At 72.3% G+C, this 55,558-nt stretch carries 58 protein-coding genes and 1 tRNA gene (1 of these 59 cut by a window edge); 17 read left to right on the top strand and 42 right to left on the bottom strand.

Translation table 11 applies throughout. The annotated features are described in order from the left end of the window. Positions 1 to 466, top strand: a 466-nt coding sequence (locus tag P2F65_RS00005) for an HNH endonuclease signature motif containing protein (protein WP_275802931.1), incomplete at its 5' end; no start/stop codon positions are given. A gap of 15 nt (positions 467 to 481) precedes the next feature. Here P2F65_RS00005 and P2F65_RS00010 read toward each other — a convergent pair. The 6 genes from P2F65_RS00010 to xerD all read right to left on the bottom strand — a co-directional run bounded on the left by P2F65_RS00010 (position 482) and on the right by xerD (position 6,151). Further along, positions 482 to 1,561, bottom strand: a complete 1,080-nt coding sequence (locus tag P2F65_RS00010; RefSeq protein ID WP_275802933.1) for a prephenate dehydrogenase — start codon at positions 1,559 to 1,561, stop codon at positions 482 to 484. Positions 1,562 to 1,597: 36 nt separating this feature from the next. Further along, complete coding sequence (locus P2F65_RS00015; RefSeq protein WP_275802935.1) at positions 1,598 to 2,635, bottom strand: pseudouridine synthase; 1,038 nt, start codon at positions 2,633 to 2,635, stop codon at positions 1,598 to 1,600. Continuing rightward, the gene (gene scpB, locus P2F65_RS00020) at positions 2,632 to 3,273 is read right to left on the bottom strand and encodes an SMC-Scp complex subunit ScpB (protein WP_275802937.1); all 642 of its coding nucleotides are present in this window, start codon (positions 3,271 to 3,273) and stop codon (positions 2,632 to 2,634) included. Before scpB ends, P2F65_RS00015 begins: the two co-directional genes overlap by 4 nt. Beyond that, on the bottom strand, positions 3,266 to 4,123 hold the full coding sequence (locus P2F65_RS00025) for a ScpA family protein (RefSeq protein WP_275807166.1): 858 nt from the start codon (positions 4,121 to 4,123) through the stop codon (positions 3,266 to 3,268). Before P2F65_RS00025 ends, scpB begins: the two co-directional genes overlap by 8 nt. Positions 4,124 to 4,217: 94 nt before the next feature. Next, positions 4,218 to 5,033, bottom strand: a complete 816-nt coding sequence (locus P2F65_RS00030; protein ID WP_275807168.1) for an AAA family ATPase — start codon at positions 5,031 to 5,033, stop codon at positions 4,218 to 4,220. A 176-nt stretch (positions 5,034 to 5,209) separates the two neighbouring features. Further along, on the bottom strand, positions 5,210 to 6,151 hold the full coding sequence (xerD, locus tag P2F65_RS00035; protein ID WP_275807171.1) for a site-specific tyrosine recombinase XerD: 942 nt from the start codon (positions 6,149 to 6,151) through the stop codon (positions 5,210 to 5,212). Positions 6,152 to 6,241: 90 nt separating this feature from the next. Here xerD and P2F65_RS00040 point away from each other — a divergent pair, with 90 nt between their 5' ends. Further along, positions 6,242 to 6,877 (top strand): hypothetical protein, encoded by a 636-nt coding sequence (locus P2F65_RS00040; RefSeq protein ID WP_275802940.1) that lies wholly within the window; start codon positions 6,242 to 6,244, stop codon positions 6,875 to 6,877. On the opposite strand, the gene hisS is transcribed toward P2F65_RS00040, so the two are convergent. Further along, positions 6,846 to 8,210, bottom strand: a complete 1,365-nt coding sequence (gene hisS, locus P2F65_RS00045) for a histidine--tRNA ligase (protein ID WP_275802942.1) — start codon at positions 8,208 to 8,210, stop codon at positions 6,846 to 6,848. The two genes, P2F65_RS00040 and hisS, sit on opposite strands and share 32 nt — an antisense overlap. Continuing rightward, a complete protein-coding gene (locus P2F65_RS00050; RefSeq protein ID WP_275802943.1) occupies positions 8,207 to 8,908 on the bottom strand; it encodes an MBL fold metallo-hydrolase in 702 nt (233 codons plus the stop codon). Before P2F65_RS00050 ends, hisS begins: the two co-directional genes overlap by 4 nt. 119 nt (positions 8,909 to 9,027) lie before the next feature. Here P2F65_RS00050 and P2F65_RS00055 point away from each other — a divergent pair, with 119 nt between their 5' ends. The 3 genes from P2F65_RS00055 to P2F65_RS00065 are packed head-to-tail and all read left to right on the top strand — an operon-like array spanning position 9,028 to position 11,921. Further along, positions 9,028 to 9,834: a peptidylprolyl isomerase gene (locus P2F65_RS00055; protein WP_275802945.1), complete on the top strand. Its 807-nt coding sequence runs from the start codon at positions 9,028 to 9,030 to the stop codon at positions 9,832 to 9,834. A 1-nt stretch (position 9,835) separates the two neighbouring features. Next, positions 9,836 to 11,287 carry a DUF349 domain-containing protein gene (locus tag P2F65_RS00060; protein ID WP_275802947.1) on the top strand — a complete coding sequence of 484 codons (1,452 nt, stop codon included), beginning with the start codon at positions 9,836 to 9,838 and terminating at the stop codon, positions 11,285 to 11,287. A gap of 10 nt (positions 11,288 to 11,297) precedes the next feature. Then, positions 11,298 to 11,921 carry an FMN-binding negative transcriptional regulator gene (locus P2F65_RS00065; protein WP_275802949.1) on the top strand — a complete coding sequence of 208 codons (624 nt, stop codon included), beginning with the start codon at positions 11,298 to 11,300 and terminating at the stop codon, positions 11,919 to 11,921. A gap of 24 nt (positions 11,922 to 11,945) precedes the next feature. Here the strand turns inward: P2F65_RS00065 and P2F65_RS00070 are convergent, their stop codons facing one another. From P2F65_RS00070 to pdxT, 10 genes are all read right to left on the bottom strand, one after another. Continuing rightward, a complete protein-coding gene (locus P2F65_RS00070) occupies positions 11,946 to 14,261 on the bottom strand; it encodes a bifunctional (p)ppGpp synthetase/guanosine-3',5'-bis(diphosphate) 3'-pyrophosphohydrolase (protein WP_275802951.1) in 2,316 nt (771 codons plus the stop codon). A gap of 45 nt (positions 14,262 to 14,306) precedes the next feature. Further along, a complete protein-coding gene (locus P2F65_RS00075) occupies positions 14,307 to 14,873 on the bottom strand; it encodes an adenine phosphoribosyltransferase (RefSeq protein ID WP_275802952.1) in 567 nt (188 codons plus the stop codon). A gap of 10 nt (positions 14,874 to 14,883) precedes the next feature. Then, a complete protein-coding gene (secF, locus tag P2F65_RS00080; RefSeq protein WP_275802955.1) occupies positions 14,884 to 16,089 on the bottom strand; it encodes a protein translocase subunit SecF in 1,206 nt (401 codons plus the stop codon). Further along, entirely contained in the window at positions 16,086 to 17,897 is a 1,812-nt protein-coding gene (secD, locus tag P2F65_RS00085) for a protein translocase subunit SecD (RefSeq protein ID WP_275802957.1), read from the bottom strand. Before secD ends, secF begins: the two co-directional genes overlap by 4 nt. A 1-nt stretch (position 17,898) precedes the next feature. Continuing rightward, entirely contained in the window at positions 17,899 to 18,258 is a 360-nt protein-coding gene (gene yajC, locus P2F65_RS00090) for a preprotein translocase subunit YajC (RefSeq protein WP_275802959.1), read from the bottom strand. A gap of 173 nt (positions 18,259 to 18,431) precedes the next feature. Continuing rightward, complete coding sequence (gene ruvB / locus P2F65_RS00095) at positions 18,432 to 19,508, bottom strand: Holliday junction branch migration DNA helicase RuvB (RefSeq protein WP_275807174.1); 1,077 nt, start codon at positions 19,506 to 19,508, stop codon at positions 18,432 to 18,434. 36 nt (positions 19,509 to 19,544) lie between these two features. Continuing rightward, a complete protein-coding gene (gene ruvA / locus P2F65_RS00100; RefSeq protein WP_275802961.1) occupies positions 19,545 to 20,150 on the bottom strand; it encodes a Holliday junction branch migration protein RuvA in 606 nt (201 codons plus the stop codon). Continuing rightward, positions 20,147 to 20,698, bottom strand: a complete 552-nt coding sequence (ruvC, locus tag P2F65_RS00105; protein ID WP_275802963.1) for a crossover junction endodeoxyribonuclease RuvC — start codon at positions 20,696 to 20,698, stop codon at positions 20,147 to 20,149. Before ruvC ends, ruvA begins: the two co-directional genes overlap by 4 nt. Before the next feature lie 80 nt (positions 20,699 to 20,778). Beyond that, positions 20,779 to 21,537, bottom strand: coding sequence for a YebC/PmpR family DNA-binding transcriptional regulator (locus tag P2F65_RS00110; RefSeq protein ID WP_275802965.1), 759 nt, complete (start codon positions 21,535 to 21,537; stop codon positions 20,779 to 20,781). Positions 21,538 to 21,592: 55 nt separating this feature from the next. Next, positions 21,593 to 22,225: a pyridoxal 5'-phosphate synthase glutaminase subunit PdxT gene (pdxT, locus tag P2F65_RS00115; protein ID WP_275802967.1), complete on the bottom strand. Its 633-nt coding sequence runs from the start codon at positions 22,223 to 22,225 to the stop codon at positions 21,593 to 21,595. A gap of 55 nt (positions 22,226 to 22,280) precedes the next feature. Between pdxT and kynU the strand changes: the two genes are divergently transcribed. Continuing rightward, positions 22,281 to 23,516: a kynureninase gene (kynU, locus tag P2F65_RS00120; RefSeq protein WP_275802969.1), complete on the top strand. Its 1,236-nt coding sequence runs from the start codon at positions 22,281 to 22,283 to the stop codon at positions 23,514 to 23,516. A gap of 27 nt (positions 23,517 to 23,543) precedes the next feature. Here the strand turns inward: kynU and P2F65_RS00125 are convergent, their stop codons facing one another. The 8 genes from P2F65_RS00125 to thrS all read right to left on the bottom strand — a co-directional run bounded on the left by P2F65_RS00125 (position 23,544) and on the right by thrS (position 30,833). After that, positions 23,544 to 23,939, bottom strand: a complete 396-nt coding sequence (locus P2F65_RS00125; protein ID WP_275802971.1) for a hypothetical protein — start codon at positions 23,937 to 23,939, stop codon at positions 23,544 to 23,546. Continuing rightward, positions 23,936 to 24,850 carry a pyridoxal 5'-phosphate synthase lyase subunit PdxS gene (pdxS, locus tag P2F65_RS00130; RefSeq protein WP_275802972.1) on the bottom strand — a complete coding sequence of 305 codons (915 nt, stop codon included), beginning with the start codon at positions 24,848 to 24,850 and terminating at the stop codon, positions 23,936 to 23,938. The genes P2F65_RS00125 and pdxS overlap by 4 nt, the downstream gene beginning before the upstream one ends. Before the next feature lie 69 nt (positions 24,851 to 24,919). Beyond that, positions 24,920 to 25,501 (bottom strand): hypothetical protein, encoded by a 582-nt coding sequence (locus tag P2F65_RS00135; protein ID WP_275802973.1) that lies wholly within the window; start codon positions 25,499 to 25,501, stop codon positions 24,920 to 24,922. Beyond that, a complete protein-coding gene (locus P2F65_RS00140; protein WP_275802974.1) occupies positions 25,501 to 26,691 on the bottom strand; it encodes a glycosyltransferase family 4 protein in 1,191 nt (396 codons plus the stop codon). Before P2F65_RS00140 ends, P2F65_RS00135 begins: the two co-directional genes overlap by 1 nt. A 10-nt stretch (positions 26,692 to 26,701) precedes the next feature. Then, positions 26,702 to 27,628, bottom strand: coding sequence for a phosphatidylinositol mannoside acyltransferase (locus P2F65_RS00145; protein ID WP_275802975.1), 927 nt, complete (start codon positions 27,626 to 27,628; stop codon positions 26,702 to 26,704). Beyond that, positions 27,625 to 28,236, bottom strand: coding sequence for a phosphatidylinositol phosphate synthase (gene pgsA / locus P2F65_RS00150; protein ID WP_275802977.1), 612 nt, complete (start codon positions 28,234 to 28,236; stop codon positions 27,625 to 27,627). The genes P2F65_RS00145 and pgsA overlap by 4 nt, the downstream gene beginning before the upstream one ends. A gap of 33 nt (positions 28,237 to 28,269) precedes the next feature. Further along, on the bottom strand, positions 28,270 to 28,815 hold the full coding sequence (locus P2F65_RS00155) for an HIT domain-containing protein (protein ID WP_275807177.1): 546 nt from the start codon (positions 28,813 to 28,815) through the stop codon (positions 28,270 to 28,272). Positions 28,816 to 28,856: 41 nt separating this feature from the next. Then, positions 28,857 to 30,833, bottom strand: a complete 1,977-nt coding sequence (gene thrS, locus P2F65_RS00160) for a threonine--tRNA ligase (protein WP_275802979.1) — start codon at positions 30,831 to 30,833, stop codon at positions 28,857 to 28,859. Positions 30,834 to 31,020: 187 nt separating this feature from the next. On the opposite strand from thrS, the gene P2F65_RS00165 reads away from it, so the two are divergent. Then, a complete protein-coding gene (locus P2F65_RS00165; RefSeq protein ID WP_275802981.1) occupies positions 31,021 to 31,275 on the top strand; it encodes an SHOCT domain-containing protein in 255 nt (84 codons plus the stop codon). Here P2F65_RS00165 and P2F65_RS00170 read toward each other — a convergent pair. From P2F65_RS00170 to P2F65_RS00185, 4 genes are all read right to left on the bottom strand, one after another. Further along, a complete protein-coding gene (locus P2F65_RS00170) occupies positions 31,272 to 32,459 on the bottom strand; it encodes an FUSC family protein (protein WP_275802984.1) in 1,188 nt (395 codons plus the stop codon). The two genes, P2F65_RS00165 and P2F65_RS00170, sit on opposite strands and share 4 nt — an antisense overlap. A 98-nt stretch (positions 32,460 to 32,557) precedes the next feature. Further along, positions 32,558 to 33,418: a MaoC/PaaZ C-terminal domain-containing protein gene (locus P2F65_RS00175; protein WP_275802986.1), complete on the bottom strand. Its 861-nt coding sequence runs from the start codon at positions 33,416 to 33,418 to the stop codon at positions 32,558 to 32,560. Position 33,419: 1 nt separating this feature from the next. Further along, positions 33,420 to 34,760 carry a 3-oxoacyl-ACP reductase gene (locus P2F65_RS00180; protein WP_275802988.1) on the bottom strand — a complete coding sequence of 447 codons (1,341 nt, stop codon included), beginning with the start codon at positions 34,758 to 34,760 and terminating at the stop codon, positions 33,420 to 33,422. A 1-nt stretch (position 34,761) separates the two neighbouring features. Next, the gene (locus P2F65_RS00185; protein ID WP_275802990.1) at positions 34,762 to 36,054 is read right to left on the bottom strand and encodes an acetyl-CoA C-acetyltransferase; all 1,293 of its coding nucleotides are present in this window, start codon (positions 36,052 to 36,054) and stop codon (positions 34,762 to 34,764) included. Positions 36,055 to 36,153: 99 nt separating this feature from the next. On the opposite strand from P2F65_RS00185, the gene P2F65_RS00190 reads away from it, so the two are divergent. Continuing rightward, positions 36,154 to 36,819: a TetR/AcrR family transcriptional regulator gene (locus tag P2F65_RS00190; protein ID WP_275802992.1), complete on the top strand. Its 666-nt coding sequence runs from the start codon at positions 36,154 to 36,156 to the stop codon at positions 36,817 to 36,819. Then, positions 36,816 to 38,729, top strand: coding sequence for an acyl-CoA dehydrogenase (locus P2F65_RS00195; RefSeq protein ID WP_275802993.1), 1,914 nt, complete (start codon positions 36,816 to 36,818; stop codon positions 38,727 to 38,729). Before P2F65_RS00190 ends, P2F65_RS00195 begins: the two co-directional genes overlap by 4 nt. 4 nt (positions 38,730 to 38,733) lie before the next feature. On the opposite strand, the gene P2F65_RS00200 is transcribed toward P2F65_RS00195, so the two are convergent. The 4 genes from P2F65_RS00200 to P2F65_RS00215 all read right to left on the bottom strand — a co-directional run bounded on the left by P2F65_RS00200 (position 38,734) and on the right by P2F65_RS00215 (position 42,296). Then, on the bottom strand, positions 38,734 to 39,027 hold the full coding sequence (locus P2F65_RS00200) for a VOC family protein (protein WP_275802995.1): 294 nt from the start codon (positions 39,025 to 39,027) through the stop codon (positions 38,734 to 38,736). A gap of 127 nt (positions 39,028 to 39,154) precedes the next feature. Next, positions 39,155 to 40,474 (bottom strand): cyclopropane-fatty-acyl-phospholipid synthase family protein, encoded by a 1,320-nt coding sequence (locus tag P2F65_RS00205; protein WP_275802997.1) that lies wholly within the window; start codon positions 40,472 to 40,474, stop codon positions 39,155 to 39,157. After that, positions 40,471 to 41,919 carry an FAD-binding oxidoreductase gene (locus P2F65_RS00210; protein ID WP_275802999.1) on the bottom strand — a complete coding sequence of 483 codons (1,449 nt, stop codon included), beginning with the start codon at positions 41,917 to 41,919 and terminating at the stop codon, positions 40,471 to 40,473. The genes P2F65_RS00205 and P2F65_RS00210 overlap by 4 nt, the downstream gene beginning before the upstream one ends. A 32-nt stretch (positions 41,920 to 41,951) precedes the next feature. Further along, positions 41,952 to 42,296 (bottom strand): MOSC N-terminal beta barrel domain-containing protein, encoded by a 345-nt coding sequence (locus P2F65_RS00215; protein WP_275803001.1) that lies wholly within the window; start codon positions 42,294 to 42,296, stop codon positions 41,952 to 41,954. A 151-nt stretch (positions 42,297 to 42,447) separates the two neighbouring features. On the opposite strand from P2F65_RS00215, the gene P2F65_RS00220 reads away from it, so the two are divergent. From P2F65_RS00220 to P2F65_RS00230, 3 genes are all read left to right on the top strand, one after another. Beyond that, complete coding sequence (locus tag P2F65_RS00220; RefSeq protein WP_275803003.1) at positions 42,448 to 42,741, top strand: DUF1540 domain-containing protein; 294 nt, start codon at positions 42,448 to 42,450, stop codon at positions 42,739 to 42,741. Between the two features lie 202 nt (positions 42,742 to 42,943). Further along, a complete protein-coding gene (locus tag P2F65_RS00225) occupies positions 42,944 to 43,909 on the top strand; it encodes a TerC family protein (protein ID WP_275803005.1) in 966 nt (321 codons plus the stop codon). A gap of 85 nt (positions 43,910 to 43,994) precedes the next feature. Then, entirely contained in the window at positions 43,995 to 45,116 is a 1,122-nt protein-coding gene (locus tag P2F65_RS00230; RefSeq protein ID WP_275803007.1) for a hypothetical protein, read from the top strand. Between the two features lie 6 nt (positions 45,117 to 45,122). On the opposite strand, the gene P2F65_RS00235 is transcribed toward P2F65_RS00230, so the two are convergent. The 6 genes from P2F65_RS00235 to P2F65_RS00260 form a co-directional block, all read right to left on the bottom strand. After that, positions 45,123 to 45,437, bottom strand: a complete 315-nt coding sequence (locus P2F65_RS00235; protein ID WP_275803009.1) for a winged helix-turn-helix domain-containing protein — start codon at positions 45,435 to 45,437, stop codon at positions 45,123 to 45,125. Positions 45,438 to 45,530: 93 nt separating this feature from the next. Beyond that, positions 45,531 to 46,007, bottom strand: a complete 477-nt coding sequence (locus P2F65_RS00240) for a hypothetical protein (RefSeq protein ID WP_275803011.1) — start codon at positions 46,005 to 46,007, stop codon at positions 45,531 to 45,533. 338 nt (positions 46,008 to 46,345) lie between these two features. After that, positions 46,346 to 46,422: transfer RNA gene (locus tag P2F65_RS00245), tRNA-Val, on the bottom strand. Between the two features lie 63 nt (positions 46,423 to 46,485). Further along, complete coding sequence (locus tag P2F65_RS00250) at positions 46,486 to 46,920, bottom strand: TIGR02611 family protein (RefSeq protein ID WP_275803013.1); 435 nt, start codon at positions 46,918 to 46,920, stop codon at positions 46,486 to 46,488. After that, the gene (locus P2F65_RS00255) at positions 46,917 to 47,786 is read right to left on the bottom strand and encodes an aminotransferase class IV (protein ID WP_275803015.1); all 870 of its coding nucleotides are present in this window, start codon (positions 47,784 to 47,786) and stop codon (positions 46,917 to 46,919) included. The genes P2F65_RS00250 and P2F65_RS00255 overlap by 4 nt, the downstream gene beginning before the upstream one ends. Then, entirely contained in the window at positions 47,783 to 48,796 is a 1,014-nt protein-coding gene (locus tag P2F65_RS00260; RefSeq protein WP_275803017.1) for a chorismate-binding protein, read from the bottom strand. Before P2F65_RS00260 ends, P2F65_RS00255 begins: the two co-directional genes overlap by 4 nt. Positions 48,797 to 48,832: 36 nt before the next feature. Here P2F65_RS00260 and P2F65_RS00265 point away from each other — a divergent pair, with 36 nt between their 5' ends. The 5 genes from P2F65_RS00265 to P2F65_RS00285 all read left to right on the top strand — a co-directional run bounded on the left by P2F65_RS00265 (position 48,833) and on the right by P2F65_RS00285 (position 53,347). Beyond that, positions 48,833 to 49,999, top strand: a complete 1,167-nt coding sequence (locus tag P2F65_RS00265; protein WP_275803019.1) for a CapA family protein — start codon at positions 48,833 to 48,835, stop codon at positions 49,997 to 49,999. Positions 50,000 to 50,093: 94 nt separating this feature from the next. Beyond that, entirely contained in the window at positions 50,094 to 51,236 is a 1,143-nt protein-coding gene (locus tag P2F65_RS00270) for an LLM class flavin-dependent oxidoreductase (RefSeq protein ID WP_275803021.1), read from the top strand. Further along, on the top strand, positions 51,233 to 51,853 hold the full coding sequence (locus P2F65_RS00275; RefSeq protein ID WP_275803023.1) for a CE1759 family FMN reductase: 621 nt from the start codon (positions 51,233 to 51,235) through the stop codon (positions 51,851 to 51,853). The genes P2F65_RS00270 and P2F65_RS00275 overlap by 4 nt, the downstream gene beginning before the upstream one ends. Before the next feature lie 82 nt (positions 51,854 to 51,935). Next, a complete protein-coding gene (locus P2F65_RS00280) occupies positions 51,936 to 52,478 on the top strand; it encodes a flavodoxin family protein (RefSeq protein WP_275803025.1) in 543 nt (180 codons plus the stop codon). A 5-nt stretch (positions 52,479 to 52,483) separates the two neighbouring features. After that, positions 52,484 to 53,347, top strand: coding sequence for a universal stress protein (locus P2F65_RS00285; RefSeq protein WP_275803027.1), 864 nt, complete (start codon positions 52,484 to 52,486; stop codon positions 53,345 to 53,347). A gap of 97 nt (positions 53,348 to 53,444) precedes the next feature. Here the strand turns inward: P2F65_RS00285 and P2F65_RS00290 are convergent, their stop codons facing one another. Both P2F65_RS00290 and P2F65_RS00295 read right to left on the bottom strand, forming a co-directional pair. After that, positions 53,445 to 54,845 carry an MFS transporter gene (locus P2F65_RS00290; protein ID WP_275803029.1) on the bottom strand — a complete coding sequence of 467 codons (1,401 nt, stop codon included), beginning with the start codon at positions 54,843 to 54,845 and terminating at the stop codon, positions 53,445 to 53,447. Further along, on the bottom strand, positions 54,842 to 55,558 hold the 3' portion of the coding sequence (locus P2F65_RS00295; protein ID WP_275803031.1) for a nitrate/nitrite transporter. It continues 645 nt past the right edge of the window; the window shows 717 of its 1,362 coding nt (coding positions 646–1,362); the start codon falls outside the window, past its right edge — the gene reads right to left on this strand; its stop codon occupies positions 54,842 to 54,844. The genes P2F65_RS00290 and P2F65_RS00295 overlap by 4 nt, the downstream gene beginning before the upstream one ends.

A 55,558-nucleotide genomic window follows, 5' to 3' on the forward strand; every position in this document is an offset into this window, starting at 1 on the left:
GATGGACTCCCGGCGCCGGGTCTTCGACGGCCAGCTGCGCCGCTTCCTCACCCTGCGCGACCAGAGCTGCCGCACCCCGTGGTGCGACGCCCCGATCCGGCACGCCGACCACGTGGTCCCCGACCGGGCCGGCGGCGCCACCAGCGCCCCCAACGGTCAGGGGCTGTGCGCGGCGTGCAACCACGCCAAGGAGGCCCCGGGCTGGTCCGCGGTCGCCACCGCCCGGGCCCGACCGCCGCCGACCCGCACGCACCCCACACCGGGTCCGCACCGGGTCCGCACCACCACCCCCACCGGACACACCTACGACTCCACCGCCCCACCCCTCCTGCCCACACGACCAGCGCCCACCCGGCGTGCTCACGGCCCAGCGCCCGGACGACAACGGCACCCCTGGCACGACAACGTCCTCACCCTCACCTGGGAAGACCGGACTCGAGAGGTTCACGGGCTCGCCGGCGCCTGACGGTCGACGGCGGTCTCAGCCGTGCAGCTGCCAGCCCCGCGCCTGCAGCTCCACGCCGAGCCGCTCCGCCACAGCGGGCAGAACCGAAATCTCGGCGAGCCCGAATGGTTGCCCCAGTCCGTGCTCGAGGTGGAGGTCCTCGAGGTTCACCCCGGCATCGCCGACGTCGTGGAGCAGCCGGGCCAGCTCGCCGGGCCGGTCCGGCACGAGCACCGTGACCACGGCATACGTCGTGGGCGCGGCGCCGTGCTTGCCGGGGATCCGGTCGTGGCCGGTGTTGCCGTGGGCCACGATCCGGGCCAGCACCTCCCGCGCGCCCACCCCATCCCCCTGCTCGAGGTTCTCGAGGGCCCCGAGCACCTCGGTGAGCTCGTCGCGCAGGTCGCTCAGCACCCGCCGCACGGCCGGTGCGTTGCCGGCCAGGATCTGGGTCCACAGCTGCGGGTCGCTGGCGGCGATCCGGGTCACGTCACGGATCCCCTGCCCGGAGAGCCCTGCCGCCGCCTCCGGAATCGACCTCAGCCGGCTGGCCACCAGGCTGGCTGCGACCTGGGGCACGTGCGAGACGACGGCGACGGCCGCATCGTGCTCCTGCGGGCTCATCACGCTCACCGTGCCGCCCGCGTCGACCCCCAGCTGGGTGACCAGCGCGACCGCCCGCTCGCTCGAGCGGTGGTGCGGCACGACGACCCAGGCACGCCCGTCGAACAGGTCTCCGCGGGCGGCGACCGCCCCGGACCGCTCCCGGCCCGCCATGGGGTGCGAGCCGGCATACCGGGCGACATCTCCCCCGGCGGCCTCGACGTCGCGCAGCACGGCGACCTTGACGGAGGCGACGTCGGTGACGACCGCGTCCGGCCACCGGCGCAGCTCCTCGGCCACGACCGCGCCGGCGACGTCCGGGGGCGCGGCGACGACGACCAGCTCCGGGTCCTCGGTGGGGTCGGGCAGCCGCCCTGCCCCCAGGTCGCGGGCCAAGGCCAGGGCAGTCGGCGACGGGTCCGCCAGTGTGACGGTGTGCCCGCGCCGCGACAGCGCGATGCCCAGGCTGGTGCCGATCAGGCCAGTGCCGACGATGCGGACGCGCAGGGTCACGCGCCAGAGGCTACCGACGGCGGTGGCCCGGCGACCTCAGAGTCCAGCAGCCGAGTACAGCTGCCCGACCTCCTGCTTGGTCAGCGCCCTCATCTTGCCCGGCTTGGTGTCACCGAGCCGGATCGGGCCGACCTCTGTGCGCACGAGCGTGAGCACCGGGTGACCCACCGCGTCCATGAGCCGCCGGACGATGTGCTTGCGTCCCTCGTGCAGCACGATCTCGACGAGCGCCTTGCCGGGCATCGAGTCGACGACCTTGAAGGAGTCGACCGACGCCGGGCCGTCCTCGAGCTCCACGCCCTCGCGGAGCTGCTTGCCGAGGTCGCGCGGCACCGGGCCGTGGATCTGGGCGAGGTACTTCTTGGCGACGCCGTACTTCGGGTGCTGGAGCCGGTGCGCGAGGTCACCGTCGTTGGTGAGGATGAGCAGGCCCTCGGTGTCGGCGTCGAGACGGCCCACGTGGAACAGCCGCTCGTTGCGGTTGCCGACGTAGTCGCCGATGTTCAGCCGGCCGAGCTCGTCACTCATGGTCGTGACCACGCCGAGCGGCTTGTTGAAGGCGAAGTAGACGCGCGACTCGTCGAGCTGCACGCGCACGCCGTCGACGTGCACCACCTGGTCCGGGCGGATGCGCACACCGAGCTCGGTGACGACCTGGCCGTCGACCTCGACACGACCCTGCTCGATGAGGTTCTCGCAGACCCGCCGCGAGCCCACGCCGGCGGCGGCCAGCAGCTTCTGCAGCCGCACGCCCTCGGGGTCGTGGACGTCGACCTGCGGGGTGGTCTGCGGGCGCTGGGGCAGCCGGGTCGGCTGGCTCTTCTTGGTCGTGCCCGAGCCGGACCGCTGCGGCTTCCCGCGCCCGCCCGACGGGCGGCCGCCTCCGGACGCACCTCCGCGGCCACCACCGGACGCACCACCGCGGCCGCCCCCTGCAGGCGACCGGCCACGGCCCCCTGCCGCGCCACCTCGGCCGCCGGCACCGCGACCGCCGGCACCGCGACCGCCGGCACCACCTCGGCCAGCACTGCCGCTGCCGGATCCGGCTCCGCCTCGGGACCTGGGGGGCGTCATGAACGGCCCTGTTCTGCGAGCTCGTCGAGCACGTCGACCTCCGGAAGGTAGGGAGCAAGGGCAGGCAGCTCGTCGAGGGTGCCGAGGCCGAGCCGCTGCAGGAAGTAGGGGGTGGTGCCGTAGAGGACGGCGCCGCTCTCCCCCTCGGCGCCAACCTCCTCGATGAGGCCGCGGGTCAGGAGCGTGCGCACGACCCCGTCGACGTTCACCCCGCGCACGGCACTCACCCGTGAGCGGGAGATCGGCTGTCGGTAGGCGATCACGGCGAGCGTCTCCAGCGAGGCCTGGGTGAGCTTGGCCTGCTGGCCGTCGAGGAGGAACTTCTCGACCACCGGCGCGTACTCGGCGCGGCTGTAGACCCGCCAGCCGCCGGCCACACTGCGCAGGGTGAAGCCGCGCTTGGCCTGCGCGTACTCCGCCTCGAGCGCGTGGAGGTGGTCGACCACGTCGTCGACGGGCAGCTCGAGGGCCGAGGCCAGGGCCATCTCGGTGATCGGCTCGTCGACGACCATCATCACGGCCTCGATGGCGCTGCGGGCGCCCCCGGGGAAGTCGTTGATGTCGAAGGCGATCTGCTCTTCCGGCGTCGCCTCGGTCCCCTCCTGCGCCTCGTCGGGTGTGTCTGGCGTGTCAGTCATCGGTGCTCTCCTGCCCCTCGACGGGGCTCTCCTCATCGGGCTGGTCTTCTTCGTCGAACTCGTCGCTGACCTCGATGGCGCCCTCGTCGGAACCGGTCCAGCGCACCGTCAGCTCCCCCAGCGCCTCCGCCTGCTCGAACACGATGGCCGCCTCACGGAACAGCTCGAGCAGCGCCAGGAAGCGCGCGACGATCACCAGCGTGCTGTCGGCGTCGGCCACCAGCGAGCGGAACGAGCAGGCCCGTTCCCGGCGCAGGCGGTGCCCGACGATGGTGGCCTGCTCACGCACGCTGACGGCGGGCGCGTGCAAATGCTCCAAGCCCACGGTCGGCGCCACCTTCGGCGTCATCGCGCGGGCGGCGACCATGGCCAGCTGCTCGGGCGTGATCGTGATGACCAGCTCGGGCAGCAGCTTCGCGAACTGCGGCTCGATCCCCGCCTGGCGGGGCGTCATCCGGCCGGCCGTGGCCATCCGCTCACCGAACGTGCGGGCGATGTCCTTGAACGCGCGGTACTGGAGCAACCGGGCGAACAGCAGGTCGCGCGCCTCGATGAGCGCGAGGTCCTCCTCGTCCTGCGGGCTCATCTGCGGCAGCAGACGGGCCGCCTTGATGTCGAGCAACGTCGCCGCGACGAGCAGGAACTCCGAGGCCTGGCTGAGGTCCCACTCGGTGTTCGACGCCTGCGCCGCCTTGATGTGGGCGATGAACTCGTCGGTGACCTTGGCCAGCGCGATCTCCGTGATGTCGAGCTTGTGCTTGGAGATCAGTCCGAGCAGCAGGTCGAAGGGGCCGGAGAAGACGTCGAGGTGCACCTCGAAGGGGGCGCTGGCGCTGCGGCGGGTCAGCACCCCGCCCGGGGTGACCTGCGCCGCCGGCGCGACCTGCTCGTCGACCGGCCCAGCCTTCTGCTCCTCGACCGGCGCAGCCTCCTGGCTCACGCGGTCAGGCCGCGCCGCCGCGGGCGATGAGCTCACGCGCCAGCTGCCGGTATGCCGCCGCCGCGCCGTGCGTGGATGCGTAGCTCGTGATCGGCTCGGCCGCCAAGGTGGCGTCCGGGAACTTCACCGTGCGGCTGATGACGGTGTGGAACACCTGGTCGCCGAAGTGGTCGACGACGCTGCGCACGACCTCCTTGCTGTGCAGCGTGCGCGAGTCGAACATCGTCGCGAGGATGCCGTCGACCTGCAGGCGCGGGTTCAGGCGGTCGGTGATCTTGTTGATCGTGTCGATGAGCAGCGCCACACCGCGCATGGCGAAGAACTCGCACTCCAGCGGGATGATCACCCCGTGCGCGGCTGTCAGGGCGTTGACGGTGAGCAGGCCCAGCGAGGGCTGGCAGTCGATGAGGATGACGTCGTACTCGTCGAGCACGGGCCGCAGCACCCGGGCCAGGATCTGCTCGCGGGCCACCTCGCCGACGAGCTGCACCTCGGCGGCGGAGAGGTCGATGTTGGCCGGGATGATGTCGAGGTTCTCGGTGCGCGTGCCCTGGATGACGTCGCGCACGTCGTGCCCACGGTCGACGAGCAGGTTGTAGACGGTGACATCGAGCTCGTTGGCGCGGATGCCGAGGCCGACGGAGGCGGCTCCCTGGGGGTCGAAGTCGACCAGCAGCACCCGTCGGCCGACCTCGGCGAGCGCGGCGCCGAGGTTGATGGTGGTCGTCGTCTTGCCGACGCCGCCCTTCTGGTTGCACATCGCGATGATCCGGGCGGGCCCGTGCGAGCTGAGCGGTGCCGGGTCCGGGAAGTCCGGCATCGGACGTCCGGTGGGTCCGACCTGCCCGGCCGCGGCGTGCTCGGTGCCCGGCAGCGTGGCGGTCGCGAGGTCGGAGCGGCGGTCCGCTGTCGTGGTCACCTCAGAATCCACAGGCGTTTCACTCCCGGTGCGCTCGTGCAAGATCGGTCAGCCTCTCGCTGATCGCACAGACCCTATCAGCGAGCACGGGGGTGGCTCTGGGCATAGACCTCGCGGAGGCGTTGCACGGTCACCATCGTGTAGATCTGGGTCGTCGTCACCGAGGCGTGCCCGAGCAGCTCCTGCACCACCCGCACGTCGGCGCCACCGTCGAGAAGATGGGTGGCGAAGGAGTGCCGCAGCGTGTGCGGCGACAGGTGGCCGGACAGCCCGGCCCGCTCGGCGGCTGCCCTCAGCGCGGCCCAGGCACTCTGGCGGGAGAGCCGGCCACCCCGCTGGTTGAGGAAGATCGCGGGCGTCCCCCTGCCTTTCGACGCCAGGGCCGGGCGCCCCCGCACGAGGTAGGCAGACAGCGCCTCGGCGGCATACGAGCCGAGCGGCACGACGCGCTCCTTGCCGCCCTTGCCGAACAGCCGCACCACACCCTCCGCCGCGTCGACGTCGTCGACGTCGAGCCCGACGGCCTCGGAGATGCGCGCCCCGGCGCCGTAGAGCACCTCCAGCAGCGCGCGGTCGCGCAGCGACGCGGGCGTGTCGCCCACGCCGGCCGCCGCCAGCAGGCGCTCGACGTCCTCGACGCTGATGGCCTTGGGCAGCCGGGCGGGTGGCCGCGGAGGGCTCACGGCGCCGGCCGGGTCCTGGGCGGTGTCGCCCTCGAGCACCAGGAACCGGTGGAAGCCGCGCACCGCGACCAGGGTCCGCGCCGCCGACGACGCCGCCAGCGGCGGGTGGTCGGCACTCCCCTCGCGCAGGGTCGCCAGGAAGTCGCTGACGTGTGCCTCGGTCACCGCCGCGGGGTCCGTCACCCCGCGTCCACCGAGGTATGCCGTGTAGCGCGCGAGGTCGCGCCGGTAGGACTTCAGCGTGTTGGCCGACACGCCCCGCTCCACGTCGAGGTGGTTGAGCCATCCGCGCACGGCCCGCTCGACAGCGGTCGCGGCGGTCGTGTCGGTGCTCAGGGCGACGTCCTAGCAGGTGGGCGGCGGGGGCGGGTGGGAGTCTAGACCGGCACCGCGCCCCGACCGCCGAACTTGACGAGAGGCTCGCCCATGAAGCTCTACGCAGACCTGCCCGTGCGCCGCACCAGCCAGATCGTGGCCGACGTCCTGGTCTTCGCCTGGGTCGCGGTGTGGGCCTGGCTCGGACGCGCGGTGCACGACGCGACCCAGCAGCTCGCCGGGCCGGGCCGCACCCTGCAGGGCGCGGGCTCAGGGTTCCGCAGCGAGATGGGCGAGGCCGGACGCGCGGTAAGCGACGTGCCCCTGGTCGGCGACCGCCTGTCTGAGCCGTTCGAGCGGGCCGGCAGTGCCGGCACCACCATCGAGCAGGCCGGCACCGACCTCGTCAACGCGGTCAACGACCTCGCCCTCCTGCTCGGCTGGGTCACCGCGCTCGTGCCGATCACGATCGTCGTGCTCATCTGGGGGCTGCTGCGGCTGCGGTTCAGCCGCCGCGCCACCGCCGCGCAGCGCTTCATCGACAGCTCCGCCGACCTCGACCTCTTCGCTCTGCGGGCGATGGCCACCCAGCCGATGCACCGGCTGGCGCGGATCTCCGACGACCCGACCGGCGCCTGGCGTGCCCGCGACCCGCAGGTCGTCCACGCCCTGGCTCTGCTCGAGCTGCGCGACAGCGGCCTGCGCCCGCCGGCCCTCAGCCCTCGTGCCGCAGGATCCGGGGCCTGAGGTCCTCCACCGGCGGCTGCCACGACTCGGCCAGGGCGTCGACCTGCTCCCCGCTGCGGATGTCCTTGACCTGGTCTCCCCCGCGCTCGGACGCCCCCGGGAACCAGACGTACGGGATCCCGCGCCGCTCGGCATACCGGATCTGCTTGCCGAACTTGGCTGGCTTGGGGGCGACCTCGCACGCGATGCCGCGCGCCCGCAGCGCCGTGGCGACCCGCGTCGAGGTCGGGCGGCCCTCCTCGTCGTTGACCGCGACGAGCACGCACGCGGGCGTCGAGCGACTGGCGCTCAGCAGGCCCTTGCCGAGGAGCAGGCCGAGCAGGCGCGACACGCCGATGGAGATGCCGACCCCGGGATAGGTCGTGCGGCCGTCGGACGCGAGGGCGTCGTAGCGGCCCCCGGAGCAGAACGACCCCCACGACTCGTAGCCCTCGAGCTGGGTCTCGTAGACCGTGCCGGTGTAGTAGTCGAGGCCGCGGGCGATCTTGAGGTCGGCGACGAGCGCACCGGGGGCGTTCTCCATGCCGGTGCGGATCACCCGCGAGAGGGCCTCGAGGCCCTCGTCGAGGGTCGGGTGCTCGACGCCGAGCGCGCGCACCTGCTCGACGAAGCCGAGGTCCTCGCTGCGGATCGCCGCCAGGGCGAGGCACTGCTCGGCCTGCTCGGTGCTGCAGCCCGCCTCCTCGAGCATGGCGCGCACCTTCTCGGGGCCGACCTTGTCGAGCTTGTCGACGATGCGCAGGGTGCCGGTGACGTCGTCGATGCCGATGCCCCGGTAGAAGCCCTCGGGGATCTTGCGGTTGTTGACCTGGATGGTCATCCTCCCGATGGGGAGCTTCTCGAAGATCTCGGCCATCACCAGCGGGATCTCGGCCTCGTAGTGCGGCGAGAGCTCGCCCACGTCGACGACGTCGATGTCGGCCTGGGTGAACTCGCGGTAGCGGCCCTCCTGCGGCCGCTCACCCCGCCAGACCTTCTGGATCTGGTAGCGGCGGAACGGGAACGACAGCTTGCCGGCGTGCTCGAGCACGTAGCGCGCGAAGGGCACCGTGAGGTCGAAGTGCAGGCCGAACTCGACGCCACCGGCGTCCTCGTCCTCGTCACCGGCGAGCCGGGTGACGCCGTAGACCTCCTTGTCGGCGTCGCCCCCCTTGCCGAGGAGGCGGTCGACCGGCTCGACGGCCCGGGTCTCGATCGACGGGTACCCGTGCAGCTCGAACGTCTCGCGGATGACGTCGAGGAAGTGCTGCTCGACGATGCGCTCGGCGGGGAGGTACTCGGGGAAGCCGCTGATCGGGGTGACCTTGGCGGCGCGCGGTGCGGGGGTGTTCACGCAGTCAGTCCTTGCAGGTAGGGGTTGGTCGAGCGCTCGTGCTGCATCGTCGTCGCCTGGCCGTGGCCGGGCAGCACGAGGGTGGTGTCGGGCAGGGGCAGCACCACGTCGCGCAGGGAGCGCTGCATGGCGGCGTGGTCGCCACCGGGAAGGTCGGTGCGGCCGATGGAGCCGGCGAACAGCACGTCGCCGCTCAACACCGTCGAGCGCACGCCCGCGCTCTCCTCGAGGCCGTGGGGCACGGTGCCCAGCGAGAACATCACCGAGCCCTCCGTGTGGCCGGGCGCGTGGAGGACCTCGACGTCCAGGCCGGCGAGGTCCAGGCTCTGCCGGTCCTTGAGGTCGACGACGTTCTCGGGGTCGCGCCAGGTCGCCTTCGCGCCGAACTGCTGCTCCAGCATGCCGATGAGGCCGGGGTTGGCGATGCTGAGCGCGTCGTGCAGCCGGTAGCGGTCGTCGGCGTGGATGTAGGCCGCGGTGTCACCGCCGCAGACCGGCGTCACCGAGTACACGTGGTCGATGTGGCCGTGGGTGAGCAGCACGGCAGCCGGGCGCAGCCGGTGCTCGGCGAGCACCTCGCGCAGGGTCTCCTCGATCCCGATGCCGGGGTCGACGACGAGGCACTCCTCCCCCGCGCCGGGGGCGAGGACGTAGCAGTTGGTGCCGAAGGCGGCAGCCGGGAACCCGATGGTCAACACGGCCTCGAGCCTATCCGCTGCCCTGCTGCCTAGACTGACCGCGGCCGACGAGCACGTCAGGCCGACAGGCCGAAAAGGTCCGACATTCCGCAGGTCCGACATCGAGGAGCAGGGAACCGGTGACGAAGGAGCAGGAGCGCGCACGGGCGCGCCGACGCCAGCAGAAGCTCGACGCACGAGAGGCCCAGCGGGTGCGCGAGCGTGCCCGGAACCGGCAGGTCGTGATCGTCGTGGCCGCGGTCCTCGCCGTGGTCGCACTCTTCGTGTTCCTGTCCACGCAGCTCTCCGACGATGCGGGCGACCCGGCGGCCGAACCCAGTGCTTCGGCGTCGACCAACACTGCGGCCTCCGGCCGCTGCAAGCCCGCACCCGAGGCACCGACCTCGATCACGCCGGTCGACAAGCCCGACGCGGCGCTCGCCGCCGGCAAGACCTTCGAGGCCGTCATCACCACCAACTGCGGTGACATCACCCTCGAGCTCGACGGCGCGAAGGCCCCGCAGACGGTGGCGTCCTTCATGGCGCTCGCGAAGGCCGACTACTGGGCCGACTCCCCCTGCCACCGCCTCACCACGCAGGGCATCTTCGTGCTGCAGTGCGGCGACCCGCTCGGCGGTGCCGGCCCCGGCCCCGGGTACACCTACGGCCTGGAGAACACACCCAAGGACGGCTCCTACCCCACTGGCACGCTCGCCATGGCGCGCACAGCCGACCCGAACAGCAACAGCGGCCAGTTCTTCATCGTCTACGACGACACCGAGCTGCCCACCGAGGGCGGCGGCTACTCCATCTTCGGCACGGTGACGAGCGGTTTGGATATTGTCGAGGAGATCGCCGCAGCAGGCGTGAGCGGAGGCGCCGGCGACGGAGCCCCCGCAACGCCCATCAGCATCCTCAAGGTTGCTGTCACCGAGAAGAAGGCCTGACGTGACTGACCAGACCACACCGGCAGGGGAGCCCACCGAGGCCTCGCAGGCCACCACGCCCGCCGCGCCGGAGGTGGCTGCAGCAGCCAAGCCGGCCCCGCCGAAGCCGAGCGCCATCCGCCCCGGCGCTGCGCCGACCCCGGCCGCCCTGCGCGCGGTGGCGCACCCGCCCGCGGCTGTCGCGTCCCCCGCGCCCGGTCCGGCCGCCGAGACCTTCGGCCGCGTCGACGAGTCCGGCACCGTCTACGTCCGCACCGCCGATGGTGAGCGGGAGGTCGGCTCCTACCCCGGCGCCACGCCCGAGGAGGCCCTGCACTACTTCGCCCGCAAGTTCGACGAGCTGTGGGCCTCCGCCGACCTGCTGCACCAGCGGCTCGCCACGACGGACCTGTCGGCCAAGGACGCGCAGGAGGGGTTGGCCAAGCTGCGTGAGCACATCGGCGAGGCCAAGGTCGTGGGCGACCTCGCCGCGCTCGACGCCAAGGTCGCGGAGATCGAGCAGGCCGTCGCCGCCCGCCGCGAGACCGAGGCTGCCGAGCGCACCCGCGCCCGCGAGACGGCCCGGCAGGAGCGCGAGGCGCTCGTCGTCGAGGCCGAGAGCATCGCCGCCCAGCCGGAGAACCGCATCCAGTGGAAGGCCAGCGGCGCCCGCATGCGCGCCCTCCTCGAGGAGTGGAAGCAGCACCAGCGCACCGGGGCCCGCCTCGACCGCGAGACCGAGACGGCGCTGTGGCAGCGCTTCTCCCACGCGCGCAACAGCTTCGACAAGGCGCGCAGGGTGCACTTCGCCCAGCTCGAGAGCAGCCAGGCCGAGGCGAAGGCCGCCAAGGAGGAGCTGGTCCGCGAGGCCGAGGAGCTCTCGGCCAGCACCGACTGGGGGCCCACCGCCGGCGCCTTCAAGCGCCTGATGGACCGCTGGCGCAAGGCCGGCCGTGCCAGCCGCTCCGACGACGACGCCCTCTGGGAGCGCTTCAAGGCCGCCCAGGACGCGTTCTTCGCCGCCAAGGACCAGGTTGCGGCAGCCGAGGACGAGGAGTTCCGCGGCAACCTCGCCGTGAAGGAGCAGCTGCTCGCCGAGGCACAGTCGATCCTGCCCGTCACCGACATCGATGCCGCCAAGGCCGCACTGCGCTCCATCCAGGAGCGCTGGGACGCCGCCGGCAAGGTGCCCCGCGGCGACGTCGATCGCATGGAGAAGGGCCTGCGCCGCATCGAGAGCGCCGTTCGCGAGGCCGACGACAAGCGCTGGCAGCAGAGCAACCCCGAGGTCGCAGCCCGGGCCCAGAGCATGGTCGACCAGCTCGAGGCGTCCGTCGCAGCGCTGCGCGACGACCTGGCCACGGCAGAGGCCTCGGGTGACGAGCGCAAGGTCGCCGACGCCCGCGCCAAGCTCGAGGCGCAGGAGCAGTGGCTGGCCCAGGCCCGCGCCGGCCTCGACGAGTTCAGCGGCTGACCGGAGCGCCGTGTACGCGCCCACCTTCAACCGGGTCGAGGACGAGGAGCAGGCACGGCGGATGGTGGCCGCCTCCGGCGCCGCCGAGCTCGTCACGGTCGGTGCCGACGGCTACCCCGTCGCGACCCTCCTGCCGGTCCTGTGGCGCGGTGGCACGGTGCTGGCTCACATGGCGCGGGCCAACCCTCACTGGCGCGAGATCGGCGACGGCTCCCCCGCCCTCCTCGTCGCCGCCGGTCCGCAGGCCTACGTCTCGCCGTCGTGGTATGCCGCCAAGGCCGAGCACGGGCGCGTGGTCCCGACGTGGAACTACACGACCGTCCACCTCACCGGCCGGGTGCGGGTCCACCACGACGTCGAGTGGCTGCGGGGCATGGTGACCGCGCTCACCGACGCGCACGAGTCCCACCGCGAGCACCCGTGGGCCGTCACCGACGCGCCGAGCCCCTACGTCGAGGGCCAGCTGCGCGGCATCGTCGGCATCGAGCTCACCGTCGAGCGCGTCGAGGCCAAGGCCAAGCTGAGCCAGAACCGCTCCGATGCCGACCGGGACGGCGTCGTGGCGGGCCTGCGCGCCGAGTCCACGCCGTCGACGACCGCGGTGGCTGACCTGATGGACCAGCCGGACGCCTGAGCCGGAGCTCCTCGACCGACGCGGTCAGCCCTTGGACGCGGTGGCCTTGGTGCCGGTGATCCGGTACACGTCGAAGACGCCGTCGATCTTGCGGACCGCCTTCATGACGTGGTCGAGGTGGCCGGGGTCGCCCATCTCGAAGGTGAACCGCGAGATGGCCACCCGGTCACGCGAGGTCTGCACGGACGCCGAGAGGATGTTGACGTGCTGGTCGGACAGCACGCGGGTGACGTCCGAGAGCAGTCGGTTGCGGTCGAGCGCCTCGACCTGGAGCTGGACGAGGAAGACGCTGGCCGACGACGGCGCCCACTCGACCTCGATCATGCGGTCGGGCTGGGAACGCAGGGACTCGGCGTTGGTGCAGTCGGTGCGGTGCACCGAGACGCCGTTGCCGCGGGTGATGAACCCCATGATCGGGTCGCCCGGCACCGGCGTGCAGCAGCGCGCGAGCTTGACCCACACGTCGGCGGTGCCGACGACAACCACTCCGGGGTCGCCGGTGCGGCGCCGCAGGGAGCGGGTGGGCGTGGTGGCCTCGGCGAGGTCCTCGCTGGCCCCCTCCTCGCCCCCGAGGGAGGCGACGAGCCGGCCCACCACGTGCTGGGCGCTGACATGGCCCTCGCCGACGGCGGCATACAGGGCGTCGATGTCCTGGTAGCGCAGCTCGGAGGCCAGGGCCGTCAGCGACTCGTGCGACATGAGGCGCTGCAGCGGCAGCCCCTCCTTGCGCATCGCCTTGGCGATCGCGTCCTTGCCGGACTCGATCATCTCCTCGCGGCGCTCCTTGGAGAACCACTGGCGGATCTTGTTGCGCGCCCGCGGCGACTTGACGAAGGTCAGCCAGTCGCGGGACGGGCCGGCGCCGTCGGCCTTGGAGGTGAGCACCTCGACGACGTCGCCGTTCTCGAGCGTCGACTCCAGCGGCACCAGGCGACCGTTGACGCGCCCGCCGATGCAGTGGTGGCCGACCTCGGTGTGCACCGCGTAGGCGAAGTCGACCGGGGTCGAGCCGGCCGGCAGCGCCACGACCTCCCCCTTGGGCGTGAAGACGTAGACCTCGCGGGCGCTGATCTCGAAGCGCAGCGAGTCGAGGAACTCGCCGGGGTCGGCGGTCTCCTTCTGCCAGTCGAGCAGCTGCCGCAGCCACGCCATGTCGTTGATGGGACCGGTGGGCTCGCCCTCGGTCGGAACACCCGCGCGCGCCGTCGGGTCCTCCTTGTACTTCCAGTGGGCCGCGACGCCGTACTCCGCCCGGCGGTGCATGGTGTGCGTCCGGATCTGGATCTCGACCGGCTTGCCGCCGGGGCCGATGACCGTCGTGTGCAGCGACTGGTACATGTTGAACTTCGGCATCGCGATGTAGTCCTTGAACCTCCCCGGCAGGGGGTTCCACCGCGCGTGCAGCGCGCCGAGCGCCGCGTAGCAGTCGCGCACCGAGTCGACGAGCACGCGCACCGCGACGAGGTCGTAGATGTCCTCGAAGTCGCGGCCGCGCACGATCATCTTCTGGTACACGGAGTAGTAGTGCTTGGGCCGCCCGGTGACCGTCGCCTTGATCTTCGCGGCCTTCAGGTCGGAGCTGACCTGTTCGCGCACGGTCGCGAGGTACTCCTCGCGGGCGGGTGCACGCTCGGCGACGAGCCGGACGATCTCGTCGTAGACCTTGGGGTAGAGCGTGGCGAACGAGAGGTCCTCGAGCTCCCACTTGATGGTGTTCATGCCGAGGCGGTGGGCCAGCGGCGCGTAGATCTCGAGCGTCTCGCGGGCCTTGCGCTGCGCCGACTCGACGGAGACGTAGCGCCAGGTGCGCGCGTTGTGCAGCCGGTCGGCGAGCTTGATGACGAGGACCCGGATGTCCTTGGCCATCGCGACGACCATCTTGCGCACCGTCTCGGCCTGGGCGGCGTCGCCGTAGGTCACCTTGTCGAGCTTGGTGACCCCGTCGACCAGCATCGCGACCTCGCGGCCGAAGTCCTTCTCGAGCTGCCCGAGCCCGTATGCCGTGTCCTCGACCGTGTCGTGCAGCAGCGCCGCCGCGAGCGTGGACGGGGTCATGCCCAGCTCGGCGAGGATCGTGGCCACCGCGAGGGGATGGGTGATGTAGGCGTCGCCGCTCTTGCGCAGCTGGCCACGGTGGGCGCGCTCGGCGACCTCGTAGGCCCGCTCGATGACGGCCAGGTCGGCCTTGGGGTGCGTCGCCCGCACAGTCTGCAGCAGCGGCTCCAGCACCGGGTTGGCCCCGGGGCCGCGGGTGCCCCCGAACCGGGCGAGCCGGGCCCGCACGCGGGCAGAGGAGGATGCCGGGCTGCTGGGCGTCTGTGCCGCCACGTCCTCACTCATGGACAGAGCCTACGTGATCGTCCCGACTGCCCGGTCTGCCTGTGCTCAGTCGCGACCGACCACGACGGTGGCGTGCACGTCCCGGCCGGCCAGCCGCGAGCGACCGTGCAGGAAGGCCAGCTCGATGACCGCCTCGAACGCGACGACCGTCGCGTCGGAACCCTCGAGCAGCTCGCAGGTGGCGGCTGCCGTGCCCCCCGTGGCGAGCACGTCGTCGATGACGAGAACCCGCTCACCGCCGACGAAGGAGTCCTCGTGGATCTCGATCGTGGCACTGCCGTACTCGAGGTCGTAGGAGACCCCACGGGTCTTCCCCGGCAGCTTGCCCGCCTTGCGCACCGGCACGAAGCCGATGCCGAGCTCGTGGGCCACGGCGGCGCCGAAGATGAAGCCGCGCGCCTCGATGCCGGCGACGAGGTCCACCGTGCCCTGGCGGCGCTCGGCGATGTCGCGCACGACCGCGGAGAACGCCGGACCGTCGGCCAGGAGCGGCGTGACGTCCTTGAAGACCACCCCGGGCTCGGGGAAGTCGGGGATGTCGCGCAGCCTGCTCGAGACCAGCTCGGCAAGGCTCTCCGCCCGGCCCGTGGCCGAATGCGTCGTGTCGGTCACGTCAGCCATCTCAGCGCCGGGACTTCGGCTTGCGACGGGGCTGGTTGCGCGGGCCGGTCTGGGCGTAGGGGTGGATGGCGCGCCCACTGCCCGCCGCCGCGGAGCCCTGCCCGTCCCGGGGGCCGGAACCGGCCGTGCCTGCGGCCACCGGCTCGAGCTCCTCGTCGGCCCCCTCGTCCACGGTGGGGTGCGCCGCCTGCGGCGTCTGGCCCTCGGCGTCCTTCCTGGCCTGCCGGGCGTGGAACTTCGCGGCCGCCTTGTCGAGCTGCTGCACGGCCGGGTCCTTGGCACGCATGCTCACCAGCGCCGGGGTGGCGATGAAGATCGAGGAGTACGCACCCACTGCCATGCCGATGAAGAGCACCAGGGAGAGGTCGAGCAGCGTGCCGGGGCCGATGACGGTGAAGCCCATCACGAGCACGGCCGCGATCGGCAGCAGGGCCACGACCGTGGTGTTGATCGAGCGGACCACCGTCTGGTTCACGGCGAGGTTGGCCGCCTCGGCATACGTCTGGCGCTTGTTGCCGAAGGCGTCCTGGGTGTTCTCGCGCACCTTGTCGAAGACGACCACGGTGTCGTAGAGCGAGTAGCTGAGGACGGTGAGGAAGCCGATCATCGTCGCCGGCGAGACCTCGAAACCGGTGAGCGCGTAGATGCCCACCGTGATGACCATGTCGTGCACCAGCGCGATCATCGCGGCCACCGACATCTTCCAGGTGCGGAAGTAGATCGCCATCACCAGGAACGTCAGGACCAGGAAGACGACGAGGGCGCGCAGCGCCTGCTCGCTCACCGACTGGCCCCACGAGGGCCCGACGAACGAGGCGCTGACCTGGTTCTCGTCGACCCCGAACTCCTGGGCCAGCGCCGCGCGGACCTCGCGGCTCTGGGCCTCGTCGAGCTCCTCGGTCTGCACCCGGATGGTGCTGCTGCTCGTGCCCAGCCTGGTGATGTTGGCGCTCTCGCCGGGAGCCACCTCGGCCAGCGCGTCCCGAGCCCGCGACTCGTAGTTGTCGCTGTTGCTGCCGGCCGCGACGCGGAACTCGGAGCCGCCGGTGAACTCGAGGCCGAGGTTCAGCTTCTGCACCCCGAGGCCCACCAGCGCCACCAGGATCAGGACCGCCGAGAGTGCGTACCACCGCCGGCGGTTGCCCACGAAGGCGATGGAGCGCTTCCCGGTGTAGAGGTCGTTGCCGAACTTGCTGAAGTTGATCATGACCCGCTCCCCTCGGCCGTGCGGGCGGCCGGTGACGTGGCGAAACGGCCGCGGCCGACGTACCGCGGGGCGGCCACGGCACCGAGACGCTCGGGGCTCAGGCCCGACCACTTGTGGCCGCCACCGAAGAACTTCGTCTCGGCGAGGATCCCCATGAGCGGGTGGGTGAACATGAACACCACGAGGATGTCGATCAGCGTGGTGAGCCCGAGCGTGAAGGCGAAGCCCCGCACGCCGGAGGACGCCAGGAAGTACAGCACGACGGCGGCGAGGAAGTTCACGCCGTCGGCCACCAGGATGGTCCGCTTGGCGCGCTTCCAGCCGGTGTCCACGGCGGCACGCAGCGGCCGGCCCTCGCGCACCTCGTCGCGGATGCGCTCGAAGTACACGATGAACGAGTCCGCGGTCACGCCGATGGCGATCACCAGGCCGGTGACGCCGGCCATGTCGAGCCGGTAGTTGTGCGACCAGCCGAGGATCGTGAGGCTCAGGTAGGTCAGCAGCCCGGCGATGATGATCGAGGCCACCGTGACGAAGCCGAGGGCCCGGTACTGCATCAGCGAGTACGCCGCCACGAGGATCAGGCCGATGATGCCCGCGATGATGCCGTAGCGGAGCTGCTCGCCGCCCAGCGTGGGGCTGATGTTCTCGCGCGTCTCGAGCGAGAACGACATGGGCAGGGCGCCGAACTTCAGCTGGTCGGCCAGCTCGCGCGCCTGCTCGATCGTGAAGCCGCCCGTGATCGAGGCCTGGCCGTTGAGGATCGCCTCGTTGAACTGCGGCGCCACGATGACCCGGGAGTCGAGGGTGGCCGCCATCCGGTTGCGCGGCGGCTCGAGGGAGACCATGCGCTTGCTCGCGTCCGCGTAGGCCTTGGTGCCCTCGCCCTTGAAGGACAGCTGGATCTCGACCTCGCTGGACGGCTGGCCGTTCGCGAGCGGGCGGTAGCCGGCAGCGGCGCTGTCGATCTGGTCACCGCCGACGACGACGGGGCCGAGGATGAACTTCTCCACGCCGTCGTCGGAGCAGGTGACCAGCGGCTTGGCCGGGTCGTCGACGACCTTGTCGAGGGCGCCCTCCTTGGCGCAGTCGAGCGCCTGGAACTGCTGCGCGACGTCGTCGGTCACCCACGACAGGTCGCTCTGCTTGTCGGGCTTGGCGCCACCGCCGGTGGGGGTCGCGGTGCCGGTCGGGGTGGGCTTCGGCGTCGCGGTGGCCGTGGCCGTGGCGGTGCCCGACGGGGAGGTCGTGCTGTTCAGCAGGGCCTGCGGGATGCCGCTCTTGGCGACGGACGTGGTGGCGCCGGTCGCCGTCGGGACCGGCGCGGTGGGGGTCGCGGAGCCGGTGGCCGAGCCAGTTGGCTGGCCGGTGGGCGTGCCCGACGGCGTCCCCGTCGGCTGGGGGGCGGTGGTGCCGGCGGCGGAGGCCAGCACCGGTCGGAAGCGCATCTGCGAGGACTTGCGGATCGCGTCCTCGGTGGTCCGGTCGGGCTGCCCCGGCATGCTGACGACGATGTTGCGCCCGCCGCGGGTGGTGACCTCGGCGCCGGCGACGCCGTTGGCGTCGACGCGCTGCACGATGATGTCGCGAGCCTGGTTCAGCTGCGAGCTCGAGACCGTGCTGGTGCCCACGAGCACGGGCTCGAGCACCATCTGGGTGCCGCCCTCGAGGTCGAGGCCCAGCTTCGGCGTCCAGGCCGCGACGCCCCAGGTGTTCGCGCTGAACAGCAGGCCGGCCAGCACCGCGATGAGCGCTGCGAAGCTGCCGAGGACCTTGAGCGGCTTGCGGGTGTGCGGGTTGAGCGCCACGTCAGTCCCCCTGCTCGCCCGGGTTCTGCGAGGTCGCCCCGGGAGCCCCCGGCGCCTCGGGGGCCGGGACCTTCATGCCGATGGCCCGCCGGTCGTAGCGGACGTGGACACCCGGGCTCACCTCGAGGGTCACCGTCGAGGCGTCGAGCGCGGTGACCGTGCCGAAGAGGCCGGAGGTCGTGCACACCTCGTCGCCCACCACGATGCTGCTCTGGAGGTCAGCGGCCTGCTTCTGGCGCTTGCGCTGGGTGAAGACCATCCAGCCGATGAGCAGCAGGGGCAGCAGGAAGATCAGCAGGCTGGAGCCGGAGGATCCTCCGCTGGTCGCCATGGGGAGGGCCAGGAGGCCGCCGCTTGACATGCTTGAGTCCCTTCAAGGATGGGTTCGCTGTGCGCCGCGTCACCGGTACCCGGGCACGCGTGTCCTCCCGGCGAAGGCCGGGGACCGGTCGAGTGTAGGTGAGACCGACCACACCAACCAACGCACCGCACCGAGGGCGCGTTCCAATTGTGACCCAAGGTGCCGGCCGAGGGTCAGAAGCGGCCGTCGCCGCCCTCGAGGGGAAGCGGCGTCAGCAGGGGGTCGCTGCCGGCCGGCGGGGTGAGGCCGAGGTGCTTCCACGCCAGCGCGGTCGCGGCCCGCCCTCGTGGGGTGCGGGCCATGAAGCCCTCCCGCACGAGGAACGGCTCGGCCACCGTCTCGACGGTGTCGGCCTCCTCGCCGACGGCGACCGCGAGGGTGCCCAGGCCCACCGGCCCTCCCCCGAAGCGGCGGCAGAGGGCCTCGAGCACGGCGCGGTCGAGCCGGTCGAGCCCCCGGTCGTCGACGTCGAACAGGGCGAGGGCGGCGTGGGCAGCCTCCTGGTCGACGACGCTGCGCCCGTGCACCTGCGCCCAGTCGCGCACCCGGCGCAGCAACCGGTTGGCGATGCGGGGCGTGCCTCGCGAGCGTCGCGCGATCTCGGCGATGCCCAGGCCGTCGGCCTCGACCTCGAGGAGCCTGGCCGAGCGGTGCAGGATCCGGACGAGGTCGTCGCTCGCGTAGAAGTCGAGGTGTCCGGTGAAGCCGAAGCGGTCGCGCAGCGGTGCGGGCAGCAGCCCGGCCCGGGTGGTCGCGCCGACCACGGTGAACGGCGGCAGCTCCAGGGGGATGGCTGTCGCCCCCGGGCCCTTGCCGACGATCACGTCGACCCGGAAGTCCTCCATGGCCAGGTAGAGCATCTCCTCGGCCGCCCGCGACATGCGGTGGATCTCGTCGAGGAACAGCACCTCGCCCTCCATGAGGGAGGAGAGCACGGCCGCGAGGTCGCCGGCGTGCTGGATGGCCGGGCCGCTCGTGACGCGGATCGGCTTCTCGAGCTCGGCCGCCACGATCATGGCCAGCGTCGTCTTCCCCAACCCGGGGGGCCCGGAGAGCAGGACGTGGTCGGGGGCGCTCCCCCGGCGCTTGGCGGCCTCGAGCACGAGGGCGAGCTGGTCGCGCACCCGGGTCTGGCCCGGGAACTCGCTCAGGCGACGGGGTCGCAGCGCGGCCTCGACGGTGCGCTCGTCGGCGTCGCTGCCGGCGTCGACGATGCGGGCGGTGGCGTCGAGGGAGCTGTCCTCGTACATCTCGGAGGCGAAGCCGTCAGGGGCTGCGGGCACGGCCTACCTCCCCAGCTCGCGCAGGGCGGCGCGCAGCATCTCGGAGACGGTGGGCGTTGCACCGGCGTCACCGGCACCGTCCGCGACCCGCTTGACGGCGTCCTCGGCCTGCTTCGCCGACCAGCCGAGGCCGACCAGGGCCTCGGTGACCTGGTCGCGCCACGCCGGCAGCGCCGCCGCCGCAGGGGCCGCGGCACCGGCGGCTCCCGGCACACCGACCTTGTCGCGCAGCTCGAGCACCATCCGCTCGGCGCCCTTCTTCCCGATGCCGGGGACCTTTGTGAGGGCCGCGACGTCCGAACCGCTGATGGCGGCACGGATCCGGTCGGGCGGCATCACGGACAGCATGGCCAGCGCGAGACGCGGACCCACCCCCGAGACGGTCTGGACCTGCTCGAACATGTCGCGCTCGTCGTCGCAGGCGAAGCCGTAGAGGGTCAGCGAGTCCTCTCGTACGACCAGGGTGGTCGACAGCGCAGCCTCCTGGCCACGGCGCACCGACGCCGCCGTGCCGGGGGTCGTGTGCACCAGCATCCCGACGCCCCCGACCTCCACCACCACGCGGTCGAGGCCGGCGTGCAGCACGCTTCCGCGGACCGAGGCGATCACCCCGCCACCACCGTTCGGCCGGACGCGGCCTTGAGCCGGGCCCGCTCGGAGGCGGCGGCGAGCGCGAGCCGGCTCTCCCCCGTGCCGCGCCAGTGGTGGCAGATCGCCAGCGCGAGGGCGTCGGCCGCGTCGGCGGGGCGGGGCGCCACGTCGAGCCGGAGGATGCGGGTGACCATCGCGGTGACCTGGGCCTTGTCGGCGCGTCCGGACCCTGTCACGGCTGCCTTCACCTCGGTGGGCGTGTGCAGCACGACGGGCAGCCCGCGCCTGGCCCCCGCGAGTAGGGCGACGGCCGAGGCCTGCGCGGTGGTCATGACGGTGGGCACGTGGTCGGCGGCGTAGACCCGCTCGAGGGCGATGGCGTCGGGCTCGAAGCGGTCGAGCCAGCGGTCGAGCTGGTCCTGGAGGTAGACCAGCCGCTCCCCCGTGTCACTGCCGCCGGGGGTGCGTACGACACCCACGGCCACCATGGCCAGGCTGCCCGGGGAGCCCTCGACGACCCCCAGCCCGCAACGGGTCAGGCCCGGGTCGACGCCGAGAACGCGCACGCTGACAACTCCTCCACATCCGAACAGGTGTTCGGTCGAACGCTACACAGCGCCGGGGCGGCTGCCGCGCACCAACACGCCTACTCCTCCGACTCGAGCTCCGCGAGCACCTCGTCGCTGATGTCGCCGTTGGCGTAGACGTCCTGGACGTCGTCGGAGTCCTCGAGGGCCTCGATGACCCGGATCATCTTGCGGGCGCCCTCGGCGTCGAGCGGCACCTGCAGGTTGGGCACCCAGGAGGCCTCCGCCGAGTCGTACTCGATGCCCGCCTCCTGGAGTGCCGTGCGGACCGCCACGACGTCGGTCGCCTCGGAGACGATCTCCCAGGTGTCGCCGTTGTCGTTGACCTCGTCGGCTCCGGCGTCGAGCACGATCTCGAGGATGTCGTCCTCGGTCTTGTCGCCCTTGGGCAGGATGACCACGCCCTTGCGGTCGAAGACGTAGGCCACCGATCCCGGGTCGGCCAGCTGGCCGCCGTTGCGCGTGAGGGCCGTGCGCACCTCGGCCGCCGCCCGGTTGCGGTTGTCGGTGAGGCACTCGATGAGGATCGCCACACCGCCGGGCGCGTAGCCCTCGTAGGTGATGTTCTCCCAGTCGGCGCCACCCGCCGTCGCACCGCTGCCGCGCTTGACGGCGTTGTCGATGTTGTTGTTGGGGACCGAGGACTTCTTGGCCTTCTGGATCGCGTCGTAGAGCGTCGGGTTGCCGGCCGGGTCACCGCCACCGGTGCGGGCGGCCACCTCGATGTTCTTGATCAGCTTGGCGAAGAGCTTGCCCCGCTTGGCGTCGATCGCAGCCTTCTTGTGCTTGGTTGTCGCCCACTTGGAATGGCCGCTCATCGCTTCTCCTCGAACTACGTCGTGCTGCTGGGAAAAAGACCGGAGGCGATCTTACTTAAGGGCCCTTCGCTCCACCGGCACGGGCGTCGCGCACCATCTGCACGAAGAGCTGGTGGAACCGGTGGTCACCGGTGACCTCGGGGTGGAAGGACGTGGCGAGCAGGCGCGCCTGCCGGACCGCGACGACACGTCCCGCGGCCGGGCCCTCCTCGACCGACGCGAGCACCTCCACCCCGGGGCCGCACTCCTCGACCCAGGGCGCCCGGATGAACACGGCCCGCATCGGGGCGCCGCCGATGGCGTGGATGTGCAGGTCCTCCTCGAAGGAGTCCACCTGCCGGCCGAAGGCGTTGCGGCGCACCGTGATGTCGATGCCCCCGAGGGTCTGCTGGTCGGGGCGGCCCCCGGTGATCCGGTCGGCGAGCATGATCATCCCGGCGCACGACCCGTAGACCGGCATCCCGGCAGCGATGCGGGCCCGCAGCGGCTCGAACAGGCCGAAGGCCCGCACCAGCTTGTCCATCGTGGTCGACTCGCCGCCGGGGATCACCAGCCCGTCGACGGCCTCGACCTCGGAGGGGCGCCGCACGGTGGTGGCGCGGGCACCGGCGCGCTCCACGGCATACAGGTGCTCACGGACGTCGCCCTGGACGGCGAGGACCCCGACGAGGGGCTGGCTGGCGGTCACGCTGAAAGGCTAGGGCCCCTGACGAAGCGTGCGGTCGCTGGGCTAGGTTGCGGCCATGTCAGACCTCGCAGACCGGGCGCGCCGGCTCGACGACGAGCACGCCGCCACCGACCGCCGCAGCCTCTTCCGCATCCCCGACGGCGTCATCTACCTCGACGGCAACTCCCTCGGGGCCCTGTCCCTCGCGGCCGCGGAGACCGCCGCCGACGTGGTGGCCAGGCAGTGGGGCGAGCAGCTCATCCGCGCGTGGAACGAGTCGGACTGGTGGGGCGCGCCCGAGCGCGTCGGCGACCGGATCGGCGCCCTGCTCGGGGCGTCGCCGGGGCAGGTCGTCGTCACCGACTCCACCTCGGTCAACCTCTTCAAGGTCGTGGTGGCCGCCTCGCGCATGCGCCCGGGCCGCAGCACGGTGCTGACCGACCCCGACTCCTTCCCCACCGACCTCTACATCACGCAGTCGGCGGCCGACCTGCTCGGTCTCACCGTCGAGCTCGTGCCCGTGGCCGAGGCCGCCGACCGGATCGCCGAGCTGGGCTCCTCGCTGGCGGTGGCCTCCTACTCGCAGGTCGACTACCGCACCGGCGAGCTGTGGGACCTCGCCGCGCTGACCCGCGCTACCCACGAGGTCGGCGCGCTGGCCTGCTGGGACTTGTGCCACTCGGCCGGCGTGATGCCGGTCGGCCTCGATGCGGCCGAGGCCGACTTCGCGGTCGGCTGCGGCTACAAGTACCTCAGCGGAGGCCCGGGGGCACCGGCATTCGTCTACGTCGCCGAGCGGCACCTCGCCGACTTCGACAGCCCGCTGACCGGGTGGCAGGGCCACGCGAGCCCCTTCGCCATGTCCCGCGAGTACGAGCCCGCCCCCACCATCACCCGCGCGCGGGTGGGCACCGCACCGCTGATCTCCCTGCTCACCCTCGAGGGAGCACTGACGGCCTTCGACGGGCTCGGCGTGGACGACGTGCGCGCACGGTCGCTGTCGCTGACCTCGTTCTTCGTGGAGTGCCTCGGCGCGCTCGGCGTCGACCTCCCGGTCGCGACCCCGAGCGCGGACGAGCGGCGCGGCTCACAGGTGAGCCTGCGGCACCCCGACGCGTATGCCGTGGTGCAGGCCCTCATCGCCCGCGGGGTCATCGGGGACTTCCGGGAGCCCGACATCGTGCGGCTCGGCTTCGCGCCCCTCTACCTCTCGCACGCCGACGTGCTCGCCGCCGCGGAGCACCTCGCCGCGGTGGTGCGCGACCGGGAGTTCGAGCGGCCCGAGTTCCGGACCCGGGCGGCCGTCACCTGACGAGCCACCGGCCGACCAGTCGGTGGTTCAGCTGCTGACGGTCCCACCCGACAGCGCCAGGGCGGCGAGGAACTCCTCGGCGTACTGGCGCTGTCGGCGTTCACGGTCCTCGCTGGCCCACAGGCGGCTGATCCGCTCCCGGCTCACGGTCACGTGCAGCTTGCCCGTGGTCGCGGACTCCAGCACCAGGTCGCTGCTGGCGAAGTATCCCTGCAGGGCGGCACGCACCTCGCCCGCCGAGACCGACCACAGCGCGTGGGGAGCGCCCTCCGGGGTGAAGGTGAGCCGACCCTCGCCGAGGGCCAGCGTGCCGTGCACCCCCGTCAACGACGGGAAACGCCCCCGGCCCGACGTGACCCGGGCCTGCCACGCGTCGCGTGGCAGGCCCGGGTCCGGCACCGGTGTGGCGGGGTCCAGCGTCACCAGCCGCGCTCGGCGAGCCGGTGCGGCTGCGGGATCTCGTCGACGCTGATGCCGACCATGGCCTCACCGAGGCCGCGGGAGACCTTGGCGACCACGTCCGGGTCGTCGTAGAACGTCGTGGCCTTCACGATCGCCTCGGCGCGCTGGGCCGGGTTGCCCGACTTGAAGATGCCCGATCCGACGAAGACGCCCTCGGCTCCGAGCTGCATCATCATCGCCGCGTCGGCCGGGGTGGCGATGCCGCCGGCGGTGAACAGCACGACGGGGAGCTTGCCGGCCTGCGCGACCTCCTTGACGAGCTCGTAGGGGGCCTGCAGCTCCTTGGCCGCGACGTACAGCTCGTCCTCGGGCAGGTTCTGCAGGCGGCGGATCTCGGCGCGGATCTGGCGCATGTGCGTGGTGGCGTTGGAGACGTCGCCGGTGCCGGCCTCACCCTTGGAGCGGATCATCGCAGCGCCCTCGGTGATCCGTCGCAGTGCCTCGCCGAGGTTGGTGGCGCCGCACACGAAGGGCACGGTGAAGGCCCACTTGTCGATGTGGTTGGCGTAGTCGGCCGGGGTGAGCACCTCGGACTCGTCGATGTAGTCGACGCCGAGGGACTGCAGCACCTGGGCCTCGACGAAGTGGCCGATGCGGGCCTTGGCCATCACGGGGATGGAGACGGCGTCGATGATGCCGTCGATCATGTCCGGGTCGGACATGCGGGACACGCCGCCCTGGGCGCGGATGTCGGCGGGGACACGCTCGAGGGCCATGACGGCGACGGCGCCGGCGTCCTCGGCGATCTTCGCCTGCTCGGGGGTGACCACGTCCATGATCACGCCGCCCTTGAGCATCTCGGCCATGCCGCGCTTGACGCGCGAGGTGCCGGTGGTCGGCTGGGCAGCGGTGACGGGGGTTTCGGAGGACATTGGGGTGCTCCATGTCGTTCGCGGGGCGCAGCGCAGGAGTCGCGCTTCGCCCCCAATGCTAGTTGCCCGCTAGGTGCGCTCCGACCCGGGGAGCGCGTCGTCGAACTCGATGGTCTGCGGCAGCTCGGCGTAGCCGGCGAGCCGGAACCACCGCACGACCCACTTGCGACGGACGCGCTGCACGTCCTTGACCGCGTCGTTGTGGAACCGGCGCGCGAGCTGCACCCGCAGCCCGGCTGCCTCCACCCGCGCGAGCGCCGCCTCGCCGGTGCTTCCGGGCGCCTCCCGGACCTGCTCGGAGACGGGCGGGGCGAGGGCGACCAGCAGCGCCTCGGTGAGGTCGCTCTCGACGACCTCGCGTCCCGCGAAGTGCTGTCCCTCGAGCAGGTCGTCTCCGACCCTGCCGTTGTGCGCCTCCAGCGACTCCGTGGCCGCCGCGGCCAGGATGAGCGCGCTCGCGGGGTCGAGCGCCCCTGAGTTGGCCAGCTCCAGGGTCGCCTCCGCCCGCCGCACGAGCTGGGCGTCGAGGGCGGACAGCGCACCCTCGACCCGGGCGTGCAGCCGATCGAGCCGGGCTGCGCTGTAGGACAGGTACCAGGCGATGCCGACCAGCAGCGCCAGCAGCACCCCACCCCAGGTCAGCAGGTCCATCACTCGTCACCCGCCTTGGACAGGCCGCGCAGCAGGCGGGTCCAGCGCGTGTCGCCGCTGGTGTCGGCCCGCACGCGGCCGGCACCGTGCGTGACGGTCTCGTAGACCGCCATGACCTGCTCGGCCACGACCGACCAGTCGAACTGTCGCGCCCGCCGCCGCCCCGCCTCGGCGAGGGCGGCGCGTGCTGCTGCATCCCCGGTGAGCCGGACGATCTCCTGCGTGAGGGCCGTGGCGTCCTCGCCGCGGAAGGTGGCCCCGGCCCGGCCCCCGTCGAGCACCCGCAGGAAGGCCGGCAGGTCGCTGGCGACGACGGGCGCGCCCGCGCTCATGGCCTCGACCAGCACGATGCCGAAGCTCTCGCCCCCGGTGTGGGGGGCGATGTAGAGGTCGACCGAGGCCAGCAGCGCGGCCTTGTCGGGGTCGCTGACGGCGCCCAGGAACTCAGTCGCGGCCGCCACCTGCGGCGTCATCCGCTGCCGAGCGGCGTCGGCGTCACCGGGCCCCACCACGAGCAGCCGGGCACCGGGGTGGGCCGCCAGCACGCCGGGCATGGCGGCAGCGAGCACGTGCAGGCCCTTGCGGGGCTCGTCGATGCGCCCGAGGAAGGCCAGGGTCGGTGCGGCGTCGCTGCCCCGCCACTCCGGCCGGGGGGTGGCGTTCGCGAAGCGCTCGACGTTCACGCCGTTGGGGATCACCACGGCGTCGCCGCCGACATGCGTCGTCACGGTGCGGCGCGCGTCCTCGGAGACCGCGATCCGCCCGGCGATCTTCTCCAGGCTGGGCCGCAGCAGCGGGTAGGCCGCCTGCATGGCTCGGGAGCGGATGTTGGAGGTGTGGAAGGTCGCCACGACCGGGCCCTCGGAGGCCCACAGGGCCAGGAGGGAGATGCTCGGCGTGACCGGCTCGTGGAGGTGGATGACGTCGAACTCGCCGCGGTCGACCCAGCGCCCCACCCGCGCCGCCGTCACCGGGCCGAAGTTCACCCGCGCCACCGAGCCGTTGTAGCGCACCGGCACGGTGCGGCCCACGGACTCGACGTACCCCGGCAGGGGTGTGTCGTCGTCGGCCGGCGCCAGCACGGAGACGTGGTGCCCCTGCCCGATCAGGTGCTCGGCGAGGTCGCGCACGTGGAACTGCACCCCGCCCGGCACGTCGAACGAGTAGGGGCAGACGATCCCGATCCTCATGGCCGGGACCTCACGAGGAAGCCCTGGGCGTGAGGTCCTCGACGAAGACCCGTTGGAGCATGTGCCAGTCGGCGGTGTGCTCGCGGATGGCGCCGCCGAGGACGTCGGCGCACTGCTGGGTCATGGCCGTGGCGCGCTCGCGCGTGGTGCCCTTCCCCGGGTCGGGCACCCGGTCGTGGAAGGTGATGACGACGCGTTGGCGCCAGTCGCTGCCCGGCACGGGCTCGTAGTGGATCGACACCGGGTGCAGGGCTGCGCCCGTGGCGATGGACAGCGCCGCCGGACCGGCCGCCATGCGGGCGCGGTGGCCGCACAGGTCCACCTCGATCCCGCGGGCGGTGAGGTCGCGGTCGGCCAGCAGCGGCACGAGCACCGGCCTGCTCAGGTGCGAGCGGAGCTGGGCGAAGACGTCGCCTCCCCCGGTCAGCGGCAGGATGGTCATGCCGAGCGACTCGCGGAAGGCGAGGAACTCGGCATACACCTCCTCCGGCTTGAGCCGCTCGGCGACGGTCACCACCGGGGCGAGCTCGCGCGTGCCCCAGGCGCCGGCCGTGTCCCAGTTGCCCAGGTGGCCGAGGAAGCACACGACGGCACGGCCCCCCGCCAGCTCCTCGCGGATGGCGGCGTCGCCGACGACCCTGACGCCACGGGCGACGTCCTCGGCACTGCGGTCCGGGAGCCGGAACGCCTCGCAGTAGTAGCGCATGTAGGACCGCATGCCGGCCCGCACCAGGGCGTCGAGCTCGTCCTCCCCCAGCTCGGGGCGCACCCGCGCGTAGTTGGCCCGCAGCCGTTGCACGCCACGGCCGCCGCGCGCCACGGCCGCGTCGGCGACGCGGTCGAAGAGGCCGTGTGCCGCCCGCTCCGGGAGCCGTCGGACCGCCGACCAGCCGAGCCGGAAGCCGCCGACGGCCAGGGCGTCGCCGAGCGCCCTCACGCGCGGCTCAGGGCCTGCCGGCGCACCGTCAGCACCCGCTGGCACACGGTGATGAAGCTCGCAATGGCGAGCAGCGCCAGCACGACGGTGAGCAGCACCTCCGGCGCACCCAGGCCGACGAGGCCGGTGGCTGCCAAGGTGGCCACGAGGCGCTCTGCGCGCTCGGCGATGCCGACGTTGGCGGTCATGCCCAGCCCCTCGGCGCGGGCCCGGGCGTAGGAGACGACACTGCCGAGGATGAGGTTCGCCAGGGCGAGGGCGGCCATCAGCGTGTCGTTGCCGTCACCGGCGTACCAGAGCACGAGGCCGCCGAAGATGGCGGCGTCCCCGACCCGGTCGAGCGTGGAGTCGAGGTAGGCACCCCAGTTGCCGGACCGGCCGGACATCCGCGCCATGATCCCGTCGAGGGTGTCGGAGAAGACGAACGCGGTGATGACGATGGTCCCCCAGAAGAACTCGTGGCGGGGGTAGAAGGCCAGGGCCCCGACGCACACGCCGAGGGTCCCCACCAGGGTGACGACGTCCGGGCTGACGCCCAGCTTGAGCAGCAGGCGGGCGAGCGGGGTGAACACCTTGGTGAAGAAGGCGCGCGCGTATCGGTTCAGCATGGTGGCCTCAGGGTAGCGACGGCGGGCGGCGAGTCAGCGCGGCCACGCGGCGACCAGCTGCTGGCGGACGTCCTCGAGCAGCATCGGCAGCGCCTTGGTCTGCGCGATCACCGGCAGGAAGTTGGAGTCGCCGCCCCAGCGTGGCACGACGTGCTGGTGCAGGTGCGCCTGCACGCCGGCCCCCGCGACCGAGCCCTGGTTCATGCCGATGTTGAAGCCCATGGGCCTCGACGCGTTCTGCAGGGCTTGGATGCTCGCCCGCGTCAGGGCGGTGAACTCGGCGGTCTCGGCCTCGTTCAGGTCGATGTACAGGGCCACGTGGCGGTAGGGGCAGACGAGCACGTGCCCCGGGTTGTACGGGAAGAGGTTCATCACGACGTAGCAGTGCTCGCCGCGGTGGACGATGAGCCCCTCGGCGTCGTCGGCGCGCTGCGGCGCGAGGCAGAAGGGACACCCCTCCCCCGCCTGCTCGCTGGGTCGCTCGCCCTTGATGTAGGCCATCCGGTGGGGGGTCCACAGCCGCTCGAAGCCGTCCTCGGCCGCCGCGAACTCGCGCGCGAGCTCGGGGAAGACCCGCAGGCGGGCCTCTTCCTCCTCTGCCGGAGGCTGCTGCTCGTCGGTCACACCTGGACCCGGCTCTCGACCGCCTGCACGATCTCGGCCACCGCCTCCTCGAGCGGGACGCCGTTCTTCTGCGAGCCGTCGCGGTAGCGGAACGAGACTGCCCCGGCGGAGCGGTCGTCCTCACCCGCGATGAGCACGAACGGCACCTTGGCCTTGCTGGCGTTGCGGATCTTCTTCGGGAACCGGTCGTCGCTCTCGTCGACCTCCACCCGGATCCCCTTCTGCCGCAGGCGCGCCGCGACCTCCTCGAGGTAGGCGTTGTACTCCTCGGCCACCGGGATGCCGAGCACCTGGACCGGGGCCAGCCAGGGCGGGAAGGCCCCGGCGTAGTGCTCGACGAGCACCCCGAAGAAGCGCTCGATGGAGCCGAACTTCGCCGAGTGGATCATCACCGGCTGCTGGCGCGAGCCGTCGGCGGCCTGGAACTCGAGGCCGAAGCGAGCCGGCTGGTTGAAGTCGTACTGGATCGTCGACATCTGCCAGGTGCGGCCGATGGCGTCACGGGCCTGGACCGAGATCTTGGGCCCGTAGAAGGCGGCGCCCCCGGGGTCGGCCACCAGCTCGAGACCGGTCTCGGTCGCCGCCTGCTCCAGGACGCGGGTGGCCTCCGCCCACTGCTCGTCGCTGCCGATGAACTTGTTGCTGGTCTCGTCGCGGGTCGACAGCTCGAGGTAGTAGTCGTCGAGCCCGAAGTCCTTGAGCAGCCCGAGCACGAAGGACAGCAGGTGCTTGATCTCGGCCGGGGCCTGCTCCGCGGTGACGTAGGAGTGGGAGTCGTCCTGGGTCATCCCGCGCACCCGGGTCAGGCCGTGGACGACGCCGGACTTCTCGAACCGGTAGACCGAGCCGAACTCGAAGAACCGCAGCGGCAGCTCGCGGTAGGACCGGCCGCGCGAGCGGTAGATGAGGTTGTGCATCGGGCAGTTCATCGCCTTGAGGCGGTACTCCGTGCCCTCGAACTCCATGGGCGGGAACATCGTGTCCGCGTAGTACGGCAGGTGCCCGGAGGTGTGGAACAGCCCGTCCTTGCTGATGTGGGGGGTCCCGACGTAGTCGAAGCCCTCCTCGATGTGGCGGCGGCGGACGTAGTCCTCCATCTCCCGCTTGATGACACCGCCCTTGGGGTGGAACACGACCATCCCGGAACCGATCTCATCGGGGAAGCTGAACAGGTCGAGCTCGGCGCCCAGCTTGCGGTGGTCGCGCTTCTCGGCCTCGGCCAGCCGGTCGAGGTAGGCCTTGAGGTCGTCCTTCGAGGGCCACGCGGTGCCGTAGATGCGCTGGAGCTGCGGGTTCTTCTCCGAGCCGCGCCAGTAGGCGGCCGCGCTGCGCATGAGCTTGAACGCGTTGCCGATCAGCTTGGTCGACGGGATGTGGGGTCCGCGGCAGAGGTCGCCCCAGGCGACGCTGCCGTCGCGGCGCAGGTTGTCGTAGATGGTCAGCTGGGCGCCACCGACCTCCACCGACGCGCCCTCGGCGGCGCCTTCCGCGGCACCGCCCTTGAGCCCGATCAGCTCGCACTTGTAGGGCTCGTCCTTGAGCTCGGCGAGCGCCTCGTCGTCGGAGATCTCGCGCCGCACGAAGGTCTGGCCCTCGTTGATGATGCGCTGCATCACCTTCTCGAGCTTCTTCAGGTCGTCGGGGTTGAAGGGCTCCTCGACGTCGAAGTCGTAGTAGAAGCCGTCCTTGACGGGCGGGCCGATGCCCAACCTCGCCTTCGGGTTGACCTCCTGCACCGCCTGGGCCAGCACGTGGGCCGCGGAGTGGCGCAGCACGTTCAGGCCGTCCTCCTCGTCGACGCGCACCGGCTCGACGGTGTCGCCCTCGGCCAGCTCGTGGGCGAGGTCGCGCAGCTCGCCGTTCACCCGGGCCACGACGACGGAGCGGTCGTCGCCGAACAGGTCCCCCGCCGTGGTCTGCCCGGGCACCGCTCGCTCGCTCCCGGCGACGGTGACGGTGATCTGCGCAGACACGTGGGCACTCCTGGGCTGTTCGTGGGCTTGGTATGCCGCGTGCGCTCGCTGCGCGCACGGCACACCGATCGTATCGGCCGGGCCGGCGGCCCTGCGACGCAGTTCCGCGCGGGCACCGGGGCGGGTCCAACGGCCCTGCCGGCGGCGGCCACCCCGGCCCACGCTGACCCGCAGAGGAGGTGTGGCCATGTGGAACGACGGCTGGGGCATGCACGGGTGGGGCGGCTGGTGGGGCCTGCTGGTGCTGCTGCTCGTGCTGTTCGTGCTCCTCGCAGGCGTGGTGCTGCTGGCCGTGTCACTGGCGCGGTCCGGCGGCGGCGCCGGGTCGAGCCGGGAGCCCGGGTCGAGCGCGGCCGACCGGCTGCTCGACGAGCGCTACGCACGCGGTGAGATCGACGAGCAGGAGTACCTGCACCGGCGGGCGGTGCTGCGCGGTCGCTAGCCGGCCGACCCCATCTGCTTGAGCCGGTCCTGCAGGGGCAGCCGGATCGGGCCGCTGTCGGTCGGCACGGCCGCCTCCTCCTTCTTCGCGGCGAGCTCGCGGGCGAGCCGCTGCGCGTCGAGGATGAGCGCACCGTACGCCGGCCAGGCATGGGGGTCGTCCAGCGGGGTCTCGCGGACCCAGGCGCCGAGCTGGTCGAGCACCTCCAGGGCCGCGCGCAGGTGGCGGTCGACCTCGGCCTGGTCCTCGTCGTCACGCAGGCCGAAGTGGTCGACCGCGCAGCCGATGGCGTCGAGCGCCTCGGCGTACCGCTCCAGGAAGTCGCGTGACGGCACCGGCAGCCGCTCGGCCTCGTCGGCGGCGTCGACGAGGGTGCGGGCGATGCCGGAGACCTGCCACTGCGAGCGCCGCACGGTCTCGACGGTGCGCTCGTAGCCGGCCCAGTCGATGTCGACCGGCCGCAGGTCGTGCCGCGGGTTGAGCCGCGTGCTCTCCCGGCCGGTCTCGATCGTCTCGAGCACCTCGGGGGCGGTCTGCACGATCTCGGTGCTCGTGTCGTACCAGCGCCGGGCCAGGTCGGCGTCCCAGCCCTCGCGCAGGCCGGTCGCCATCTCGTGCAGCAGGCGGCGGACCCGGGAGGTCAGCGACCGCACGGCGTCGCGGGGCTGCTGGATGTGCAGCGGCGCGAGCACGACCGCGTTGACCGCGACGCCGATGACGCCTCCGACCACCGTCTCGACGATGGTCAGGTAGGTGAACTGGGTGTCGGTGCCGTGCACGGTGAGCAGCGACAGCAGCACCAGGGTGGGCACCTGGAGCCCGTGGTCGCCCAGTCGGCGCCAGCGCCCCAGCAGCAGGGCCACGAGCATGACGGGGACCATCGTCCACCAGGACACACCCACCACCGAACCGACCAGCCAGGCCACGCTCATGCCGAGCACCACGGCGGCGATCCGCTGCGCGCTCGCGCCCAGCGACCGCACCATCGTCTCGTCGACGACCAGCAGGGCCGCCAGCGGGGCGTAGAACGGCTGGGGGCTGTCGAGCAGGTGCACGGCCACCTGCCAGGCGACCACGGTGGCGATCGACGCCTTCGCCAGCAAGAGCCCGGTGTCGCGCTCCGGCCCCGCGTGCGCGACCGCCCGCCGGACGGTGCGCACCCAGGTGGCCAGCGTGGACCTCACCCGCTCTCGGGCAGGGTGGTGCCATGTGTCATCCCCGGTCGTGTGCATCCGGCCCACGGTAGCCGGGAGGGAACCGGCACGGCGTACCGGAGTCCGGCCTACTCCTGCGGCGCCCAGCTCAGCACCAGGTGGTCCACCCCGCCGGGGACCGACCTCAGCCCGGCCACCACCTGGCGGCCAGTGCGGTCGACGGCGAGTGCGACCGTGCTCGGCAGGAGCACGGGCCTGCGGAACCACACGTGCGAGGTCGACGGCTCCGCGGTGGCCGGCCCGAGGGCCGCCAGGGCGCGCGCGCAGGTCCACATGCCATGGGCGATCGCGCGGGGGAAGCCCATCACCCGGGCGGTGAGCGGGTGCAGGTGGATGGGGTTCACGTCGCCGCTGACGGTGGCGTACCGGCGGCCGAGGTCACCGGCAAGCCGCCACACCCCGACCGGGTCGCCAGCGGGTGGCTCGGGCGCCGGGACAGGGGTCGCCGCGGCCTCGTGGGAACGACCCCGCCGCAGGTAGGTGCTCCGCCCGTCCCAGACCCGCTCCCCGGCCACATCCACCTCGGTCACGAGGTCGACGAGCAGGCCCTTGGGGTGCTCCCTGAGGTGCTCGGCCCGCACGGTGACGTCGAACGCGTCCGAGGCCGTGAGCCGGCGGTGGACGGTGACGACGTTCTCGAGGTGCACCATCCCCGGCAGGGCGAGCGGGAAGTCGCGACGGGCCATGAGCTCCATCTGCAGCGGGAAGCCGAGCAGGTGCGGGTAGGTGTGCGGCAGGGTGTCGCCGACCGGAAAGCCGCACAGCCGTTGGTAGCGCAGCAGGCGGGCGCGGTCGACAGCCGCCGACCGGAGCCGGATCGCGCGTGTGGGCAGGTCGCCGCCGCCCCCCCGGGCCCTGAGCGCCGCGGTGGCATAGAGGCGCGGCAGGGCCGGGGAGGACTCGAGCTCCTCGACGTCGGTGGTCGCCACGTCAGGCCCCCAGCAGGCTCTGGCCGCAGACCCGCACGACGTTGCCGGTGATGCCGGCGCTGGCGTCCTGCGAGAGCCAGGCGATGGTCTCGGCGACGTCGACCGGCAGGCCGCCCTGCGACAGGGAGTTCATCAGCCGGCCCGCCTCGCGGGTGGCGAACGGGATGCGGCCCGTCATCTCCGTCTCGATGAAGCCGGGCGCGACGGCGTTGACGGTGATGCCCCGCGAGCGCAGGCCCGGGTCGCCGCCCAGCGCCTGCACCACCCCGATGACGCCGGCCTTGGAGGCCGCGTAGTTCGACTGGCCCCGGTTCCCTGCGATGCCGGCGATCGACGAGACCAGCACCAGGTGACCGCCGTCGCGCAGGCCGTCGTCGCCGAGCAGGACCTCGTTCATCCGCAGGATCGACAGCAGGTTCACGTCGAGCACCGAGGCCCAGCGCTGCTCGTCGGTGTTGACCAGCAGCTTGTCGCGGGTGATGCCGGCGTTGTGCACCACGATGTCGAGGCCGCCGTGGCGGGCCTTCGCGTGCTCGAGGATGCGCTCGCCCGCGTCAGCGGCGGTGACGTCGAGCTGCAGCGCGGTGCCGCCGACGCGGTTGGCGGTGCGGGCCAGCGACTCCCCGGCAGCCGGCACGTCGACGCACACCACGGTCGCCCCGTCGCGCGAGAGCACGTCGGCGATCGCGGCGCCGATGCCGCGCGCGGCCCCGGTGACGACGGCAACCTTGCCGTCGAGCGGCCGCCGCCAGTCGGTGGGCGCCGGGGCTTCACCACCGGTCACCTCGACGACCTGGGCGTCGACGTAGGCCGAGCGGCCCGAGAGCAGGAAGCGCAACGTGCTGTCCACGCCCCCGTCGGCGGCGTCGGCGACCAGCACGAGGTTGGCGGTCGCCCCGGCCCGCAGCTCCTTGCCGATGCTGCGCGTGATGCCCTCCAGGGCCCGGCGAGCGGCCGCCTGGGCCACGGTGGCCGCCTCTCGAGGAGGCCGGCCGAGCACGACGACCCGGCCGCTCGGGGCGAGCGCGCGCAACGCCGGGCCGACGAGCGCCCGCAGCGAGTCGAGGTCCTCCGGGGACTCCACGGCGGTGAGGTCGGCCACGATGGAGCCCACCCGCTGGCCCTCGGCCACCGCGTCGACGGCCGTGACCGACTCCTGCGCCAGGACGGTGCGGACCCGGCCGGCGAGCGGGGTGTCGCCATGGCCGCCCACGAGCACCGGGCCGTCGACGAGCGGTGCGTCCGCGGCATACCGGCGCAGCCGCACCGGCCGGGGCAGCCCGAGCTGGGCCGCGAGCTTCCGCCCGACCCCGGTGTTGACGAAGGAGGCGTAGCCGGCCATGTCAGGCCGCCTCGAGGATCGCCATGACGCCCTGACCCCCGGCGGCGCAGATCGAGACCAGCCCGCGGGCGCCGGACCCCTTCTCGTGCAGCATCTTCGCCAGCGAGGCGACGATACGGCCGCCGGTCGCGGCGAACGGGTGGCCGGCGGCCAGCGACGAGCCGTGCGTGTTGAGGCGACTGCGGTCGAGGGAGCCGACGGGCTTCGCGAGGCCGAGGCGGTCACGGCAGAACTCCTCGTCCTCCCACGCGGCCAGCGTCGCCAGCACGGTGGAGGCGAAGGCCTCGTGGATCTCGACGAGGTCGAAGTCCTGCAGGGTCATGCCCTGCCGCTCGAGCAGGCGGGGCAGCGCGTAGGCGGGGGCCATGAGCAGGCCCTCGTCGCCGGTGACGTAGTCGACCGCCGCAGTCTCGGCGTCGACGAGGTGCGCCAGCACCGGCAGCCCGCGCTCGGCGGCCCACTCGTCGGTGCCGAGCAGCACGGCGGAGGCACCGTCGGTGAGCGGGGTGCTGTTGCCCGCCGTCATGGTGGCGCCCTCACCCTTGCCGAACACCGGCTTGAGGGTGGCCAGCTTCTCGAGCGAGGAGTCCGGGCGCAGGTTCTCGTCGCGGGTCACGCCCAGGAACGGCGTGACAAGGTCGTCGAAGAACCCGCTCTCCCAGGCTGCGGCGAGGTTGCGGTGGCTGGCGGCGGCGAGCTCGTCCTGCGCCTCTCGGGTGATGCCCCACCGCTTGGCCGTCTGGGCCATGTGCTCGCCCATCGACAGGCCGGTGCGCGGCTCGACGTTGCGCGGGATCTCCGGCACCACGTGTCCCGGCCGCAGTCCGGTGAGTGCCCTCACCTTCTGCCCGGTCGTCCTGGCCCGGTTGAGGCGCAGCAGCGTCTCGCGCAGCCCCTCGCTGACGGCGATGGGGGCGTCGGAGGCGGTGTCGGTGCCGCCGGCGATGCCGGACTCGACCTGCCCGAGGGCGATCTTGTTGGCCACGAGGATGGTCGTCTCCAGCCCCGTGCCGCAGGCCTGCTGCACGTCGTAGGCGGGGGTGTGGGCCGACAGGCTCGAGCCGAGCACCGACTCCCGGGTGAGGTTGAAGTCGCGGCTGTGCTTGAGCACCGCTCCCGCCGCGACCTCGCCGAGCCGCTCCCCCGCCAGGCCATGACGGGCCACGAGCCCCTCGAGGGCGGCGGTGAGCATGTCCTGGTTGGAGGCGTGGGCGTAGGTGCCGTTGGCGCGGGCGAACGGGATGCGGTTGCCACCGATGACGGCGGCGCGGCGGGGGGCGCGGGTCGTGGCCACGAGGGCTCCTTTGGGCGGTTAGGGCGTGCCGGTGACGGACGGGAATTACCGGGTACGGACGGTAGCAGGTACCGCTCGTACCTGCTACCGTCGCCGATCGTGAGCACCACCACTGACGGGCGCAGCACCCGGTGGGACGAGCACCGGCAGCGACGCCGCGAGGAGCTCGTCGACGCGACGCTGCGCGCCATCCGCCAGCACGGCGCGGCGGTCGGCATGGACGACATCGCCGCCGCTGCGGCCACGAGCAAGACCGTCTTCTACCGCCACTTCACCGACCGCAGCGGGCTGTATGCCGCGGTGGCAGCCCGCGTGGACGCCCTCATCCTGCGCGACGTCACCACGGCGCTCGGCTCGGCGGACCTCGGCGCCGCCGGCGGCTCGCCCCGCCGGCTCATCGCCGCGGCCATCGACTCCTACCTGCGCCTCGTCGAGCGCGACCCGGAGGTCTACCGCTTTGTCGTGGGCGCTCCCCTGCTGGACCGTCCGGCGGGCGGCGACCCGGCCGGCCAGGTCACCTCGCACATCGCCGAGCTGATGTCAGAGGTGCTCGCCTCGGCCCTCGAGGCCGCCGGGCGCGACACCGCCGCCGCCGTCGTGTGGGGGCCCGGGCTCGTGGGCATGGTGCGGGCCGCGGCCGACCAGTGGCTCACCACGGTCGACCCGATGCCGCGGGAAGAGCTCGCCGAGCACCTGACCGACCTGGCCTGGGGCGGGCTCTCGTCCGCCTGGCCGTCCACCCCGTCCCCCGAGGAGCCCCGATGAGCACCCTCAGCACCGCCCTGCGCAAGGCCATCGACGGCCGATGGGCCCACGTCCGCGACGAGGCCCGCTCCCAGCGGGAGCCCGCGCGGTTCGCACCACCGAGGGGTGAGCTGACCCGGGAGGAGTACCGCGCCCGGGTAGCCGAGCAGCTCCAGCACCTGGCCAGGACCAGCCATCCGGCCCGCGGGCTCTCCAAGGACCTGGGCGGCCAGGGCGACTTCGGGGCGTCGGTCACCGCGTTCGAGATGCTCGGCCACGCCGACCTGTCACTCCTGGTGAAGGCCGGCGTTCACTGGGGGCTGTTCGGCGGCGCGGTGGCGAACCTCGGCACCCGGCGGCACCACGCGGCCTACCTGCCGGCCATCCTGAGCGCCGAGCTGCCCGGCTGCTTCGCGATGACCGAGACCGGGCACGGCTCGGACGTGCAGTCCCTCGGCACCACCGCGACCTACGACCCGGAGACCGACGAGCTCGTCGTGCACACGCCCACACGGGCGGCCCGCAAGGACTACATCGGCGGCGCGGCCCGCGACGGGCGGATGGCGGCCGTCTTCGCCCAGCTCGTCACCGGCGGGCAGTCGCACGGCGTGCACTGCGTACTGGTCCCCATCCGCGACGAGGACGGCAACCCGATGCCGGGTGTGACCATCGGCGACTGCGGCGGCAAGGCAGGGCTGGCCGGCGTCGACAACGGCCGGCTCACCTTCGAGCACGTGCGGGTGCCGCGCACCAACCTGCTGAACCGGTACGGGGACATCGACGAGCACGGCGTCTACAGCTCCCCCATCGACAACGCCACGCGGCGCTTCTTCACCATGCTCGGCACGCTGGTGCGGGGGCGGGTCAGCGTGGCCGGCGGCGCCGGCGCGGCCACCCGCACGGCCCTGACGCTGGCCGTCACGTATGCCGGGCAGCGGCGCCAGTTCGCCCCGCCCGGCAGCGACGAGGAGGTCCTGCTGCTCGACTACCGTGCCCACCAGCGCAAGCTGCTCCCCGCGCTCGCGACCTCCTACGCCCTGATGTTCGCCCAGAACGAGCTGGTGTCGCGGATGCACGACGTGCAGGCCGCCGGCGACGCAGCAGACCCGCGCGCGCAGCGCGAGCTCGAAGCGCGGGCGGCGGGGATCAAGGCGGTGGCGACGGCCCACGCCACCGCGACCATCCAGACCTGCCGCGAGGCCTGCGGTGGCGCCGGGTACCTGTCCGTGAACCGGCTGCCTGCCCTCAAGGCCGACACCGACGTCTTCACCACCTTCGAGGGCGACAACACGGTCCTGCTCCAGCTGGTGGCCAAGGGCCTGCTGACCGACTACCGCGACACCTTCGGCGACATGGACACCCTCCAGATGGTGCGGTTCGGCGCCCGGCAGGTGGCCGGCGCGGTGATCGAGCGCACCGCCGCCCGGGGCCTGGTCGAGCGCCTCATCGCCGCGGCGCCGGGACGGGACGCCGAGGACGCGGTGCTCGACCGCGGCTGGCAGTGCGCCCTGTTCGAGGACCGAGAGCAGCACCTGCTCGAGACCCTCGCGCTACGGCTGCGCAGGGCCGGTGCGCCGGGGGCGGACGCCTTCATGGTGTTCAACGACGCGCAGGACCACCTGCTCGCCGCCGCCCGTGCGCACGTCGACAAGGTCGTGCTCGAAGCGTTCGTGGCGGGGGTCGCGGCCTGTGAGGACACCACGGCCCGGGCGGTGCTCGACCGCGTCTGCGACCTCTACGCCCTGTCCACCATCGAGGCGGACAAGGGTTGGTTCCTCGAGCACACCCGGATCACCCCGGCGCGGAGCAAGCAGGTGACCGGCGCGGTCAACGCCCTCTGTGCCGAGCTGCGGCCGCACGCGCAGGATCTCGTCGACGCCTTCGGGATCCCGGTGGAGTGGCTGGGCACCGAGCTGCTGCAGCAGCCCTGAGCAGTCACCCCTCGCGCAGGACCGTCCGGCCGTCGTCGGTCACCGTCCAGAACGGGTTGTGGGCGACCTCCCACGGGTGGCCGTCGGGGTCGATGAAGACGCCGGAGTAGCCACCCCAGAACGTCTCGGCCGGCGGGCGCCCGACCACGGCGCCTGCCGCCCGGGCCTCTTCGAGCACGTCGTCGACCTCCTCCGGCGAGCGCACGTTGAGAGCCAGCGTGACGCCGCCCCAGCCGCCGGAGTCCTCGACGGCGCTGTCGTCGGCGAGCGCCGCGCGGTCCCACAGGCCGACGATCATTCCGCCAGTCTGGAAGAACACCACGTCGTCGTTGTCGTCGCCCCGTTTCGCCGAGGGCCTCGTAGAAGGCCCGGGACCGGTCGAGGTCGGCCACGCCGAGGGTGACGAGGCTCAGTCGCTGCTCCATTCAGCCATCCCACCACGGCCGAAGCGGCAGCGCGGACCCACCACGCGGGTCGGGCCTGACGGCCAGCACCTGGTGCAGCTGGACGCCGTTGGTCTCGAAGCTGTAGCGCGAGCCGGCCATGTACAGGCCCCACACCCGTGCCGTGGCCTCACCGACCTCGGCGACGCAGCCCTCCCACTCGTCGGCGAGGTTGCGGCACCAGCCGGCCAGGGTCAGCGCGTAGTGCTCGCGCAGGTTCTCCTCGTGGCGGACCTCGAGGCCGACGTCCTGCATGGCCGCGATGATCGTCCCGGACCCGGTCAGCTCCCCGTCGGGGAACACGTAGCGGTCGATGAACGCGCCGGTGGAGGTGCGCCGGTTCACGGGCCGGGTGATGCAGTGGTTCAGCAGCAACCCACCGTCGCGCAGACGGTCCCTGATGCTGCGGAAGTACGTCGGGTAGTTCCGCACGCCGATGTGCTCGGTGAGCCCGACCGACGACACGGCGTCGAAGCCGCCCTCCGTCAGGTCGCGGTAGTCGCTGTGACGCACCTCGGCGAGGTCGGCGAGACCCTCGGCCTCGATGGCGCGCTGCGCCCACGAGGCCTGCTCGCGCGAGAGGGTGGCGCCGATGACGCGCACCCCGCGCCGCGCGGCATACCGCACCATCCCGCCCCAGCCGCAACCGATGTCGAGCAGGCGGTCGCCCTCCTTGAGGCGCAGCTTCTCGAACACGAGGCGGTACTTGTTCTCCTGGGCCTCCTCGAGCGTGGCTCCTTCGTGCGGGTAGCAGGCGCACGTGTAGGTCATCGACGGGCCGAGGACCTTCTCGTAGAAGGCGTTCGAGACGTCGTAGTGGTGGTGGATCGCCTCCGCGTCGCGCGACCTCGAGTGACGCAGGCCGTCCGCGACCCGGCGCCAGCGCGGGACGGCCTCCTGCGGCGGCGGGGGCGGCGGGTGCAGCAGCCCGGAGCCCAGGCTGCGGGCGATGGTGCCGAGGATGCGAGGGGCCGGCAGGTGGAAGCGCATGCTGCCGAGCGCTGCCAGCACCGGGTAGGGGTCGCCCGGGTGGGCGCCCTCGATGTCGAGGTCACCCGAGACGTAGGCCCGCGCAAGACCGAGGTCCCCCGGCGCCGTGGCGATGTACGCGGCCCCGCGGGGCGTGCGCAGGTGCAGCCCGATGTCCGAGTCGGACGGCCCTGCAGAAGAGCCGTCGAACGCGGTGAAGCGCAGGTGCATCGGACCGTCGACGACGGCCTCGATCACCTCGGCCATGGTCATCCGGGTGTCTGCCGTCCTCGGCTGCTGATGGGGCTGTGGGGTCTGCTTGAGCACGGTCATCTGCGTCTCACCGCCTTGGAGTAGAGGTCCAGGAGCCTGCTGTCGGGGTCGTACCGCTCCTTGAGCGAGCGATAGGCGTCGCCGCCGTAGAGCCGGTCGAACTCGGCGGGGTCGTAGTAGGCGTCGGAGTACAGCGACTTGTGGCCGTGCCGGGCCGTGACCTCGCCCTCGATGAGATGGTTGACCGCCCCCGGCTGCCCGGGCGTGGCCGGCACGCTCGACCAGAAGCCGAGGTTGACGTAGGTCTCGCCCGTCCGCAGCGGGTACAGCGGCCAGGGCCGGGACCCGGGCGCCGGCCTGACGGGCCCGTGCTCGCGGACGCGCAGCGGGCACAGCCAGATCGGCTCGATCGGGATCTCCCGGAGGAACCAGTGCAGGAAGGCCGCGCACTCCCCCACCGGCACCTCGACGTCCTGCACGACCCGCTCGTGCGGGTGCCGTCCGCGCCTCGCGTCGAGCCGGTCGAGGAGGGACCAGCGCCGGTCGAGCGAGACGAGCTTCCAGTAGACGCTGCTGCGTCGCCACCGCCGCGGCCACAGCCGGCGCAGGGCCGGGTTCTGCGCCCCGAACGCACGGCTGCACCAGAACCAGTCGGTGTCCCAGCGCCACAGGTAGTCGTGAGTGGTCAGCCGGTCGCGCCTCGGCTCGGGGGCGTCGTGCTGGAGCGAGCGGTAGTAGATGTGCTGTCCCGTGTAGTCGCTGACCGGGCCCGGCTCGTCGGTGCGCCGGCCCAGCGTCAGGTAGGCCTCGGTGGCGCTGAAGACCACGCCGTCGAGGTAGTCGACGTCCTCACCCTCGTGGGTGCCCTCGCGGACGACCCGCTCGAGCACCTCGACGAGGGCCTCGATGCTGTGGAACCGCAGGTGCCGCAGGGCCACGAAACGCAGCACCGGCTCGAGCTCGATCCGCAGCCGGGTCGCGTACCCGAGCGTTCCGTAGGAGTTCGGGAAACCGCGCCAGAGGTCGTCGTGATCGCCGCCCGGCCTGGCGGTGACCACCTCGCCGGCGCCGGTGAGGATGTCCATCTCCAGCACGGACTCGTGGGGCAGGCCGTTGCGGAACGAGGTCGACTCGATGCCCAGGCCGGTGACCGCCCCGCCCAGCGTGATCGTCTTCAGCTGGGGCACCACGAGGGGGACGAGTCCGTGGGGAAGGGTTGCGGCGACGAGGTCCTCGTAGGTGCACATCCCGGCGACGTCGGCCGTGCGCGCCTCGGTGTCGATGCTGATCACGTCCGCGAGCCCACTGACGTCGAGGCCGGGGGCGCCCGTGCGGGCTCGGGCGCGGAAGAGGTTGGAGGTCCTCTTGGCCAGCCGCACAGGGGCGGACGGCGGGATCGAGCGGTAGCTGGCGACCAGCCGCTGCACCGCGGCAGCGTGCTGCTGGGGGGCTCCCGATCTGCTGGTGACGGCTCCCCCCGGCTCTGACGTCAGGCGGTCAGGCACACTCGCAGGCTAGGCCGGGGCGGCGTCCTGCGTCACCCGATTACCTCGACTGGGTCGCCGACGCTGACCTTGCCCGGTGTCCGCACGCGGGCGTAGACGCCCGGGCACCCGCCCGGCACGGCGTCCACCTCGAGCTCGACGACGCCGAGGCGCAGGGTCGAGCCCACCGCCTGCTGCAGTGCCTCCCCCGTCATGGTCACGATGAAGTTCGCCCGGGTGTCCTCGTCGACGTCCTCGGCCGCCACGAGCTGCACGGGCGCGCGCTTGCGCCGGTCCCCGGCGAGTCCCTCGGTCTCGACATCGGCCACCGAGAGCTCCTGCCCGGCCTCGCCCTTGACCGGGTAGATGTGGATCGACGCGACGAGTGCTCCGGTCATGGCCTCACGGTAGCCCCGCACCGCGAGGGTTGCCCGGTCGTCCGGAGCCTTGCCCCCAGGTCCGACCCCGTTGTCACCCCGTGGGGCCGGGCGTACCGTCGGGCGGAGGACGAGCTCCGTCCGGTGGGGCTCGGCGAGCGAGAGGCGCGCCATGACGACACTGCTCGACCTGCCCCCGGTGACCGAGTGCACGGCGGCCGGCTGCTCCTACAACCACGACGGCTGCCACGCGGCGGCGGTGACCATCGGCGGTGAGCGCAGCCACGCCAGCTGCGCGACATTCATCCCGCTCGACCACAAGGGCGGCCTCGCCCGGGTGGAGTCGCACGTCGGGGCCTGCCAGCGCGAGGAGTGCGTCCACAACGAGTCGTTGGAGTGCACCGCCCCCTCGATCCACGTCGGTGGCGCGACGGGTGCGGAGTGCCTGACCTACGCGACGTCCTGACCTTCGCGGCGCTCTGAGGAACCTCTTGACATGCGAAGTCTTCTTCGTGAATTCTAGATCGTAACGGAGCGGGAGTACCCCCTCGAGGCGCTGTTCGTCACTACGGCCGGTCGGACACCGGACCCGGCGGCGCCTGGCTGTGACCGCGAGCGCGGTCGGCCGGGAGAGACCTCCGTGAGCCACGGGTTCACGGGAGAGTCTGATGAGCGTTCCCGTCTGGGCGTGGGCTGCCGTCCTCGCCGTCATCCTGGCCATGCTGGCCGTCGACCTCTTCGCCCACCGCCGCGCCCACGTTGTGGAGGTGCGCGAAGCCGCGGTCTGGTCAGCAATCTGGGTCGCGCTGGGCCTCGGCTTCGGCGCCGTCATCTGGTGGGCCTACGGAGCGCAGGCAGGGGCTGAGTACTACGCGGGCTACCTCATCGAGAAGAGCCTGGCCGTCGACAACGTCTTCGTCTTCGCCCTCATCTTCACGTACTTCGCGGTGCCTCGAGAGCTGCAACACCGGGTCCTGTTCTACGGCGTCCTCGGAGCACTGGTGTTCCGGGCGCTGTTCATCGCCGGTGGCGCCGCCCTGCTGGACCGCTTCCACTGGGTGCTGTACATCTTCGGGGCCTTCCTGCTCCTCACCGGGTGGCGCATGTTCCGTCACCGCAACGAGCAGATGAACCCGGGCCGCAACCCGGCCGTGCGCCTGGTCCGTCGGCTGGTGCCGACCACGGACGAGTACGCCGGGCAGCGTTTCTGGGTGCGCCGTGCGGGGCGCCTCGTGGCCACGCCGCTCTTCACCGTGCTCGTCCTCGTGGAGACGACCGACATCGTGTTCGCGGTCGACTCCATCCCGGCCATCTTCGCGGTCACCCAGGAGCCGCTCCTGGTCTTCGCCAGCAACGCCTTCGCCATCCTCGGCCTGCGCGCGATGTACTTCCTGCTCGCCGACCTGATGCACCGGTTCATCCACCTCAAGGCCGGTCTGGCGGCGATCCTCGTCTTCGTCGGCGCCAAGATGCTGCTCATCGACGTCTGGAAGGTGCCCATCGGGCTGTCGCTGGCCGTCATCGCGACCTGCCTCACCGTCGCCGTCGTGGCGAGCCTGCGCGCGACACGGGTCTCGCGTGCGAGCGAACCCAGGGCAGCGGAGGAGGCGTCCTCGCACCCTGGGCCAGGCTGACCAGCCGCCCCCGTCATGACGTCCGGTCGCGACGTGCGCTGACCGGCTTCCACCAGCTCCCACCCCACCTGGAAGGACGGACATGATGACCGCACCCACCCTCTCCCGCACCGACACCCTGCACGCGCTGCGGTGGTCCGACGTCGCCGAGCTCGCGTCGGCCAGCGGCTTCCCGTGCGTGACGCTCGTGCTGCCCACCACGCCTTCCCCCCACCACATGGCCGCCCCTGACAGGGCCGAGCTGGCCTCCCTGGTCGACCAGGCCGAGCGCATGCTCCGGGACGCCGGGCTGATGAGCCGTGAGCAGCTCGTGTCAGCGCTGCGGGAGATGGAGGCGACGGCCTCCGGCCAGCGCACCGGTCGTGGCCTGGTGCTCTGCGCGTCGATGGCGGTGCAGCGTTGCTTCACGCTGCCCCAGACGGTCCAGCGCCGCGTCGTGCTGGAGTCGACCTTCGCCACCCGGGAGCTCATCGCGGCCCTGCACCGCACCCCGCCCCACCTGCTCGTCAGCCTGCATCCTGGGTGCGGCCACATCTACCGCGTGCAGGGCAGCTCGGCCACACCTGTCGCCACGCTGCACGCCCCAGCGCCGGACTCCGGGCCCGACGTCGACGACCCGGAGGACCTCGATGCGCTGGCTCGCGCCGCCACCAACCAGTTCCTCGCAGAGACAGACCTGGAGCTCGGCCAGCAGCGGGCGCTGTTCCCGTCGCCCCTCGTCCTAGCCGGGACCCCGCGCCTGGTCGACCTGTTCGCACGTCGTTCGCGCAACTGCCACCGCCTCGCCGGGATGATCGACACCGCGCACGCCCAGACGCTGCCGGAGCTGCTGCGCAAGTCGGCCATCCACCTCGAGCGGTACCTGCGTTCCCGACAAGCCGAGGCCCTGACGCTCGTCCAGCGCACGGCCGACGAGCAGCCGGAACGCCTGGCGGTGGGCATCGAGGCCGCCTGGCACACCGCTCGGCGCACGCGTCCGCTCATGCTGGTCGTCGAGGAGTCCTTCAGCGTGCCGGGCGGTATCGGCGGGGTGCCGCTGTCACCGGCGGACTACCGCGAGACCGACCCGCGGCACCTCCACGACCTGGTCGACGACCTGGTGGAGGAGGTCATCCGGCGCGGCGGTCAGGTGGCGCTCGTGGAGGACGGCGCCCTCCACGAGCACGGGCGCGTGGCACTGGTGCTGCCGAGCAGAGGTCGGCGGTGAGTGGCCTCAGCCGTGGGAGGCGTACGCCCGGTCTCCCCTGTCCCGGCGGGCCGAGCGGACGAGGTCGAGGAACGTCCCCACCTCCACCCCGGCCTCGAGCGGGTGGCGGAACGGCAGGTGTTCGTGCACCGTGTAGCGGTTGCGACGCCCGACGCGCTCCCGGGTGAGGTAGCCGGCTGCTTCGAGGTCTCGCACGATCTGTTGCACGGCGCGCTCGGTGATGCCGACGCGAGCAGCGACCTCGCGCAGGACGAGGTCTGGGGCTGTGGCCAAGGCGACGAGCACGTGTCCGTGGTTCGACACGAAGGTCCACTCCGCCATGCGAGAACGATACCGGCTGGGTGCCGGTCGTCCTGCGCGACGGCTGTCAGCAGTGGTGGGGTGCCAACCGACGCTCTGGCCCGGGGTTAGGGGTCAGGCCTCAGCGTCGGAGTGGTGGCCGCCGTGGGACGCATAGAGCGGGAAGCGAAGCAGCATGGCTCCGATCATGGTCAGGCATGCCAGCCCGCAGGTCCCGGTGACCAACTCGGATGATGCCGGGACAAGGCCGGTCGTGTATCCCGCCACCATGAGGGCGCCCGCGACGACCGTTGAGCCAGCCATTTCCAGGGTGGGTCGCCACGCCATGGACCGGTACCGCATCCACGCCGTCATGGAGGACGCCAGGGCCACGGTGACCACGACCACGGACAGCACCGGTGCGTTCCTGACCGGGTTGGCGAAGTCGAACACTGTGGAGGCGGCTAGGACGACCAGGACCAGCAGGACCAGGGTGACGCACATGACGACGCACATCTCGAGAACGTGGAATCCGAAGCGGCCTGCCTGCTGGGCGGCGCCGTCACGAGCCGGGGAGGTGCTGGTCGTGGTGGCCTGGTGTGCTGTTGGCATGACGCTCTCCTTTGCTCGGGACCCTTCCCCGGGTGGGGTCACGTGGCCGTTCGGAGGGTGTGTTGCCGCGAGCGGCCCGCGGTGGGCCTGTGCTGTCACCGTCAACTCACCTGACGGGTGCAGACAGGCAACTATGACCTTGATCTGTGGTCGCTCAGCGCCGACAACCTCGCCGGCAAGACCCGCTCGTCGGCGCCCACGACCCCCGCGATCTGCACTGACGGCCCGGTTGCACCGCCGGGCAGCGAAAAGCCCCTCCCCGTAAACCGGGAGGGGCCTGCTACGTCGTCTCAGTCACCGTCGGTCGGCCGAGTGCCCTACGAACGGTCAGCCACTGGTGGTGGACGTGAAGGGACTCGAACCCCTGGCCTCTCGCGTGTGAAGCGAACGCTCTAACCAACTGAGCTACACGTCCAGTGCCCTCGCGGGCTCGTGAAGGATAGCGGGAGGTTGTCCCACAGGCGAAATCCGGGGGTGGTCAGAGCCCCGGCAGCTGCTGGAGCGGCATCTGGATGAAGTCGGGAAGCATCGACGGCACACCCGCCACGAGGAAGAGCAGGTAGAAGATCACGCCGACCAGCACGGCGGTGAGAATCGCGGCGAGGCCCTTGAACCAGAGCGGCTTGGGTCGCATCCAGTCGTTCCAGGCCTGCAGCTTCGCCCGGCCGAACGCGAGCAGCCGCTTGGCCCAGTCGAACTCCGAGGCCAGGATGCCGATGCCGATGAAGACCACGAGCCAGCCGGGGCCCGGGAACGGGACCATGACGAGTCCGCCCACGGTGACGAGGGTGCCCACGACGCCGATGACGGTCCGGTAGATCCGGTGCGAGTGCGGGTTGGACCGGATGCGGCGGCGCCACTCCCAGTCGCGGTCCTGTCGGCCGCCCTCCACCGGCGTCTCCTGCCGGCTCACGGGTCCAGCCTCCGGGAGGACTCGCGCGCGAAGACCTCGCGGGCCCGCGCCGTCACCGGCCCCGGCTCCAGTGCGCGCTCGGACCCGAGCCCCACCACGCGGTCGACGGCCAGGACGTCCTTGGTGGAGCTCGTGATGAAGACCTCGTCGCAGTCCTCGAGCACCGACAGCGGCATGGCCTCCTCGCGGACCTCGAGGCCGTCTGCCCGGCACCACTCGACCGTGAGGGCGCGGGTCACCCCCGCGAGGCAGCCCGAGTCCAGCGGCGGGGTCCAGACCACGCCGTGCCGCACGACGAAGACGTTGCTGCCGGTGCCCTCGCAGAGCTCGCCGCGGGTGTTGGCGAACAGCGCCTCGATCGCGCCGCGCTCCTTGGCGTGCGCCAGGGCGACGACGTTCTCGGCGTAGGAAGTCGTCTTGAGACCGGCCACGGGGCTGCGCTCGTTGCGGACCCACGGCACCACGGCCACCCCGGCGCTGGCCGGAGGGCGCGGCTGCGGGCCGGCGGTGACGATGTAGGTCAGCGGCGAGGTGTCGCGGTCGGACCCGAGCGGCCCGGCCCCGCCGGTCACGGAGTACCGCAGCCGCCCGAAGTCGAGGGCCTGGCCGGCGCTGAGCACGGCCTTGACCCCCTCGGCGAGGTACCCATGGTCGGCAGGGGGAAGGCCGAGCCCGGCCAGGGTGCGGTCGAGGCGAGCGGCGTGGCGGGTGGGCGCGAAGACGTGGCCGCGGTCGACCTTGCAGGTCTCGAAGGCGCCGTCGCCGACGGTGACGCCGTGGTCGAGCGCGGCGATGGCTGGTTCGGCCGGGCCGACGAGGTTCCCGTTCACCCAGACCCGCACCTGCGGCACCGCACTGCTGCTCATGCCCGAACCCTCCCAGATGCCAAGCCGATGAGGCGAACCGCTTTCAGCTCCGTCTCCTCCCACTCGCCCTGCGCGTCAGAACCCCACGTGATGCCGGCACCGGTGCCGAACCGGAGCCACCGCTCCCCCTGCTCGTCGTGCTCTGCCCAGAACGTCCGGATCCCCACCGCGAGTTCCGCGCGGCCGTTGTCCGCGTCGACCCAGCCCACCGCCCCGCAGTAGGGGCCGCGGGGGCCCCGCTCGAGGTCGGCGATGGCGGTGAGGGCGCTCGACTTCGGCGCCCCAGAGACCGAGCCGGGCGGGAAGGTGGCCGCGAAGACGTCGGCCCAGGTGGTGTCCGGGACCAGCTCCCCCGAGACGGTCGACACCAGGTGGACCAGGCCCGGGTGCTCCTCCGGGGCGCACAGGTGGTCGACCCGCACGCTGCCCGGGCGGCACACCCGCTGCAGGTCGTTGCGCACGAGGTCGACGATCATGACGTTCTCGGCGTAGTCCTTGGGGAGCATCGCGTCGAGCACCGGCGCCGTGCCCTTGATGGGCCGGGACTCCAGCCGGGCGCCGTCGCGCACCAGGAAGGCCTCCGGCGAGGCAGAGACGACGTCGAGCCCCGCCTCCGGCACGTGCACCCGGGCTGCGTACGGCGCGGGGTTGCCCGCGGCCAGCAGGCCGGCCAGGCCGTCGAGGTCGGCCCCCTCGCCGAGGCGGTGGGAGAGCACGCGGCAGAGGTTGACCTGGTAGACGGTGCCGGCGGCGATGCGTCGGCGCACCTCTTCGACACCGGCGAGGTATGCCGCGTGGGCCAGGCTGCTGTGCCACTGCCGGTCGAGCGGCGCCCACGGGACAGGGCGGGCCGGCGGCGCGTCGCGCTCGACGTCGGCGAACCGGACGGCGGTGACGGCCCCCTCGAAGTCGGCCACCACGGCCCAGAACCCGCTCTCGACCCGGGCCAGGTCGCGGCGCACCTCGACGACCTCCCGCGCGACGACGGGGCCGAAGCGGGCGTGGGACACGGGCAGATCATAGGGACGCCCCTAGACTGCGCGACCATGCGTGCACTGGGGACCACTGCTGCGGCCCTCGTGGCACTGCTCGCCGCCGGCTGCGCCGGTGGCGCCGATGCGGCCAACCTGCCCACCCAGGAGAGGACGACGCCGGCCCCGTCCGGCACCTCGTCCGCCACCGCCTCGGCGACCGGCCCGGCGCCCACGCCCTCCGCCACGCGGGCGGCCAGCCCGTCCGCGACGGCGACCGGCCCGGACGACGACACCCTGACCCTGGCCTTCGCCGGCGATGTGCACTTCGAGGAGTACCTCGCCCCGCTCGCCCGCGACGCCCACGGCCTCGACGAGCTGCGCACCACCCTGGGGGCGGCCGACCTCGCGGTGGTCAACCTCGAGACCGCGCTCACCGAGCGTGGGGCGCCGATCGGCAAGGAGTTCCACTTCCGGGCCCCCGCGTCCGCGCTCGACACCCTGGCCGGCGCCGGGGTCGACGCGGTCAGCATGGCCAACAACCACGGCGCCGACTACGGGGCTGTGGGCCTGCGCGACACCCTCGCCGCACGCAGGACCAGCCCCATGCCGGTCGTCGGCATCGGCGCCGACGAGGACGAGGCCTTCGCACCGGCGACCCTCGAGGCCAGGGGCCTGAAGGTCGCGCTGTTCGGCGCGTCGCAGGTCTACGAGATGACCCTGGCCAGCTGGTCGGCCGACGAGGACTCCCCCGGCATCGCGAGCGCGGCGCCCCTCGGGCCGCTGCGCCGCGCCGTCGAGAAGGCGTCACGCAGCCACGACCTCGTGGTGGTCTTCATGCACTGGGGCCTGGACTACCAGCAGTGCCAGGACGGGCTCTCGACGTCGACCGCGCGGGCGCTCGAGGCTGCGGGCGCCGACATCGTCGTCGGCGGGCACTCCCACCGGGTCAACGGGGCCGGGTGGCTGGGCCGGGCCTACGTCGCCTACGGGCTGGGCAACTTCGTCTGGTGGCGCAGCCGGGAGCCGGACTCCCGCACGGGGGTGCTCACCCTCACCGTTGACGCCGAGCGCGCCCGCGGGCAGCGGTCGTCGCGGTCCGCCGTCACGAAGGCACGCTGGACCCCCATGCTCGTCGGCGCCGACGGCATACCCCGTGAGCCCGGACCCGCCGACCGACAGCGCCTCATGGGCGTCTGGAAGCAGGCGGCCGCGTGCTCCGGGCTCGCCCAGCGGCCCTGATCCCGGGCACCGGCCACTCCCCGGGAATGCCGCAGGCGGGTAGGCTGTTCCCACGGTAGTTGAATTTTTTACGACGCCACGGAAAGAGCGTGTGATGCAGTTCGGGATCTTCACGGTCGGCGACGTCACGCCCGACCCCACCACCGGCCGCACCCCCACCGAGCACGAGCGCATCAAGGCGACCGTCGCCATCGCGAAGAAGGCGGAGGAGGTCGGCCTCGACGTGTTCGCCACGGGCGAGCACCACAACCCGCCGTTCGCCGCCCCGGCGAACCCGACGGTGCTGCTGGCCCACATCGCCGCCCAGACCGAGCGGATCGTCCTCTCGACCGCGACCACGCTGGTCACCACGAACGACCCGGTGCGCCTGGCGGAGGACTACGCCTACCTGCAGCACCTCGCCGACGGCCGCGTCGACCTCATGATGGGCCGCGGCAACACCGGCCCGGTCTACCCGTGGTTCGGCAAGGACATCCGCGACGGCATCCCGCTGGCCGTCGAGAACTACGCCCTGCTGCGCCGCCTGTGGACCGAGGAGGCCGTCACCTGGAGCGGCAAGCACCGCACGCCCCTGCAGGGCTTCACGTCCACGCCCCGGCCCCTGGACGGCGTGCCTCCGTTCGTGTGGCACGGCTCGATCCGCTCCCCCGAGATCGCCGAGCAGGCCGCCTACTACGGCGACGGGTTCTTCCACAACAACATCTTCTGGCCGATGAGCCACACGAAGCAGATGGTGCAGCTGTACCGCCGCCGCTTCGAGCACTACGGCCACGGCCGCGCGGACCAGGCGATCGTCGGCCTCGGCGGCCAGGTCTTCATGCGCCCCCGTTCGCAGGACGCGGTGCGCGAGTTCCGGCCCTACTTCGACGTCGCACCCGTCTACGGCCACGGCCCCTCGCTGGAGGACTTCTCCCGCGAGACGCCGCTGACCGTCGGCAGCCCGCAGCAGGTCATCGAGCGGTATGCCGCGATGGCCGACGAGGTCGGCGACTACCAGCGCCAGCTGTTCCTCATCGACCACGCGGGCCTGCCGCTGACCATCGTGATGGAGCAGCTCGAGATGCTCGGGGGCGAGGTGGTGCCCGAGCTGCGGCGCATCGCGGCCGCCCGCAGGCCTGCCCACGTGCCCGACGCCCCGACCCACGCCTCGCGCGTCGCGGTGGCGGGCGGGGGGCGGGACGCGACCGTCCACGCGATCGACGACGTCACCGGCTCCTCCCCGGAGGTGGCCCGGTGACGCGCCGTGTCGTCGTCGTCAGCGCCGGCCTGGGCCAGCCGTCGTCGACCCGCCTGCTCGGCGACCTCCTCGCCACTGCCACCATCGACGCCCTCCTCGAGAGCGGCGTCGAGGCCGAGGTGGAGGTCGTCGACCTGCGCGAGCTCGCGCACGACCTCACCAACACGCTGCTCGCCGGGTTCCCCACGGGCGGGGTCCGCGAAGCCCTGGCGACGCTCGCCGCCGCCGACGCGGTTGTCGCGGTGACCCCGGTCTACCAGGGCTCCTACAGCGGCCTGTTCAAGACCTTCTTCGACGTGGTCGAGCGTGACGTGCTCCGCGGAACCCCCGTGCTGCTGGCGGCCACCGGCGGTACCGCGCGCCACTCGCTGGTCCTCGAATTCGCACTCCGGCCGCTGTTCACCCACCTCGGCGCCGTCACGGTCGGCACGGCCGTCTTCGCCGCCTCCGAGGACTGGGGCGCAGATGGCGCCGAGCAGGGGCTCACCGCGCGGGTCCGGCGCGCCGGCGCCGAGCTGGCCACGCTCGCCACGGCCCGGGTGGACCCCGGCCCGCGCGACCCGTTCGGCGACCCCGTCCCCTTCGAGGACCTGCTCGCCGGGGGCTGGTCCGGGTAGGGACCTTCGGCACCGGTCCCGCCCAGCTCCCCCGGTCATCATGGGGACGAGAGCAGACGGGACGCTGCGCAGGAGGTGCACCATGACACGGGCCCTGGTCGTCTACGAGTCCGTACTCGGCAACACGCAGGCGGTGGCCAAGGCGATCGCGGAGGGCCTTGGCGAGTCGCGCCCCGTCACCGTCCGCGAGGTCGCCGACGCCCCCGACACGATCCCGCCCGACGTCGGCCTCCTGGTCGTGGGAGGGCCGACCCACGCCTTCGGGATGAGCCGGCCGGAGTCCCGGGCCGACGCCGAGAGGGAGGCGCCGGGGCAGGTGGTCTCCAGGGGACGCGGCATCCGCGAGTGGCTCGAGGACCTCGCGCCCGGCGACGGCAGCACCCCCACCGCCACCTTCGACACCCGCGTCGACAAGCCGCACCTGCCGGGGTCCGCGGCGAAGAAGGCTCGCAAACGGTTGGCGCACAAGGGCTTCCCAGAGTTCGAGCAGCCACACAGCTTCTACGTCCACGGCAAGGCGGGGCCGCTGGTCGACGACGAGCTGGCGCGGGCCCGCTCGTGGGGCGAGGAGCTCGGCCGGCACCTGGCCCTCGACGAGTCCGCTCCGGGCTCTGGGCGGCGGTGACGACCATGACCGTTCGCCCGGGCTCCGTGGTCGTCGGGGTCGACGGCTCGCCCGGCAGCGACGCGGCCCTGGACTGGGCTGTAGAGGAGGCGGCCCGCCGCCGGCTCCCGCTGCACCTGGTGCACGCCACCAACATCGACTACCTCGTCGCCGCCGCCATGCTCAACCCCGCCGACACCCCGCCCGCACTCGACGACCTCGTCGAGACCGCGCGCGACCGGGTGCGAGCGGCCAGCCCCTCTCTGCACGTGACGGCCGAGGCCTCCACGGGTGCAGCCGCCCACGACCTCGTGGTGCGGTCGGAGGGCGCGGAGTGCGTCGTCGTCGGGGCGCACGGCAAGAGCGCGGCGCTCGGGGTGCTGGGCTCCGTGTCCCTCCAGGTCGCCATGCACGCCCACAGCCCCGTGGTCGTCGTCCGGGGCACGGAGGCCGGGGCCGAGGGCGGTCCGGTGGTGGTGGGCATCGACGGGTCGGCACTCTCGCGCGACGCGCTCGGCTACGCCTTCGAGCAGGCGTCCCTGCGGGGCGTCCCGCTCGTCGTGGTCTACGCGTGGTGGATCGAGTTCGTGGACGGGGTGGTCGTCACGACGGTGGGCTCCCCACAGTGGACCGCCGCCGAGCAGCGCCAGCGGATCACCGTCGCCGAGACCATGGCCGGGTGGCAGGAGAAGTACCCCGACGTGGCGGTCGACGTGCGGCTCGAGCACGCCCGCCCCATCGACGCGATCGAACGGGCCTCGCAGGGTGCCTGCCTCACCGTCGTCGGCGCCCGTGGCCGTGGAGGGTTCCGCGGGCTGATGCTGGGTTCGGTGAGCCATGGCGTGCTGCACCGGGCACACAGCCCCGTCGCCGTGGTCCGGCCGCGCTGAACGCCTGCCCCTGCCGGGCGGGCACGGCATACCGCAGGACGACGCCCCCGAGGGATCCCCTCGGGGGCGTCGTGGTCGGGCGGTGACCCGTTCGCGGTCAGGACGGTTTGGGAGCGCCCTTGCGGGCGTACCGCATCCACGTGATCACCACACACATGACGGCCCAGGCGATGCCGATCGCGTAGAAGGCCTCGGGCGCCATGATGGTCAGGCCGACGCCGAAGAGGAACGGGCCGAACGCGGCGATCGCGGCGGTCCACCCGATCACGCCACCGGCCTGGCGGCGCTCGAAGATCATCGGCATCTGCTTGAAGGTCGACGCGTTGCCGATCCCGCTGAACAGGAAGATCGCCAACATGCCGTAGAGGAAGCTGTTGAAGTCGCTCTGCAGCGCGGCCGCCGAGGACGTGTCGGGGCTCAGGGCCGTCATGGTGAAGGCGATCGAGGCGATGAGGCCCAGGCCTGAGATGAGCGTCCAGATCGCACCGCCCATGCGGTCGGTGAGCGGGCTGAAGAGCACCCGGGCACCGGCCCCGACGAGCGGGCCGAGGAAGACGTACTTGACCGGGTCCGGGACGCTGTAGCCCTCGACGAGCAGCTGGGCGCTCTGCCCGACGCCCTGCACGATGTCGGAGTTGCCCGCGCCGTAGAGGTTCTTCATGAGCAGGCCGAACTGGGCGGACAGGCCGGAGAACGTGCCGAAGGTCATGATGTAGATGAGCGTCATCCACCAGGTGTCCTGGTTGGAGAAGATGTCGAACTGCTGGCGGATGTTTGCCGTGATCGGCACCGACTTCAGCATCGTCCACGCCAGCACCGCGCCGACGAGGATGAAGGGGATGTAGATGAACGCGGCGTTCTGGTACCAGACCTCGGTGGCCGGCTTGCCCGGCAGGCCCTGCATCGTCTGGGAGCCGCCGAGGAAGCCGATGAGCCCGAAGCCGATGACCCACGGCGTGAGCAGCTGCACGAGCGAGACGCCGAAGTTGCCGATGCCGGCCTGGAGGCCGAGCGCGGTGCCCTGCAGGCGCCGCGGGAAGAAGTAGGACGTGCTCGGCATGAAGCCGGAGAACGCGCCGCCGCCGATGCCGGACAGGAACGCCAGGACCAGCAGCTCCCAGTACGGCGTCGTCGGGTCCTGCACGCGCACGCCCCAGCCCAACACGGGGAAGATGAGCAGCAGGGTGGTCAGGGTGACCATCTTGCGGGTGCCCATGATGGGCGGCATGACCATCCAGACCAGCCGGAAGAGCCCGCCGGCCAGGCCCGGCATCGAGGTCAACCAGTAGAGCTGGGTCTGCGTCAGGTCGAAGCCGAGGTTGGTCAGCTTCGGTGCGATCGCGCTGGCGAGGAACCACGAGGCGAAGCAGAGCGTGAGCGTGAACGTGGTGATCGACAGCGTCGTCCAGGCCAGCCGCCTGTCCCACGTCTCCTCGTTCTCGGGATCCCAGGACTGGAGCCATTCGCTCCCACGCCTGGTCTCGGCGGCTGTGCTCATGCGCGTGCCTCCTCGGGCTCACGGGTGGTGGTGCCGGTGGCAGGGACCTGCTCCGGCGGGGACTCCAGGTGCGTCGCCAGCTCCGGCGACTTCTCGTGCAGCATCCCCACGACGGTCCAGTGCATCCACACCGAGCAGGCGACCGTGAGCAGGAAGAGCACGAAGAAGGTGCTGGACGGGAAGCCGGTCCACCGCTGGCTGTAGGCGAACATCGGCGGCAGGAAGAAGCCGCCGAGACCACCGAGCATGCCGACCAGCCCGCCGACGGCGCCCACGTCGTGGGGGAAGTACTCCGGGATGTGCTTGTAGACGGCGGCCTTGCCGATGCCCATGGCGCACCCGAGGACGAACACGACGACGGCGAAGGGGACGATGCCGATCGTGTAGGGCAGCACCTCGCGGGCTCCCTCGCGGGTCTGGACGACGATGTGGCCGTTGGGCATCGAGAGCACGAGGGTGCTGGCCATCATCACGCCGAACGTCCAGTACATCGCCCGGCGCGCGCCCCAGCGGTCGGAGAACCAGCCACCGACCGGGCGGAGCAGCGACGCGGGGAAGATGAAGGTGGCGGTGAGCAGCGCAGCGGTCGAGAGGCTCACGTCGAAGTTGTCGACGTAGTACTTGGGCAGCCAGGCGGCCAGGGCCACGTAGGCACCGAAGACGGCCACGTAGTAGAGGCTGAAGCGCCACACCCGCACCTGCCGCAGCGGGCG

Source organism: Knoellia sp. p5-6-4 (genome assembly GCF_029222705.1).
In the GTDB taxonomy this organism is placed as follows: domain Bacteria; phylum Actinomycetota; class Actinomycetes; order Actinomycetales; family Dermatophilaceae; genus Pedococcus_A.

Excerpts from the sequence above, each read along its gene's own strand:
- P2F65_RS00225 (WP_275803005.1), top strand. The coding sequence starts at position 42,944 with ATGAGCGTTCCCGTCTGGGCGTGGGCTGCCGTCCTCGCCGTCATCCTG.
- pdxS (WP_275802972.1), bottom strand. The coding sequence starts at position 24,850 with ATGTCCTCCGAAACCCCCGTCACCGCTGCCCAGCCGACCACCGGCACC.
- P2F65_RS00110 (WP_275802965.1), bottom strand. The coding sequence starts at position 21,537 with ATGAGCGGCCATTCCAAGTGGGCGACAACCAAGCACAAGAAGGCTGCG.
- P2F65_RS00240 (WP_275803011.1), bottom strand. The coding sequence starts at position 46,007 with ATGCCAACAGCACACCAGGCCACCACGACCAGCACCTCCCCGGCTCGT.
- P2F65_RS00265 (WP_275803019.1), top strand. The coding sequence starts at position 48,833 with ATGCGTGCACTGGGGACCACTGCTGCGGCCCTCGTGGCACTGCTCGCC.
- P2F65_RS00235 (WP_275803009.1), bottom strand. The coding sequence starts at position 45,437 with ATGGCGGAGTGGACCTTCGTGTCGAACCACGGACACGTGCTCGTCGCC.
- scpB (WP_275802937.1), bottom strand. The coding sequence starts at position 3,273 with ATGACTGACACGCCAGACACACCCGACGAGGCGCAGGAGGGGACCGAG.
- P2F65_RS00230 (WP_275803007.1), top strand. The coding sequence starts at position 43,995 with ATGACCGCACCCACCCTCTCCCGCACCGACACCCTGCACGCGCTGCGG.
- P2F65_RS00270 (WP_275803021.1), top strand. The coding sequence starts at position 50,094 with ATGCAGTTCGGGATCTTCACGGTCGGCGACGTCACGCCCGACCCCACC.
- P2F65_RS00015 (WP_275802935.1), bottom strand. The coding sequence starts at position 2,635 with ATGACGCCCCCCAGGTCCCGAGGCGGAGCCGGATCCGGCAGCGGCAGT.
- P2F65_RS00285 (WP_275803027.1), top strand. The coding sequence starts at position 52,484 with ATGACCGTTCGCCCGGGCTCCGTGGTCGTCGGGGTCGACGGCTCGCCC.
- kynU (WP_275802969.1), top strand. The coding sequence starts at position 22,281 with ATGTCAGACCTCGCAGACCGGGCGCGCCGGCTCGACGACGAGCACGCC.
- P2F65_RS00070 (WP_275802951.1), bottom strand. The coding sequence starts at position 14,261 with ATGAGTGAGGACGTGGCGGCACAGACGCCCAGCAGCCCGGCATCCTCC.
- P2F65_RS00195 (WP_275802993.1), top strand. The coding sequence starts at position 36,816 with ATGAGCACCCTCAGCACCGCCCTGCGCAAGGCCATCGACGGCCGATGG.
- P2F65_RS00220 (WP_275803003.1), top strand. The coding sequence starts at position 42,448 with ATGACGACACTGCTCGACCTGCCCCCGGTGACCGAGTGCACGGCGGCC.
- ruvB (WP_275807174.1), bottom strand. The coding sequence starts at position 19,508 with ATGTACGAGGACAGCTCCCTCGACGCCACCGCCCGCATCGTCGACGCC.
- P2F65_RS00180 (WP_275802988.1), bottom strand. The coding sequence starts at position 34,760 with ATGGCCGGCTACGCCTCCTTCGTCAACACCGGGGTCGGGCGGAAGCTC.
- P2F65_RS00255 (WP_275803015.1), bottom strand. The coding sequence starts at position 47,786 with ATGAGCAGCAGTGCGGTGCCGCAGGTGCGGGTCTGGGTGAACGGGAAC.
- secF (WP_275802955.1), bottom strand. The coding sequence starts at position 16,089 with ATGATCAACTTCAGCAAGTTCGGCAACGACCTCTACACCGGGAAGCGC.
- P2F65_RS00030 (WP_275807168.1), bottom strand. The coding sequence starts at position 5,033 with ATGCCGGACTTCCCGGACCCGGCACCGCTCAGCTCGCACGGGCCCGCC.
- P2F65_RS00205 (WP_275802997.1), bottom strand. The coding sequence starts at position 40,474 with ATGACCGTGCTCAAGCAGACCCCACAGCCCCATCAGCAGCCGAGGACG.
- P2F65_RS00135 (WP_275802973.1), bottom strand. The coding sequence starts at position 25,501 with ATGGACCTGCTGACCTGGGGTGGGGTGCTGCTGGCGCTGCTGGTCGGC.
- P2F65_RS00200 (WP_275802995.1), bottom strand. The coding sequence starts at position 39,027 with ATGATCGTCGGCCTGTGGGACCGCGCGGCGCTCGCCGACGACAGCGCC.
- P2F65_RS00165 (WP_275802981.1), top strand. The coding sequence starts at position 31,021 with ATGTGGAACGACGGCTGGGGCATGCACGGGTGGGGCGGCTGGTGGGGC.
- P2F65_RS00140 (WP_275802974.1), bottom strand. The coding sequence starts at position 26,691 with ATGAGGATCGGGATCGTCTGCCCCTACTCGTTCGACGTGCCGGGCGGG.
- yajC (WP_275802959.1), bottom strand. The coding sequence starts at position 18,258 with ATGTCAAGCGGCGGCCTCCTGGCCCTCCCCATGGCGACCAGCGGAGGA.
- P2F65_RS00215 (WP_275803001.1), bottom strand. The coding sequence starts at position 42,296 with ATGACCGGAGCACTCGTCGCGTCGATCCACATCTACCCGGTCAAGGGC.
- P2F65_RS00040 (WP_275802940.1), top strand. The coding sequence starts at position 6,242 with ATGAAGCTCTACGCAGACCTGCCCGTGCGCCGCACCAGCCAGATCGTG.
- P2F65_RS00290 (WP_275803029.1), bottom strand. The coding sequence starts at position 54,845 with ATGAGCACAGCCGCCGAGACCAGGCGTGGGAGCGAATGGCTCCAGTCC.
- pgsA (WP_275802977.1), bottom strand. The coding sequence starts at position 28,236 with ATGCTGAACCGATACGCGCGCGCCTTCTTCACCAAGGTGTTCACCCCG.
- P2F65_RS00280 (WP_275803025.1), top strand. The coding sequence starts at position 51,936 with ATGACACGGGCCCTGGTCGTCTACGAGTCCGTACTCGGCAACACGCAG.